Raw genomic sequence first — 57,671 nt, 5'->3', positions numbered from 1 at the left:
TCTTGTATCTGCCTGTTTTTTATTGTCTGTATAATCTTTCATCTGCTTTTCAAATGAATTGGAATCCAGATCTGCCAGCAGAAGAGTTCTCTCTGCCACATAAGCCTGATGGAGATCACGGTCTGCCTCCAGCAAAAAGACAACCCCTTTAAAATCACGGCTGAAAACATTTTCAAGTTTATCCTCAATACTTCTTGCACTTGTCAGGGCTAAAATTCCCATAAAAATAAGAAGAACAATGTTTACGCCCAAAACCAAAACAAATTTTGCCCTGATTCGTATGTCTTTCAGCATGATTTTCCCCGTATTAAACATTTATCCTGATTCAAAAAAACAAATTTTAGAAACATTATTCTGAATAACCTGCACGCAGAGAGTAATCTGACCGCAATTCCAAACATTCTTATAAGTAGTATCATTAAATAACAATTAATGACAAACTTTTTTCCAAAGACAGGCTAGAATTTGAATTTAAACTGTTTAATCAACATCTTATAAAGACTGTTGAAAAAGACTTCGAAACAAAAAGCCACTGGTACAGCAGTAAAAAGGCTTTGCCTCTTAAAAGCAAAGCCTTAAATAACAATAGGTTAAACATTTAAAAAAATGTCATGACAGCCGCATTGTAAAAGATGCCCAGATACAGTTCGTCTGGTTATAAAATCTGCTAAAATAAACTTTATAATACGATTAATTCTTCCGCAGAAAAATCATCCGGCCCGGCAGAACTCTGTTAACACATCTGAGGCACTGGAAATTTCTGTAAATTGAAATTTAAAATCACTGATTGCAAGACAAACAGGATTCATACCGGGGGCTGATTTTACAGCTACAGCTTTTGGATGAAAGCAGACTTCCAATGGACTAAGCTGAACTTCAGCTTCTGAGGATTCAATCTGCTGGGGATAAAATTCAAAATTAAGCTTCCTGTCAGATATAGCTTTTATGCCGCACAAAGAGGTTCTCACCATACCAACCTTACCATCCTCGGAAAAGCTTAAAGCCCCTGAACTGCATCCTGATACGCCTGACTTACCGTCAAAAACAGGAATAGTTCCAACCGGGGTATCAACATTCAAAGGACTTGCCGGAGTCACAAATTCAAGTTCTCCATCCGGCCAGAAACCTATCTCTCCCTTAATTGATATCTTTCCAACTGGTGTTGATATTTTAACAGTTTCACCAGGGCACAAGCAAACTCTGCGTAAAGTCCCTTCTTTATAAAAAACAAGCCCCGCAATTCTGGCTTCGATTATCCCTGCCGGAGTGGCTACGCATACAGGTTCCACATCCTTACCCATACTGTAGGCCTCACTGAAATCCTTCACCGGAAAAATTCTTTCAGGACTTCCATTCCTGTAGAATGTAACCTTCTCCGCATTAAATTCTCCTACAGGAGTTTCCAAGGGCATTATACTTTCCAGAAAAACAGAATGCAGCTCCCCTCCGGCATAGAAATGCACAGCTATATAGGAGCTGTCCGGATACCCGGAAGTTGAATATCTTGGAATAAGCTTTCCGACTGATGTCTTTAAAAGGCACATCCCTGATGGAATGCAGGAAATCAAACGTCCATTATTGTATAATTCAACCTGATCATTAACCGGAATCGAGCCGTATGGCGTTTTTACTATTCTCATAACACTCCTCCATAATCGGGTTTATATTAAGTATAACACACATTGTTGTTCTGGTCTTATTATTTTTTAACTTTTTCTGCCTAAGCAGGACCATGGGTATTCTTCCCGAAGAACAGGTTACATTGAACAATCAAAACGGTTTCAATAACTCTTGTTTTTAATATATATTTACAGCGCGGTTACACCGCAGGACACCGGACTTTACAGCGGTGTTTTAAGATGTAAGTCTTAAGAAATGCAGCCTCAGGCAAACCTCATTACCTGCTATAGGACTCCGTTTTAAAATCTGTAAATTAATTAAATATAAGAATGGCTGAAGACTCACTAAACCTTACGCACTTAAGCGAACCGACAGATATTGTTCAGGCATGGCAGGACGTGGTTCTGTACACTGACGCTTCAGGTATCATCAAAAAGAACAACAATACCGGTATTGATTATCTCCCGGAAGCAATGACAGTTGAAATCCCCTTCTGGCAGGCATTGCAGCTTGGTTCCCAATCACTCAAGGCGACTCTAAAAAAATATCCTGAACATACTATAAATGAAGTCAGCGGTCCTGAGGGGAGAAGCTTTTTAGTAAGGATTATTCCTCTGGTAGCTGAGATATCGTCCGAGCACGGGTATATAGTTATTGCTACGGACAACAGGTCTATGGAAGAGCTTTTTGAATATTACAAAGAACGTCTTTATGACAATATCACCGCATGGTCAGATTCATTAACACTCTTTAATTCAGTATTTGACACGGTAAAGGATGCTACTCTGCTTGTTGATGAATCCGGTACTGTAGTTGCGGCAAATCCTGCGGCTGTTAAACAGCATTCAAAAGATTCCTTGATCGGGACAGATTTCGAAGAACTCTTCAACCGAAGATTCAGAAAGGACCTGCGGCAGGCTGTTAAACAATTATCACCCGGAAAAATCTGGACAAAAAATATTGTTGCCTACGACAGTGAAGGTGAAACTTTTCCCTGTGAAGCGACTCTGCGCAAAATAAAGTTTACCGGTTACACTCTCTTTCAATTGATTTTACATGATTTATCCGACCATATTGAGCTTAAGGAAAACCTTAAGGATAAAAAAGAAGAAGTCGAACGGATGAATATTGCTCTGAGGCAGGTAATAAAAACAGTTGAAGAAGACCGTCAGGAGTTCCGGGAGAATCTGACAAATCAGGTAAAGAAGCAGATGCTTCCGGCCATCAATAACATTGCAAAAGCTGATGAAGCTGAAGTCCGTGAAGGTTATAAAAGCGTCATCGAAGAACACCTTGCAGAGCTGGCAGGAGAAAACAGCTTTGAATCAGATGCCGGTCTATTGCGCCTTTCAGCAAGAGAAATAGAAGTTTGCAGACTTATACAGCTTGGCAAGGGCGGCAAAGAGGTCGCCGCGAGCCTCAATCTATCCTTTGAAACAGTGCAGACACATAGAAAAAATATCCGTAAAAAACTTGGCCTGCGCGGCAAAAAAATGTCCCTTTACTCCTATCTCCGCCGAAAACCTCTTTTAAGCTGACATTCGGGTATACCCGAATACCCGAACCATCCCCCTTATCCCCCCTTGCGAAGTAACAGATATATTGTTTTCATATCGATGCATCGAAAATGGTTATATTTTAAACCATAGACACATAGCTGTAACAAAAATTTATTTATTAACTTGATTATATATTTAAATTAAGTTGCACAACCATCTCTATATTCATTTTATGAATATTTTTATCTCCTAAAATACATAATTATTTTTGCAAAATATGTTATATTTTGTGTTTATATCAATACCATTTCACTTAACTGGAGACGATATGAAAAGTGTTATTCGTTCTATTTTTCTAATTGCTGTAGTGATTTCCATGATGATTGTTTCCGGATGTACGGACAAAAAAACAGATTCTCTTGAACGTGTCCGCAAGGCAGGAGAAATCAGTTTTGCAATGAGTGGAGGATATCCCCCGTTCAACTTTTACAACACCAAAAACCAGCTTGTAGGATTTGATGTTGATGTTGCCCGTGAAGTAGCCAAGCGGCTGGATCTGAAATTCAAACCGGTAACAACTGAATGGAGCGGCATAATTGAAGGTCTGCGCTCTGGAACTTATGACGCCATCCTCGGGAGTATGGCTGCTACCGCTGAACGTAAAAAGGTCGTGAACTTTTCAACTCCATACTACTATTCCGGAGCTCAGCTCATCGTAAGTTCCACCTCCGATTATACCAGCAATTCGGAGCTTGCCGGAAAAACTATCGGAGTTGTGACCGGGACAACATTTACCGAAGACGCCAAAAAGCTCGGCGCAGGCGATATCAAATTATATAAAGATGACACACAGACTCTTACAGAACTCGACAGCGGAGCAGTTGACGCAGTTATCACCGACAGAGTTGTCGGCGCAAACGCCATGAACTCGGGAAAATTTAAAATCAAACTTTTCGGTGCACCATTAAGAAGCGAAGACATCGCCGTGGCTTTCAAAAAAGGCGACGACACTCTGCTTGATGCAGTAAACAAAGTAATTACCGAGATGCATACTGACGGGACCCTTAGTAAAATCAGTATGAAATGGCTTAAGACAGATATCACCAAAAAATAATTTCACTGAAGAATCAACACAATCAGCTGAGTTTTTTATCCAACCAATTTAACAACAGGATAACCTGATGTATTTAGATCTGGCTGCGATTCCTAAGTATTTGCCATATTTCATCCCGGCAGCATGGATGACTCTTAAAGTCACAACTTTCGGGATACTTCTTGGAGTTATACTTGGACTGGGAACCGCATTTCTTAGAATCTCAGAGAAAAAAATATTTAATATACCGGCAAGAGCCTACATTTATATAATCAGGGGTACCCCTTTGCTCCTGCAACTTTTATTCATCTATTTCGGACTGAGAAGCGTAGCAGGACTAAGTGCGCTCAGTTCGGCGGTACTTGCACTGGGTATCCATAACGGAGCCTACATAGCGGAAATCTTCAGGGGAGCCATTGTCTCAATCTCTTCAGGACAGATGGAAGCGGCAAGAAGTCTGGGCATGCCCTACACAAGGGCCATGATCAGAGTAATTCTTCCGCAGGCCCTGAAGCGAGCCATCCCGGCACTCGGCAATCAGTTTATCATTGCCCTCAAAGACTCTTCGCTTGCCAGTACAATAACTATCAATGAACTGCTCTTAAAATCCCAGCAGCTGGCTTCATCCAATTTCATGATGATGGAAATGCTGTTGACAGCAGCTTTGTTCTACCTGTTTTACACTGCCCTTTTCAACTGGCTGTTCCATATTCTTGAAGCCAGACTTGATGTCAGCAGTGCATAGGAGAAAAAATATGCAGAATGCACCGGTTATAGAAATTTCGGGCCTCAACAAATGGTTCGGCGATCAGCATGTTTTAAAAGGAATTGATCTGAACGTGCTGCCCTCTGATGTTGTCGTCATCATCGGTTCAAGCGGATCAGGGAAAAGTACCCTGCTGCGCTGTGTCAACTATCTTGAAAGCTACGATGAGGGAGAAATAAATGTTTCAGGACAGACTGTCACCGGCGATGATAAATTCATAAATGCCCTCAGGACAAAAGTCGGCATGGTTTTTCAGCATTTCAACCTTTTTCCGCACATGTCCGTACTGGGTAATGTGATGGAAGGCCCGACTCAGGTCAGAAAAATGAAAAAAAAGAAAGCAGCCGATCTTGCTGAATACTACCTCGAAAAGGTCGGTATGGAAGAATTTCTGGATGCCTATCCGCAAAATCTTTCAGGTGGACAAAAGCAGAGGGTGGCTATTGCCAGATCTCTGGCAATGGAACCTGAAGTTATGCTTTTTGATGAACCGACTTCAGCACTGGACCCTGAACTTGTGGGTGAAGTGCTTGGCGTTATGCGCAAGCTTGCTGAAGACGGCATGACGATGATGGTTGTAACCCACGAAATGGGCTTTGCCCGTGAAGTGGCTGATTCCGTGGCCTTTATGGATGAGGGTGTCATTCTTGAACAAGGCACCCCCCAAAGAATTTTTGATGAGCCGCAAATGCCGCGCACTCAGGAATTTCTCGGCCAAATCTTATAACAGGGAGTAATTTTGAAAATATTCACAGAGCACCAGCAGGAAGTTGCAAATTCGCTTGACGAAACCAATGTGACCAGATCCGACTGGACGGACTGGAAATGGCACATTCGCAACTCAGTAAGGACAGTGGAAGATTTTGAGAGAGTTCTGGGAGTTGATTTTTCCGACACGGAAAGACGTATCTACAGAAGGACCCTCGACAAGTTCCCCATGTCGGTGACTCCGTATTATCTCTCGCTGATCGATACTGATGATTATAAAAATGATCCGGTTTTCCTGCAATCCTTCCCTTCAAAGGAAGAACTGAAAATCGGAAGATATGATATGACTGACCCTCTCCATGAGGATGAAGACAGCCCTGCTCCGGGAATAACCCACAGGTACCCCGACAGGGTGCTGCTTCAAATAAGTAATACCTGCTCCATGTACTGCCGACACTGCACCAGAAAACGCAAAGTCGGAGATGTTGATTCAATTCCTTCAAAATCAACAATTGAGGAAGGAATTGAATATATTAAAAACACCCCTCAAATCCGGGACGTGCTTCTGTCCGGCGGTGATCCATTGATGCTTTCTGACAGCAAGCTTGACTGGATTTTAAGCAGAATTGAAGAAATTGAGCATGTTGAAGTTGTCAGAATAGGAACCAGAATGCCTGTGGTGCTGCCATACCGTATCACCGACAGTCTGGTTGAAATGCTGAAAAAGCATCACCCGCTCTGGATAAACACCCACTTCAACCATCCCCGTGAAATTACCGAGTCATCCCGCAGAGCTCTGGCAAGGCTGGCTGACGCAGGAATTCCGCTCGGTAACCAGAGTGTGCTGCTTTCCGGTGTAAATGACTGCCAGAGACTTATCAAAACCCTTAACCATAAACTGGTAAAAAATCGTGTACGCCCGTATTATCTTTACCAGTGCGATATGTCTGAGGGGCTGACCCATTTCAGAACACCGATAGGAAAGGGTATTGAAATAATTGAAAGCCTGCGTGGTCATACCAGCGGATTCGCTGTTCCGACCTATGTTGTGGATGCTCCCGGCGGCGGAGGTAAAATTCCTGTAATGCCCAACTATATTGTCTCATGGGGTCCCAATAAAGTTATTTTGAGGAACTATGAAGGAGTCATCACAACTTACAACGAGCCGGACACTTACGAAGCAAACTATTGCGACCGCGAGTGCGCCAAGTGCAATCTGCAACTCAAGGAAGATGATGCCGAGGAAAAAGCTATAGGTATCGAAAAACTTCTTTCAGACTGGGATGACACAACCAGTCTTACCCCTGAAAATAATGAGCGTATGTGTCGCAGAGACGATGATGAGGACGAAGATGCCGCATGATAATATTATCAGAGTCGGTAATTCGGTTTTGCAGCACGGGACCGAAAATGACCGTGTCTATCTTATGAAACTGGATGAATCTGATATTCTGAAAGTTATCGAAGTAATCGACAATCTGGTAAACAGGAACGGATATTCCAAAATATTTGCAAAAATACCGGAAAAATCGTCAGAATTCTTCACCGGACGGGGCTTCAGCATTGAAGCCTCGGTTCCGATGATGGTAAATGGCGTATCATCCGGGTATTTTATGGGAAAATACTTTAATTCGACAAGAAAAACCGTAAGTAATCAAAAACTTCTTGACGAAGTTCTTAAGGTTGCTGAGACTAAAAGTGTTGAAGTCGGTATTCAACCGGATACATCTTCGGTGAAAAGGCTTGGGCCTGAACATTGTTCCAAGTTGGCAGAACTTTACGACAACGTATTTGAGTCCTACCCTTTTCCCATCACTAATCCGGAATTTATTCTAGAAGAAATGAATTCCGATGTGTATTTTTATGGAATTTTTGCAGGTAAAAAACTTGTTGCAGCTTCATCCGCTGAGATGGACAGTTCATGGAAATGCGTTGAAATGACCGACTTTGCAACCCTCCCCGAAGCAAGGGGAAATGGTGCTGCCGGCAACCTTCTGGCGCGTATGAATAAAGACATGTCCGACATGGGTATTCTTACAGCCTTCACAATTGCGAGAGCCGGCAGCTTTGGTATGAACGCCGTGTTCGCGAAAGACGGGTACAGTCTCGCAGGGACTTTACCCAACAATACGCAAATTGGAGGAAGATTGGAGAGTATGAATGTCTGGTATAAAGCAATTGCCTCAAGTTAGAAAATTCAACTTCAGAATTGATTGTACTTACTCGGTATGGTGGAACCTGCTGCTTATATCTGTGGGTTCTTTTCTGGTTGCAATTGGCTTTAAGAGCCTTTCTGTTCCATATCAATTCATTCCCGGAGGTATTTTCGGCTTATCGTCGCTGATTTATTATACCTTCGGAGGAATCGATCCGGGCTGGCTGTATATGCTTCTGAATATACCGCTTTTCATTATGGCCTGGGTAAAAGTAAGCAGAAGATTTTTCTACTACAGTGCTTTTGCGACTATAGCCACTACTGTCTTTTACGACATTTTCACGATACCCATGCCCATTACCAACCAGCTATATGCTGCTGTGGCCTGCGGTATACTTACCGGACTTGGAGCCGGTATCGTGCTGAGATCACTCGGATCAAACGGCGGACTTGATGTTCTGGCTGTTTACCTTTTCCAGAGGTACAATATCGGAATAGGTAAAATGTATCTGATATTCAATACTACATTGTTTATCCTGTCTGCATTCAGGCTTCCGCTTGATCTTATTATCGCATCCTTAATCCTTACTTTTATAAGCTCAGTTGTTGTCGACAACACCCTTTCTCTCTTCAACCAGAGAAAAGTTGTTTTCATTATTTCAGACAATGCTGACGCCATCTGCAAAGAAATCTTTGATTCTTTCAGACAAAGCGCAACCTTTCTCAAAGGTTTCGGTGCTTATAAACGGCAGGAAAAAAATGTACTTATGACAGTCATAAACAACGTACAGCTTAAAAAGCTTGAGGAAATAACATTTTCCTATGACCCGAACGCCCTTTTCATTGTTGAAAACACTTTTTCGGTGCTTGGTTCAAGCTTTTCAAAACGTAAAATATATTAAAAAAAGTGCCGCATGATTTCATGCGGCACTTAACATTAAATTCTTTATTTCTCCGGATCTCAGGAAATTCTACGCACAACTTTTTCCCATTTTATTGTATCCTCAAGTCCGTCTTCAAGGGATATTTCCGGTTTGAATCCTACAGCTTCCAATTTAGAAATATCTGCTATGGAATGTTTTATATCCCCGGCTCTTTCAGGTTTGAAGGTAATATCCTTATCACTGCCGGTCAGCTCAAGCACTCTTTCCGCGAGTTCCAGAACAGAAGTTCCCTTTCCTGTTCCAACATTATAGATACCTTTAAGTGGTCCCTTGCCGGAGGAATCAAGCCCGGCCGCTAGCAGATAAACCTTAACGGCATCTGAAACATGGATAAAATCACGGGACTGCAAACCATCGCCAAAGATGACCATAGACCGTTCACTAAGTCCGAAATCTATAAAGCGGGAAATAACTCCGCTGTAGGCACTGGAGGGATCCTGCCTTGGACCGAAGACATTGAAAAAACGCAGTGAACAGCCATAACCGGAATCTTCAAGATAAATAGAGGTGCGAAACTTTGCCAGACCGTAAGGACTCAGGTGGTCATCCACCTCACGCGCGTATTCTTCCCGGACCGGAAGTCTGACCTCAGCTCCGTATTCCGCAGCGGAACCAGCAAAAATAAACGATTCAACACCGTGACTGCGTGCTCCCTCTATCATCTTAACACTGCTGGCATAGTTGGTTTCCATTGTTGTTTCAGCATGCTTAAGGGAATAAGGAACACTAACGATAGCCGCCAGATGGAAAACCACGTCAACGGATGAAAACTTCTCAATAATTTCATCCCAGAATTCATCTTCGACTATCGACATATCCATGAAGTAAAAATCAGGATTATTTATAAATTTCTCCATGTTATGGGGATATCCGGAAAAGAAGTTATCTATTCCAATTACGGTATGTCCTTGATCTAGCAATGCTGCTGAAAGATGGCTGCCGATAAATCCCGCACAGCCTGTTACCAGACAATTTTTCCCGGATGACATATATTCCCCTCTGATTTTAAATCTTCATGCTAAAATTTTAATAAACAGTGTATTTCTAGGAGTAGCAATTCTTTTGTGGCCATAATACCAGAATTAAATCCAGATTAAATTATTTTAGTTTTTTCCATTCCGCATTCTTTTTAATCCGGAAAATGACATCCCGTAAGCCAAAAAGGTTGTAAACTTCTTTTCAAGGCTCCAATCCAGATAACAGCCTAAAGATTCAGGACTTTGATAAGCTTATCCATATCTATAGGTTTTGTGAGGCAGTCATTCATACCGGCACCGAGAAACTCTTCACGGTCTCCTGCCATCGCATAGGCTGTCAAAGCAATAATGGGAATTTCTTTATTAGTATCACCGGCTTTACCGGAACGAATTTTAAGGGTCGCTTTAATGCCATCCATTACAGGCATTTGAATATCCATAAGAACAACGTCAAAGCTGTCATTTTTCAATTGATCAAGAGCTTCAAGACCGTTGACCGCGCAACTGACATGCGTTCCATATTTTTCAAGCATCCTCTTCATAGCCAGTCGATTGATGGCTTCATCTTCAACCAGCAGAATTTTTGAAGGTCTACTTTTTTCTTCCAACAATTTTTCTGAATATTCCATATTCTGCAAAGAATTTTCACTTCCTGTTTTCAAAGGAACAGAAAAATAAATATCCGTACCTTTTCCTTTTACTGAATCTATACTCAGAGAGCCGTTCATCATCTCAACCAGCTTTTTCACAATGGAAAGTCCAAGCCCTGCGCCCTGAAACCTGCGGACATAGCTGTCTTCACCCTGCATAAAAATTTCAGAAATATTATCAAGTTCGTCATCAGCGATACCGATGCCACTATCCGAAACAATAAAAAGAATTGTAAGATCTGCTTCAGTCTGCCTGATTAAATGAACTTCAAAACGGATAAAACCTGAATCAGTAAACTTAATTGAATTTCCTAACAGATTGGTAATAACCTGCATTATCCTTATCTGATCACCGATTACAATTTCCGGGAGCCTTTCGTCAAAATAAAATGTCTGCTCCAAACCTTTCTGCAGACATGACGGAGTGAATAATTCTCCGGTATTACGCAGAAGTTCCCTTAAATTAAAAGGAGCTTCCACCAGAAAAGTTTTCCCTGCTTCTATTTTTGAAAGATCAAGGACATCGCCCAGCAGATCAGTCAACCTCCTTGCAGCGGTCACCGCGCCATTAATATAACGCTCCTGCTCGCCATCAAGACCGGTTGTCTGCAAAAGACCGTGCATACCGATAATTCCATTTAGAGGGGTCCTCAGCTCATGACTCATATTGGCAAGAAAAATTGATTTGGCCTGATTCGCTCTTTCAGCTTCCTCTTTGGCTTTCAAAAGAGCCAGATTGGCTTTTTTAATTTCGGTTAAATCCACGTTGATGCTGTATATCTCAACGTTACCGGATTTATTTAGTTGCATAACATGCGAAAAATAGACCGGAACCTGATTACCCTTTTTATCAACAAGAACCGATTCGCCGGGTTGCAAAGGACTACCCCCGTCAATCCATGCTTTAAGGCCTTTAACAAATCTCTGCCTGCTTTTCTCAGGAAGAACAAGTTCCTCTATAGGACGACCAAGAACTTCATCTGCACTGTATCCAAAAAGCCTTTCGCTTGTTTTATTCCAGAATATGATTTTACGGTCCGCATCATATCCCTGCACGGCAATCATCTCCAGACCTTCAAACAGACTCCTGAAGCGATGCTCGTTTTCCATCAGGCCGAGCATATTTTCCCTTTCACGGGTAATATCCCTGAAAACACAATGCGTCTGCTTAAAAGAACCGTCATCATTACGGTCGATTCTTCCTGAAAAAGATACCAGCAGATAGGTTCCGTCTTTACGCAGCAGCTTGAATTCCACTCCCAGGATTTCACCAATGCTTTTGAATTTTGGGAAATTCTGCTGAAAATTAATTCGCCACTCAGGATGGATAATTTCACTGAAATTGCGCCCTATTAAATCCTTTTTTTCATATCCGAGAATTTTACAGAACGTATTATTAACATCGACAAAAGTCCCATCAGCATCAAGAGACTGGTATGGAACAGGTGCTTCAAGATATAATTTTTTAAATTTTTCTTCGCTGTCAGCCAGTTTTTTCTGGGTAGTGACGTGCTCAGTAACATCGAAAATGCAGGAATAGATACATTCTCTTCCAAAAACAGGGGCTACCCCGCTATAAACTCTGACATTCCTTGTTCGGCCGTCAGCAAGTCTGTGCTCAAGCAGAAACTCATTCTGACTTCGTCTGACAGCCTTATCAATATTTTCATCTACCGTAGCACTGTCTACTGTATTCAAATCATAAACTTTAATTTTTTTTATTTCAGAAATGGAGTATCCGTAAAAGGAACATGCGGCATCATTCGCATCCAGAATTACACCGTTTTCAGGATCAAATATTATTGTAACAATGTGGTTTTTTCTAAAAAAAGAATCATAAAAATCTCTGCCCACAACTCCGTCTTTTTCCTGACAGCATTCTGCCGGTCTATGCTTTTCGGAGATGTCTTTTCTATCAAAAACCGGATATACTTTATTGCTATTCCCCATCAGAAAACTCCAGAAATGTCATTAATAAAGAAAATGACATAATTTTATACCAGAATACTTGCATAGCAGACTATATAACAAATTTTTGCAAAGAGAAGAAATATTTTTAAACATAAAACACATAAAAAAACCTCCGCATAAAAACGGAGGTTTTCGATATAATAATTAAGATTAAGAAACTGAATATCACAGCATGATATAATTCAATTAAGTATCAATACATTGCTCCGGGAAGATAAAGAATAAACTGCGGAAAAATTGAAAACAATATTATACCCACAAGAATTGCAAGTAAAAATGGCATTGTTCCTTTAAATATAGATTCCAATGTAATCGAAGGAGCAAATTTCTGGGCCATACCATAGACAACATAAACATTTATGCCTACTGGAGGCGTAATAACTCCGATCTGCGTAACCAGAACAATAATTACCCCGAACCATATCGGATCAAACCCCATTGCCGTGACCATCGGATAAAATACAGGAATGGTCAGCATAATAAGAGCCAGCGCATCCATAAAACAGCCACCGATAAAATAAATAAGCAGAATCATCGTCATGATTACAAGTGGTGGAAAATCAAGCGACGAAGTCCATGAAGCAACATTAAACGGTATTCTGGTCACAGCCAGAAACTTACCGAATACAACTGCTCCGGCCACCAGAAATAGAACCATGCATGAGGTACGCATAGTTTCATAAAGAGAATTACATAGATCTTTCCAGCTGAGCTGACGCTTAACAATCCCAAGTATAAGAACCCCGAGAACACCGATTGAGGCCGACTCGGTCGGGGTAAACCAACCTTTAAACATGCCGCCGATAACAAGCACAAAGATTATAAAAGTGTCAGCAAGCCCGGCAAGGGAGCGCATTTTTTCGGAAAATGAACACGGCACACCTTTAGGGCCAAGCTCAGGATTAATCCTGCACTGAATAGCTATGGCAATAATAAAAAGAACCGTAAGCACAACGGAAGGAATTATTCCCGCAACAAAAAGCGAGCCTATGGATTGCTCTGTAAGAACCCCGTAAACAATCAGGACAACACTGGGCGGCATAATCATGCCCAGTCCTCCACCTGACGCCACAGACCCGGCGGCGAGAGAATCGGCATAACCGTATCGCTTCATTTCCGGTATTCCGACTGTGGCCATAGTTGCGGCTGTTGCAGGAGATGAGCCGCAGACGGCTCCGAAAGCCGTGCAGGCAGAGACAGTGGCCATTGCCAACCCGCCCTGAATATTTCCGAGAAAATGATAAGCCGTGCGATAAAGCCTGCGACTGATCCCGGTATTAAAAGCCAGCTGCCCCATCAAAATAAATAAAGGAATGGTCGCAAGATCGTAGGAAGAAAAAGTTCCATAAAAACTGCGAGAGAGCAGTCCCAGCCCGCCCTTGAGAGAGATAAGCGTTGAAAAACCGCCGAATCCCACGATGGTCATGATATAAGCCACCGGCATTCCGGTCATGAACAATACCAGCATAACCACAACACCGATAAGACCGATAGTAGCCGGATCCATTATTCAACCTCCACAAAAAAGGAAAGAAAATCTTTGAACTGAACGAGAGTCAGGCAGCCGAATCCGGCAGCCAGTGAATAGATAATGAGTGGAGTCGGCAGTTCCAGAGTCATGGAAACATGCCCTACTTTTGCCATGCTCATTCCATAAAGAACAAGCCTCCAGGTAATGAGAGCAAAAAGGGCTACTCCGGCAAGATCAGTGAGACAACGGATTCTGGCTCTTGTTCTTTTTTTCAGACGGCTGATTAAAAATTCGACACCGATATTACTCCGCTGGGAATGAGTATAAGCGAGACCGAATCCAGTGGCTAGAACAGCCAGAACAGCAACAATCTCTTCAACACCGATAAGTGGAGAATTGAACACACCACGCATGACAACATCAGCCCCGGTAACAAGAGCCATGCCTATAAGAGCTGCGGCAGCTATTACTTTAAGCAGATTCTCCAGTCCGCGGATAAGATAAAACATCACCTGCCCCCGTTTTTACAGAATAAGCCGGGGCAACAACAAACCCCGGCTTATAACTTTCAGTCATTTATGAATTTATTTTTGTATAGAATTAAGCTCTGTTACGGTGAAATCTAAAACAGCCTTTCCATCTACGCCCTTGGCTGAAACATTTTTGATGTACTCATCCATCATAGGCATGGCTTTCTGCTTCCACCTGTTACCCTCAGCTTCATCCAGAGTTATGAATTTGCCACCCTTCTTTTCAAAGAACTCTTTACCAAGCTGGTCGCTATGGTCCCAGGCCTGACCGTGTTTCAAGGCCCATTCTTTGTTGATATCCGTAATTATTTTCTGGATATCTTCAGGCAGCTCTTCCCATTTTTCTTTATTCATTACGACAAAGAACGTTGTGGTATATGCAACAGGATAGTTTAAAGTACAGTAATCAACCACTTCAGCCATTTTCCAGCCTTTGTTGGTTTCAATAGGGTACATGCCCCCGTTCACAACACCTCTGCGTATGGCCTGATAGGAATCAGGCATGGACATGGCTACAGGAGCACCGCCAAGAGCTGAAACCAGCTTGGCCGAGTTGCCGGTTGCCCTGATTTTAAGGCCCTTCAAATCTTCAAGAGTTCTCACGGGTTTTTCAGCGGTATGCAGAAGTCCCGGACCGTGGGCATGGAAATACATGAGGTGAACATCATCAAGCTCTGCCGGTTTGAACTTCTCATAAACGGCATTGGCTACTTTTGTGGCGGCTACTCCGGATTTATATCCCAGCGGAAGATCAACAACCGCCATGACCGGGAACCGGCCCCGTGAATACGCCAGAGCGGAAAGTCCTATATCGGAAAGTCCCTGAACAACTCCATCATAACACTGGTTGGCTCTGGTAAGGGTTCCACCGGGAAAATATGAAATTGTAACTCTTCCGTCGGTGCGCTTTTCAACTTCCTGACACCACTCTTCAGCCAGCTTAGACTGCACATGGGTAGGAGGAAAAAAGTTTGAATATGTAAAATTATAAGTTTCAGCCTTTGCAAATGACGGCAGGACCGAAGTTAAAAGCAGAACAGACAGCAAAACCAAAAATTTACCCTTCATTATTCCTCCAAAAGGCAGCAATATGATTAATTTATTTTTTCAGGCCCTTGTCCAGAATCAGTGTCACAGCGGCATCTCTGACAGTTTGAAGATCCAGAACACCTGTCCCTAATGCGTTATGAACCATAAACCCCTCAAACATAACGGTATTCAAAGCGCCAAGCTTTTCAGCCGGAAAATCAGTCTCAAGATATTCACTTATCAATCCGGCAAAGATTTCATCGGAAAGACGGTATTGACTCAGCCCTAGATCACCACGGATTTCCGGGGTTCTCGCGGCATGGATTGTAAATTCCAGAAATACTTTCGCCCAGTTGCAGTCTCTCACAATATCTTCCAGAAAATCCCAGATGATATTTATGACCTCTTCAAGAGAGCCTGCCGTGCTGAGCTTTTTATCTCTGGCTTCACGGTAGTCGCGCATTTTACTTTCAAGAATATCAAGGAAAAGGCGATCCTTGCTTGCCCAGTATCTATAGAAATTACCTTTTGAGTATCCGGCGTTATCAGTTATTTCAGCAACCGAAGTAGCCACATAACCTTTGCGGACAAACAATTTCTGGGCAGAATCCATAAGATCGTTCATGGTCTGCTTTGATTTTTCTTTTTGTTTCCGAGCCATAAATTTCACATCCGGCAAAACTTTTTTAAAACCTAAAATGACCTATGGTCATAAAATGACTGTCGGTCACTTTTATTTATGAACTCTCTTCATGTCAACATTTTTATCAGTAAAGCAGATAAAAAAATCACCTAATCGATAGAGGTTAGAGACGTGCTCTTACAACACATGCCAAGCCGTTATTTTTAAAATCTATCATGAAAACAATTTGATATTGCTATAACCGATTGGACGAACCTGAGTCTCTGTGATCAAGATAGCTTTCAAGCCTTTAATATCGGCATAACTCCTTCATATTCCCAATAAAGGTAACCATCATGGATCTTAAATTCTTCACCGACTTCTCTGAAAAAAGCATAGCGGAACTGGACGAGTGGCACGAACAGGGTAAAAAAATAGCTGGAATCTACTGTATTTATGCCCCGATAGAACTGATACGTGCGGCTGGGGTCGTGCCCATAAGTCTTTGTGGAAAAAAACAGACGCCCATAAAAGATGCTGAAAAAGATCTGCCTCCGGCTCTCTGTCCGCTTATAAAATCAAGCTATGGTTTTGCTGTTACTGAAAGCTGTCCTTTTTTCAGTTTTTCAGATTTCATAATTGCGGAAACAACATGTGACGGAAAAAAGAAAATGTATGAGCTGATGGAAAAGTTCAAACCGGTTCACCTCATGCACCTGCCACATACTCAAAACGGGACTCCGGCTCTTGAATACTGGAAAGCCTCATTAAAAAGTCTTGAAGAATTTCTCTATGAACAGTCCGGTATAAAAGTATCGGCAACAGAACTCCTTGACCGCATTAAAGAGCAAAACCAGATTAGAAAGGAACTCTGGGAAATTGCTGTTCTTGCTGCGAATGAAAGATCTCCTCTGACTGCCAGTGAAATGCTCTCTGTTCAGGAAAGCTCCAGTTTCAGCGTCTACCCGCAAAAACACATTGAGGCACTGAAAAAACTTCATACAGAGCTGGAAGAATTTATAAACTCACAGAGCGCTGTAGAAAATAAGGGATTACGGATTCTGCTTACCGGATGCCCGGTAGGAAAAGGATCAGACAAAGTTATCAGAATTACAGATGATCTTGGCGGACGCATAGTCTGTATGGAGAACTGTTCCGGCCTTAAAGGAATGACCATGCAGGTAAAAGAGGATGGTGATCCTTTTGAAGCTCTGGCTGAACGCTATCTCCAGATTCCATGTTCCTGCATGACTCCCAATGAGAACCGCTTCTCTTCCATCAAAGAAATGGTTGAAACATTCAGAGTTGAGGCCGTGATTGACCTCACCTGGACGGGCTGCCACACCTATAACGCAGAATCGACTCTTATCGGAAGGTTTGTGGAACAGGAACTGAATCTGCCATTCCTGCATATAGAAACAGATTATTCCGAATCAGATATTGAGCAGCTCAGGACTCGTATTGAAGCATTTTTAGAGCTGGCCTCCTAAAGATAAACCGGGAGAGGCCTTCCATCTCCCGGTACGCTTTATATATTTACAAAAATTTTGATTCAATTTTCATTCTATATTCAATAACTAACCATATATTCTAAAAAAAACAGTAAATTGGTCTAATTGCCTCAGTCACGCTCCTCTGCTATCTTGCACGCCCTTTAACGGAGGTTTCCAAGGTGTTAGAACTGGCAACACAGGCTGTAAATTTTATATACTCATTCGTCTCAGCAATGGGAACCGGTGAACAGATTTCCATTGTTACCGGCATAATTTATATTTTCTTAAGCGTACGGGAAAATCCTTTATGCTGGCCCTTCGGCATTGTCAGCGTCGGGATATGGATGGTTATTGTTTTTACAGGAAAGCTATATGCTGATGCTTTTTTACAGGCTGTCTATGTAGTCCTTGGTTTTTACGGCTGGTATCAATGGCTCCGGGGAGGAAAAAACAGTTCACCACTCCCCGTAAGACGAATACCTTTCAAACTGGCAGCCGGACTTGCGGCAGGGGGAACCGTAGCAACTGTTTTGTGCGGGTATGTTTCCACCAAATATCTGCACGCCGCATATCCGTGGTGGGATTCAATTACAACGGTAATGAGTCTGATCGCCCAATACCTTCTCGCTAAAAAATACCTTTCAAACTGGATTCTGTGGATTATCGCAGACACCATCTATGTCTTTATATATTATCTCAAAGGCTGGTCAGGATACAGCCTGCTTATGGTTGTTTATACCCTGATGGCTGCGGCAGGTTATCTGCAATGGCGTAAATCAATGCTCAACAGGGAAAACAATGTCTAGCATACGCATCGTCATAACCGGATCGGAATGTACCGGAAAATCAACTCTGACTCGAAAGCTCGGTGAACATTATCAAGTTGAGACCGTTCCTGAATATCTCCGCAATTACTTTGAGATGAAGCATGGCAGACTGAGCATTGATGATGCGGTCCCCATTGCCAGAGGACAATTGGAAGCAGAACAAAAAATTATAGAAAAGGGTTGTAATCCGGTTATCTGCGATACAGATACACTCTCTTCACTAATATATTCAAATCATTATTTTGGCTCCTGCCCGGAACAGATTGAGACCATTTTTAACAACCTCAAAACTGATCTATACCTTTTATGCTGCACCGATATACCGTGGCAGGCAGATGGACAGAGAGACCGTCCCGAAGGCAGACAATACATGCAGGACCTTTTTAAAAATGAACTGGAAAAAAGAGAACTTCCATATATTGAACTATCCGGTTCTGTTGAAGAAAGAGCGCGAAAGGCAGTTGAGCAGATAGACCTTCTGCTACTTGAGTCCTGACATATCCTCAGGATAAAAAACTAAAAAAAAGAACTCCACTGCCCGAAAATTTTTTAAGCAGCGGAGTTCTTCTAAAATCTACGCAGTTTATGCTTTGCTACTCACCCGCAAATTCAAGCGGCATAAGCAGGCTCTTAGTATCACTTACCGGTAAGTTTTGCCCAGTCTGCATTAAAAGCAGCAAGTCCCTTGTCTGTCAGGGGATGCTTAACAAGCGAGCTTATAACTTTATACGGGATTGTAGCTACATCTGCCCCTTCAAGAGCACTGTCCAGAACATGCAGAGGACTTCTGATGCTGGCCACAATAATTTTTGTTTCATAGCCGTAGTTGTCAAAAATAGTGCGAATCTGTGAAACAAGTTCCATTCCTTCCACAACAATATCATCCAGCCTGCCGACAAACGGGCTGACATAAGTCGCCCCGGCTTTTGCAGCCAGCAAGGCCTGCAAGGGCGAAAAAATAAGGGTTACGTTTGTTTTTATACCTTTCTGTGAAAGAATCTTTGTAGCTATAAGTCCTTCCGAAGTCATAGGTATTTTTATAACCACATGCTGACCGAACTTCATCAGATCTTCTGCTTCCGCAACCATTTCCGCAGCAGTCTCCCCTACAACTTCAAGGCTTACAGGGCCTTTGACTTCTGTGCAGATTGCTTTGGCCTGTTCCCGCCAATCTCCGCCTTCGCGTGAAAGCAGTGTAGGATTTGTTGTCACTCCATCAAGCAGTCCCTGTTTATTAGCGGATCTGATTTCATCAATGTTAGCTGTATCAAGAAAAAATTCCATTAAGTTATACTCCTGAATATTTTTAACCGCATTCACGTGGTCTAAACAGACCAGAATTCTATAAGATCGAGCACTCCAAATTTATTAAACTCAAAATAGCCATACAATATTGTCACGGCAAGATGCAAAGCAAAATTAATACAATTCGTTGAATGAAAACCGGGGGCTCTCCCGAGTCTGTGAAAAATGAAATCAGATTCTTGACAATATATTTTGCTCTATGTATTTCTCAAATCGTTATGACAAACAACTCCACAATTTCTTCTTTCGGCTTCATGAGCTGGTGGTGGCGCTTCTAAAGCGCCGTGGTTTGTTTCGTCCATAAGACAGCATAAAAAATTATAAATAACCGCGGCAGTGTAAACTGACCGCGTTTTTTTTATGCGGGGCACTGCCGTAAAATTCTTCAAGGAGATAAAAATGAGCAATACCCCGCTTACCGCTGACGGATTTTTTGGTAACTTCGGTGGACAATATGTACCGGAGCTGCTCCTTCCTATCCTCAAAGAACTCGCCGACACTTTTGAAAAGTATAGAAATGACCCAGAGTTTCTAAAAGATTTCGAATATTACCTCACTAAATATTCTGGCAGAAAAACGCCTCTTTACCTTTGCAGCAATCTCACTGAAAAGCTCGGCGGAGCAAAAATTTATTTGAAACGTGAAGACCTGAACCATCTTGGCGCACACAAAGTAAACAACACCATAGGCCAGATTCTGCTTGCCAAACGCATGGGCAAAAAGAAGATAATCGCTGAAACCGGAGCCGGTCAGCACGGTGTTGCCACAGCAGCCACAGCAGCTCTGATGGGTATGGAATGTACCGTATACATGGGCGCGGTTGACGTTGAAAGACAGAAACTGAATGTTTTCAGAATGCAGATGATGGGAGCAAAAGTAGTTGCAGCTCAATCAGGCCAGAGAACCCTGAAAGAAGCGGTCGACGAAGCATTAAACGCCTGGATAGAAGACCCGGAAAACAGCTTTTATCTTCTTGGTTCAGCCGTTGGACCGCATCCCTACCCGATCATGGTCCGTGAATTTCAGTCTGTTATCGGCAGGGAAGCCAGAGAACAGTGTTTAGAAACCGAAGGCCGTCTCCCGGACTACTGCATTGCCTGTGTAGGCGGCGGCTCAAATGCCATAGGCCTTTTCTCTGATTTCGTTAAAGATGAATCAGTCAGGCTGGTAGGTGTTGAACCTTCGGGAAGAGGGCTTGAGCCGGGACAGCATGCGGCAAGCCTGTGTCTTGGTGAGCCGGGAATTATGCACGGATTCAACTCATATATGCTTAAAGACGAGAATGGAGACCCGGCACCGGTATACTCAATTTCAGCAGGACTTGACTACCCCAGTGTCGGCCCAGAACATTCCTATCTCAAAGATATAGGAAGAGCTGAATATGTTTATGCCTCGGACAGAGAAGCAGTGGATGCTTTTTTCACTCTCTCCCAGACAGAGGGCATTATCCCGGCACTTGAATCTTCACATGCTCTTGCACACGCAATAAAAATTGCCCCTGAGCTCTCAAAAGAAACAATAATTATTGTCAACCTTTCCGGTCGTGGTGATAAGGATGTTGCCGAAATAGAACGCCTTGTGGAAGCTGGAGAGTTTGAACTCCCGAGAATGAACGGATGATTAATAGCCGATTACCGACATCGGACAATTGATACAACAGAACCGGAATCAGTTTTAGCTGATTCCGGTTTTGTTACAAATCTTCCATTTGTCCGTACATTTTTTCGCCATTAAGCCAGTTGATATAGCATCCGGTGTAATCTTCCAGAACTGCGGACAGTGTGGGCAGCAGGCTGCACAGATTTCCATTTATCCCCTTTGCTGACAGAGCGGCATTATGCCCGGCAAAGAGAACATCCTTCTGGTGCATTAAAACGGCATTCTGAGGAACAGGAATTTTATTGCGTGATTTAAAGCTGGCTTTGCATGCTGAAAGATCATGTGAAATCCAATTTCTACAAGTCAAAGGGCGCACTTCGTATATTACGCATGTATTGTCACGTAAAAACGGACACGGCCTGAAATATTCCAGAGCAAACTTTTTAAACCCTTTTTCTTCATATTCTTCCGCTCCGCTCTTTATCTCCACCAGCAGAGCCTCTAATTCACTTTCATCAAGAATTTTAATCAGCATTTCAGCTATAAGAAAAATTTCATGCGGTAGTGCCGTGATATGTGAATGACAACACATATCACACCCCTTTCCACAGGCTATTTCGTAATTTTCATCAAGCTTTTTAATCTGTGACTCTACCGCTGCAAAATTATCGTCAAAACATCTGCCTGCTTTACCGGCGTACACGCCGGCAAATTCAGCATGAGAAGGCGCAAGCCCGGATAAATCACGATAAACAGCAAAAGCCATGTCTCTGATCCATTTATGTATTTCCGGGTGTTCTTTCAAATCCTTGAAAGCAGGGGCAAGCCATTTTTCTATTACACTGTTTGTATCTTCCATATATTTTCCTGATTCAAATTATGCTCCGGCAATGCGGATTTTTAACAATGGGGATAATTTTCTACTCAGTTAATGCATCCTGCTTGCGCCTGTCAAAATTCAGAGCTGCTGAAACCATAAGGATGCAATGACATAACTATAAAATGCAGTTCATATAATTACCATATAAAATGCCAACTGAGTTAAAAATTATTTTACAAACAGTTTCAGCGATCCATTATCCATACATCTATAGGCAGAGATTGATATTTTATTGTTGCCTTGAGCCTTTTCAAAAATCTCAGTTCTTTTTTCCCGTCTAATATAAGCACAATTCCGGCCCGTTTGCCTGTCCGCAAACTGTAATACAATGATTGTCCGATGGCTTCAGCCCATTTTCTGCCAAAATCCATCTCAACCGCATGAGTTGATGTCAGGCAATCAACCCTTGTTGAATCGGGAAGACGATATTCCATAACGCCGGAATGCTCGTAACACCATAATTTCTGGTAATCGTGTTCACTGGCATGCGCCGATAATGGAAAAAGTATAAAAATTAACATCACCATATTAAATCGCATAAACTATATATAATTAGTCTTCACTATATAAATCAATATATAATTTACACCTAAAAAAAACGACAAATATTAACTAATCTGCCACTTGAACATATTCATGGTGAAGTCTAAACTATGCCTCAGAATCAAAATTCTAAAAATACAGGAGAAAATTAGCATGGCTGCAAAGAAGATTTTAATGCTGGTCGGCGATTTTGTAGAAGATTATGAAGTTATGGTCCCGTTCCAGATGCTTGTTATGGTCGGCCACGAAGTACATGCCGTATGCCCCGACAAGAAATCAGGAGATACGGTTGCAACCGCTATCCATGATTTTGAAGGGCACCAGACATACTCTGAAAAACCCGGTCACAACTTTGTGCTGAACTATGATTTTGATAAAGTTGACCCTGCTGATTATGACGCTCTGGTCATCCCCGGCGGCAGAGCTCCTGAATATCTCCGTCTTGATGAGCGTGTCATAAAAATAGTTAAAGATATCAATAGCGCAGGCAAACCCATCGCAGCTATCTGCCACGGCCCGCAGCTGCTTATTGCCGCTGACGTGCTAAAGGGCAAGGAAAGCATGTCTTATCCTTCAGTTAAGCCGGAAATTGAAGCTGTCGGCGGCTGCTTTATCGGCGCCAACGAAACTTTTACCAGTGCTCATGTTAATTCCAACATTATTTCAGCCGCAGCATGGCCGGCACATCCGCAGTGGATTGCGGCTTTCCTCAAAGAACTCGGAACTGAAATTAAACTTTAAGATTTAATTAAGCCCTATAAACTAAAAAACCGCTGTTACGACTGACAAGCCGTAACAGCGGTTTTCATTTAACGTCTGACTAAACTTGAAGGGAATCTAAAGTCTTGCCAGCCCCTGCTTTAAATCCATGATCAGATCATCAGCATCTTCAAGGCCGATATAGACCCTGAATATAGTCCTGCCATTGTATCTAAATGAATTACTGCGATTGAAGCGACCGCCGGTAATAAGACTTTTAAAGCCTCCCCAGCTGTAGCCCAATCCGAAAAGTTCAAGATTATCCATAAACTTTGAATGATCGCGATCTTCAAGGTCACGGTTTAAAACAAAAGCAAAAAGTCCGCTGGAACCTTTAAAATCACGCTTCCATAGTTCATGTTCAGGATGAGACTCAAGAGCAGGATGGAGAACTTCAGCCACACAATCAAGTTCTTCCAAAGCCTGTGCTACCCGCAAAGCCGAGCGTTCGTGCTGTTTCAGCCGGACAGGCAAAGTTCTGAGACCTCTCAAAGCCTGATAGCAGTCTTCTGCTGGAGCAAACAGTTCCAGAGTTTCGCAAAAATTTCTAATAGTTTTCCAACTTTTTTTATTTGCTGAAACCGTTCCCAGCAAAATATCGGAATGCCCTGAAATATACTTGCTGGCTGAGTGGATTGAAACATCAACACCATTATCAAGAGCCTTGAAAAACAATGGTGTAGCCCATGTATTGTCCATAATCAGTGTTATTTCATAATCAGCGCAGACACTGGCAATGGCCGGAATATCCTGAATTTCGAAGGTATTTGAGCCGGGTGACTCCACAAACACAACCCGGGTATTATCCTTAATCCAGTTTTTTATTTCAGAACCGGTACTTGAAGGAAAATAATCAGTTTCAACTCCGAACCTGGAGAGCACGGTATTGCAGAAATTTCTGGTCGGTCCGTAAACATTGTCACATACAAGGATGTGATCCCCGGATTTCAAAAAAGCCAGAAGAGCCATATCAATGGCATTGATGCCGGACTGAAAAGCAATACATCCCTCAGCCCCTTCAAGAACACGCATAGATTCTTCAAAAGCCTTTTGAGCTGCCAGCCCCTCTGTGCCATAGGCAACTTTATCAAGCTCACCCTTATTGGCTTTCAGCATGTCGGAATAAGAATCAAAAAGGACAGTTGAAGCCCTATGAACAGGAGGATTTATTGTTTCTGTTGCCAGCAAGGCTTCCTTGCGGCCGGAATTGATCAGTGTTGTGGCTATATCATAATTCATTTTGCTCTCCATTCAATTTAACAGCTCAATCTTTAAAAATTTCCAATAAAAACAATTAGCATCAACCAAATTATATATACAGCGGGAAACCCAGCCTAAAATTACAATCCCTTTAAAAATTGCTAAAAAAGTCTGCTACTTGTATCTTCAACGCTAATCACATATACTACTCAATTAATTCAAAATGCAAAAGAACGACAGGTCAACATTATATGTCCACTTTCGGAAAAGCTGTTTCAATTTTAAACTATCTATCGCAAAACCATGAACCCTGCGGGGTTATGCAGATTTCACGCGCCCTTGGAATGCCAAAAGCTTCGGCTTCACGCCTTTTAAGCACGCTTGCTGAATATAATCTGGTGATAAAAGGTATGACAGGTCTCTACCAGATCGGTCCCGGAGCAGTGCTCTGGGCAACGGCATACAGATCACAGAAAGGGTTAAGCGAGTTCTGCCTGCCTTATCTTCACGAAATTGAGCAGAAAAGCGGTGAATCGGTCAATCTTTTTGCGCACGAAGACAAAAAATTATATTATCTTGAACGAATTCAATCACACAGACCTGTAGCAACACAATTTCAGCTGGGACAACAGCCACTTTTCCACTGCACCGGTGGGGGAAAAGCTGTGCTTATGTCTCTGCCGGAAGATGAACTGGAAGAACATCTTTCACATCCGCTTGAGCGCAAAACCCCCAGAAGCATAATCGACCCAGAAGAGCTGAGAACGCAGCTGGAAAAGTTCCGCAGGCAGGGTTACAGCGAAGAAGACGGGGAACACGAGGAAGGAATCCACTGTGTAGGAGTTCCGCTTCTGGACAGCACGGGCTATCCTGTCGGGGCTATCAGCATTGTTGCCGCAAGCTACAGGTTTGATGATAAAAAAGCTCTGGAATCCGGCAAACTGCTGGTTGCTGTAGGGCAGGAAATTTCTAAAAAATTATCCGGCTTGATCAGATAAAAATAAAAGCCCGCCATCAAAAATGACGGGCTGAATTAAATATCAGCTAATATTGCAGAACAGCTTTGCGCTAAAATTTATCAAGCTCTGCAGCTATCAGTTCCAGCGGAAAGTCAGCCATAATTTCAACCTCGCCTATTTTGCGGGGCACGATCATTACAATCTTTCCATCTTTAACTTTCTTATCCCGCTTCATCATCGCCATCACGGCATCAGTATCCACAGTAATACTGCCGACAGCAAGTCCGAGCCGGTCCATTACCCTGTTCTGAATTTCCAGATCATCATTAGAAAAGAGCCCTGCCGCGTTGGCAGCTGCACCAATGATTCTCATCCCCCAGGCCACACATTCTCCATGTGTCAGGCTGTATCCGGAGTTGGTTTCAATAGCGTGACCGACAGTATGGCCATAATTTAATATACGCCTTACCCCGCCTTCCTTTTCATCGCGGCGGACAACATCGGCTTTAATCTCGCAACAGCGGGAAACAATATGCTTCATGACCTCAGACTCAAGCTCATGCACCGCTTCAGCATTATCATCGAGATATAATGTAAATTCCCTGTCAGCAATAATACCGTGCTTGACGACTTCACCAAGACCGCTGGCGACCTCTTTTTTCTCAAGAGAATTCAAGGCTTCAATTCCGGCAAAAACAGCTTTGGGCTGATAAAACATTCCACAATAATTTTTACCGCCCGGAATGTTTACCGCGACTTTTCCGCCAACCGAGGAATCCACCTGAGAAAGCAGTGTTGTAGGCACCTGTACAAAATTAAGACCACGCATATAACTTCCGGCTACATAACCGGAGAGATCGCCTACAACGCCCCCGCCCAAAGCAACAACCACATCCTGACGGGTTATACCTGCTTCAAGCATTCCCTCAAGCAATGAAGAAAACATATTCAGGGATTTACTTTCTTCCCCGGCAGGAACAGTAAGCAGGAGCGGATCAAGTTGTTTCCCGGCCAGAATTTCAACCAGCTTTATACCGAAAAGTTCTGAAGTATTTTCATCACAGATAACTACAGGACGTTTACCGTACCGATGCTCGCAAAGATCGTTGACGAGCCTGTCCGAAACAGACTCGTCAACAGTAATATCATAGGAATTATCAAAGGAACCTTTCAGTTCCACTGAAACAGTTTTCATTATTCTTCACCAGCGATTATATCTTCCTGCTGACGCAGTGATTCTTCGTGGATGTACTGGAAAACACGCAGCATAAAATGAGCATCCATGCCACGCTTTTCAGCTTCCTCAACTCTTCTCTCTGCGGTCTTCTTCCACTGCGCAGGCTGAAGAAGAGCAAGACCGCGGCTTCTTTTAAGCTCACCGATATGCCGTGAGAGCTGCATTCTTTCATCAAGAAGATCAACAATCTGATCATCTATTTCGCCGAGTCTGATACGTTCCTTTTCAATGGAAAGGATAAAGTTTTCATCAGTTGCAGCAGGGTTGCGCGGTTTAAGATCAGCAATAACTTTTGCAAGATCATCAGGAGTGAACTGCTGTTTGCTGTCACTTAAAGCAACGTCAGGATTGATATGGGATTCAATCATCAGACCGTCAAAAAGCAGATCTAGAGCTTTCTGGGCCACAGCGGGGATAAGAGCACGCTTTCCGCACAAATGGCTGGGGTCACAGATTATAGGCATTCCTTCACAACGGCGGCGCAGCTCAATAAAAATTCTCCAGTTGGGAGCGTTGCGATATTCTGTTGCTCTGGCGGAAGAAAAACCGCGGTGAATAGCACCGAGTTTGGTTACTCCGGCTTTGTTCAAGCGTTCAAGAGCACCTATCCATAATTCAACATCGGGGTTGATAGGATTTTTTACCAGAACAGGAATATCAGAACCTTCAAGCGAATCTGCCAGAGCCTGCACAGCAAACGGGTTTACAGTAGTACGTGCGCCAACCCAGATAAGGTCGACATTATATTTAAGGCATAATTCCACATGCTCAGGATTTGCAGTTTCAACGGAAATAGGCATTCCGGTTACTTCACGGGCCTCAACAAGCCATTTAAGACCTTCTTCTCCCATACCTTCAAAGCAATTCGGGCGGGTACGGGGTTTCCAGATTCCGGCACGCAGCATATGTGCGCCGCTTTTTGCCACGCCTTTAGCTGTTTCCAAAACCTGTTCACGGCTCTCGGCACTGCATGGTCCGGCAATAATCAGCGGTCCGTCAAATTCAAATCCCCAGTCTTTAATTGGTGTTATATCGAGATCTACACTCATCGGTCCTCCCGGTATTTTAGTCATGATTAATTAAGTTCTCCAGACAAATAAAAGATTAACAGAATACATAAAAAACAGAAATGATCTCCCGGGAAATAACCAGAAGAAAATTAATATAAAGGTGAAGCCAGCATAACAGCTGTATGAGATGTGAGACAGGGGGGAAGATGAAGAAAAATAATATAGAGACAGAAAGAGGCGGTTAAGGACTGTTTTTTCTTAAACCGAATACTCAGTAGCAATAAACAGGTCTCAAAGCAAATGACAATTTAGCCAACAAGCCATAAAAAAGCGTAAGCACTTGTTATGGTATCCATTTAATCTTGAACACTGTCATTTTGTCCATAATTGACTTCTTAAAATGTGACATATCAGTTTCAATAAAATCATTTAGCCGCTTCAAGAGCTTTTTTGGCAGCAACCTTAAGCATCATTACATGCAGGCGGATACCTTTTTCATTGCTTTCAAGCAGATCGTCATTAAGATCTCTCAATTTATCAACAGCTTCAAGGCATGCGGTGATGACGACCTCGATAGGTTCTATCTCGTTCGTACGAACCATCTCAAGAACATTTTCAAGCTGATGGGCCAGCTCTTCAATTTTGCTTAATTTCAAAAGATTAGACCCGGCCTTTATAGAATGAGCGTCCCTGAATATGGAATTTATTATTCCAGAATCATACTCATCATCACTGTTTTCAAGCGAAATAAGGCCGGATTCAAGGCTGTCCAGCCTGTCTCCTGTCTCTTCCTGAAATATATCCAGCATTCTATCGCCGGTTGACATCCAGCACCACCCTCTTCTTGCTTCAAACTTTTAACAATCGAAATATCGTAAACTGATATATATTTAACCTTAAAGAAAATAATCTTCAATACGGGCTCAACCACTGCCCTATAACAAACAATACGTCAATGATACAATTAGAACCATTTTTCAGACAGTCAAAGGTTCTTCCCTTTTGTCCGTCAAAAATCTACACTGCGCCCCTCGCGGGATTTACAAGATTTTAACACCTGCGCCACGGAGAATACAATGGCTTTGATGAGTATAAATAATGTCAGCATGACTTTCGGCGGACCGTTACTTTTAGATAACGTATCATTCCAGATTGAAGAAGGACAGCGAATCTGCATTGTCGGGCGTAACGGAGAGGGTAAATCCACTCTGCTCAGGCTGTTAAGTGGAGATTTAACCCCTGACAGCGGAACAATTTCCACAGCAAGGGGCATCACTGTAGCCAGACTCTCTCAGAAGGTACCGGAAAAACTTGAAGGAACTATCTTTGAAGTTGTTGCCGGAGGACTCGGATCGCTGGGAGAAACAATCGCCGCCTACCACAGAACCAGCTTGGAAATGACCGATGATAAAAATCTCAGTAAGCTTGCCGAGATAGAAGAAGAATTACAAAATCAGGGCGGCTGGGAAGCTTTACGGCTGGTGGAAACCATAATTTCCAAGCTGAGCCTTACAACTACACCAAGATTTGAAACCCTTTCCGGCGGTTTGAAAAGACGCACGCTTCTGGCCCGCGCTCTGGCCGGAAACCCGGATGTCCTGCTGCTTGATGAACCGACCAACCATCTTGATATAGATTCAATTTCATGGCTTGAAGAATTTATTCTGCGTCATGTAAAAACGCTTGTATTCATAACCCATGACCGTATGTTTCTGCGGAAAGTGGCCACCAGAATAATTGAACTCGACCGTGGCAACCTTGCCGACTGGACCTGTGACTATGACACCTTCCTGAAGCATAAAGAAGAATTGCTTGCAGCAGAAGAAAAAACAAATTCTGAATTTGATAAAAAACTGGCCCGTGAGGAAGTCTGGATCAGACAGGGGATTAAAGCCCGCAGGACCAGAAACGAAGGCCGGGTCCGGGCATTGAAAAAAATGCGTGATGAACGCATGGCCCGCAGAGAAAAAACCGGAAAAGCAAAAATTGCAATTCAGGAAGCTCAAAAGTCAGGAAAGGTTGTGGCTGAGGCCATTGATATTTCTTTCGGATGGGATGGCAAAACCATATTCAAAGATTTCAGCACCCTCATTGTCCGCGGTGACAGAGTTGGAATCATCGGACCCAACGGAGCCGGAAAAACAACTCTTATTCAGGCTCTTCTTGGGGAAATTAAACCGCACAGCGGACAGATAAAACTTGGTACCAAGCTGGAAATTTCTTACTTTGACCAGCACCGTGAACAGCTTGATCCTGACAGTACTGTGCGTGACTGCATTGCAGACGGCAACGATACCGTAACCATAAACGGTGTTACCAAGCATGTTATAGGATACCTGAAAGATTTTCTGTTTTCAGCAGACAGGGCCAACAGCCCGGTCAGAGTACTTTCAGGTGGAGAAAGAAACCGTCTACTTCTTGCAAGGCTGTTTACAAGACCTTCAAACCTGCTGGTAATGGACGAACCCACAAACGATCTTGATGCAGAAACTCTGGAGCTGCTTGAAGACCGTATTATGGAGTATCCGGGAACAGTCATAATCGTCAGCCATGACAGAGCCTTTCTAAACAATGTGGTTTCAAGCACCATAGCCTTTGAAGGCAACGCAGTGGTCAACGAATATGTTGGCGGCTATGATGACTGGCTTAGACAAAGACCGGAGCCTGAGCAGGAAAAGAAAGATAAAACTCCTAAACCAAAGCCGACCAAAAAAGAAAAACGCCCTGAAAAGCTGAGCTACAAAGAGCAGCGTGAAAAAGAAGCCCTTTCAGAAGAAATTCATGAGCTTCCAATCAAAATTGAAAAACTTGAAAGCGGCATAGAAGAAATACACAATAATATGTCTCAGCCTGAGTTTTATAAGCAGGAAGCAGCTGAAATGGCCGACATCCAGAACCGACTCGAAGAAATGGAAAAAGAGCTGGAACAAGTTTACGAACGCTGGGAATATGTAGAAGCAAAACTGGAAGAATACGCCGCAAGGGAAAAATAAACTGAATAAAATCAGCTCAAAGATAGTCATGATCCGGAAGGTTTAACTTTTGAGAGTTATCCTTCCGGATTTTTTATATTCTTCAACTTATCTCAGCAGCAAGCTAGAATTCATTACTAATGATTTTTAGCGGAAATCCGCTCATGCAGCCTTCTTGCCTGAAGACAGAATGATTCCAGACGGGCTTCAATCAGTTGCGGGAAAGGATTCGCATCCGTCTCAATGGCAAGAAAAGGAAGCGGCATATCCTTTTCTAAAATATCCCCTGCTTTACCTTCCACGGCAGCAGTATTAATTTTTTCACTTAAAACAGCTTCAGCCACTCTTGAAGGCATGCAGCCGAAAGGACCGATAGCAATAACACCACATGCAGGTGATAAAATTTCGTGCAGAGCCGCACCTACAGTGAGCACAGCTTCACCAGTCAGGTATCTGGAAACATATTTTTCGCCAAGCCCGACAACTTTATTCACGTCCGGTGCGGGGTATTTTACAAGCCCACTCCTGGCAAGAATGGTTCGTACTTTCCTTTCAAAATATCCTTTAATACCCTGACGAATCATGGTCCCGAGACCGGCCCGTCCTTCAATTCCTTTACGGTTAAGCCAGTCTGTGTATTTCATCCATTCAAGAACAGGGGCAACGTGAACAATAAAACCCTGCCCGGAAAGCCTTTCCAGAAGTCCGTGGCGGGCCAGAGGATCGTGTCTTACATAAATCTCTCCTACGAGAGAAATAACCGGATACTCCTCAATGGGATGTTCCAGCTTCACCTTTTTAAATTGGGTGGCCGCAGATTCAAGCCGCTTTGAAAGCTCTCTCCAGCCATGCGGCACAGCTTCAAGCAAATCTGCCTTAATTTTTTCAAAAAGTTTCAGATCACCTTCCCTGTTGCCAGATGCGGTCATAATAACTGCGTGGATATCTTCCAGCACTGAACCTATAACAATTCCCTGCCACATACCCAGCATGACAGCAGAACTCAGTCCTCCATAACCATTAGTAGAGCTTGGAGAAAAAACCGCCAGATCAGCTATTTTTTTACGGATGATAAGATCATTCATAAAAACCGAATACTGCCCGAACCGGCACGGCCCCTTGGCACTGGGCATGAGAAACATTGAAATTTCACCTTCAGGCCGCTTTTCAAGGTATTTCAGCAAGGCCCCGGCCGTGAGCTGTAGAGGCATACATTCCTTGCAACTGGAATTGTTGCGTCCAAGCCTGAGCACACCTGCATCAGCATGCGGGAGAACTTTAAAACGGATATTATCCCTTGCCATGGATGCCGCAAGAAAATCCGTGCTGATTTCACCAAGGCTTGGAATCAGCATAGTCACTTTTTCATCGTTGACCGATCGCCACTTACCGCTGGAATCAACCATTCCCATTACAGAAACGGATTTTCCATTTAAAGAGACTGTTTCGCTCCTGCAATATGCAGCCTTAAAAACTTCAACTCCTCCGGGTGAATCGCTACGGTCCCCGGAATAGGCTGCTGCGATATCCAGAAAAGCTTCAATTCTGGTTTCAAGACCCGCATCCGCGACATGACTGTCCAGTTCAAGGGTAAGTGAAGGCTTGCGCCCCATAATATCCCTGAAATAACCGAGCAGAAAAGAATCAGGACCGCATGAAAAATTGGTAATGTAAGTTCCGAAAAGATTATCATTTTCTGAGCAGTATTTTGCAGCGTTCATAATAATTTCGCCCATTGCCCAGTACATATTGCGGCTATCAGGACATCCGCCTGATCCCGGAATCATATCACATGGAATTACATCTATGCCTCTGGTGGAAAATTTTGCAGGGATGGCCTTGTTGGCCCATGAAGAAAAAGCATTGTACGGTCTGCCGAAAAGGATAATTCCATTCCTTTCAGGATCACTTTCAATATCCAGCAGTACCCGGCGACCTTCAGCTTCTATATCTTTAAAAAATTCCTCCTGCACTTTAAGTGCTCCATCAAAAGCTGCTGCGGCAGCAGATTTGGAGAACACCATTTTCCGGGCAGTTTCAAGCATAGCCTTGCGAATATTCTCAATACCATCCTGCATATTAAGCACCGGGCTGAAAACTTTTTGTTTTTCAAGCTCCGGAAAAGCAGTCCGCAGATAATATGGCTCACCCTGCACCAGCACGCACGCACAGGAGCGGTCACCACTTTTAAGAGGGAGATGCCTGAAATGAGGAAGAAAAAAATAATCAGGATCAAGTTTGAGCAACGCCCCCATACCGCCGTGAGCAAGCTCGACAGGATGGCAGAAAGGAGCACCCTTTCTTTCCATACCTTCAGCATCGGGTGTTTCAGGAAGTATAACCCCGAGGCCGAGATTTCTGAAAAAGGCATTGAAAAGCGGAAACCATGAATTCATAAGAAGCGACCGATTCATGCCGACAACCCCGCTTCCCTGTTCTGCAGGATTATAATCCCGAAAAACCCTTTTTTCCCGCCATGTGACCAGATCAATACCTAATTTTTTTTGTTCTCCCGCAGCAATATTGTCATAACGGTTGCAAATGCCGCCGAAGGGCAGAACCCGGCCCTCAACCTTTATGCGGGAAATACGACATCTGCGGTCGCAGTTCATTCCACCGCCTTTGCAGATAAAAGGCTCCTTGTATTCAACATTGCGGACCGAGAGTTCATTCAGATCAAAACTTCCGCCGGGAATAAGACCAGCCCTGATTCTTTTTGAAGCTTCAAGGGCGACACCGAAAGCCCCCATAAGTCCGGGGTCCGGTGGCACAACAATTTTTCTGCCTGTCAAAGCAGCCATAGCTACAGGCACAGCCCTGTTATAGCAGACACCGCCCTGCATAAATATTTTACGTCCCAGCGGGCGGTTCCCCTTTACTCTGGCCGAATAATTCATGCAGATGGAATAGACCAGTCCGGCAACAATATCTGCTGCTGGCAATCCATCCTGACCTGCCAATTTTATATCAGAACCGATAAAAGCTGCACATTGGTCACTGAAATTGGGAGGGTTCTGACCTTTGAAAGCGGTATCAGCAATATCTTCAACATTAATGCCTAGAGTTTCGCGCGCGCTTTCTTCAAGAAAAGAGCCTGTTCCGGCACTGCATGCTTCATTCATGGCATAGTCGCAGGGAACAGAATTTTTAAGCCATGTATACTTGGCATCCTGACCGCCTATTTCAAAAATTGTATCCACTTCAGGATCAAAATAGACAGCCGCAGTAGCGTGGGCGATAATCTCATTTATTATTGCCGGGGTTCCGGCATGCAGTCCGGCAATAGCTCTGCCAGAGCCGGTAACTCCAAGAGCTGTGGCTTTAATACCACCTGGCAGCTGCTCAGCCAGATCTTTGTATACTTTACGGGCAGCTCCTACAGGATCACCATTGGTCCGCAGATAGCTGGAAGCCAGAATTTCATCGTCAGCTGATCTGACAACTACCCCTTTGGTAGTTGTTGAGCCGACATCAAGCCCGATAATTATTTCATCAGCAGCACGGTACTGACCACGAAGACCTTCATGAAATTCAACATACTGCAAATAATTTTCAAGCGATGAGTGGGAAGTAAAAGCTGAAGCTCCTTTCCTGATTAAACCAGCTACACCTGTAAATTCAACGGTTTCATGTTCGTGAGCCCACAAAGATGCTCCGAGAGCCTCCATCAGAGCGGCATTCTCAGGTATTACGATATTCGGTATTTTTCTCTCAAGTTCACGAACCATGAAAATATTTGCACTGCATCCTCCGATCAAAGCAACATTTTCACGCGGGAGTCTGGAAATTATCTCAAGGCATTTACCGGCCATCATCGTGGCAAGACCGGAAACTACAGCTTCAACCGGGACGCCCTTATTGAGGGCATGGGTACAGTCACTTTTGCAGAACACCGAGCAGCGACCGGAAACAGGGTAAGCCTCACAATCCATGTCCATGGAGGACATATCAGAAACTTCAAGCCCCATTCGGCCAAGCTGCTGCAAAAGGAACTCTCCGGTACCGGAAGCACATTTATTCCCGGTATGCACAGAAACGATACTTCCTTCTGAGTCTATCTGATAAGCCATGAAAGTTTCGCCGCCGGCACTGATAACTGTGCGGCAGCCGGACTGGGGAATTCCGCTGAAAACAAGGGCCGGTTCAAGGGCTTCAGGTTCTGAAATAGTAGAAATATTAAGCAGATGCCGAAACTTGCGGCCAGTTGCAGCGACTTTAAGCCCACTTAAATCCCCAAGATCAAGCAGCATTTCTTCCAGAGTGCCGCCCGGATCACCATCATGGGAACGCGACCTGCTAAACACAACCTCAATCTCACCGGAAATGTCTTTGGTGGTCATAATAAGGCCGATAGAAGACGCTCCGGCACAAATACCCAGAGTTTTTGATATACTGTTATTCAATTTTGTCCTTCAGACTCAATAGGCCACTTTATTTCAAAAATGCGATTCCATAATTTACCGGTAACATACAACTTTTTGTTTTCAGAATCCCAGGCAATACCATTTGCAACTTCAGCAGATTCTCCTGCAGCAGGTCGTAATGCGGATATATCAATCCAGAACTGTACCCGCCCTGACTCAGGGCTGATCGCGGCAATAAGATCTTTGCGCCAGATATTGGCAAGGATTAAACCATCCACATATTCAAGCTCATTCAACTCTTTGACAGCAGAACTTCCATCACGAACAGCAATTGTGTGAAGCTTAGCAAAAGATTCAGGATCACGAACAGTAAGGATATCCGAACCATTGCTCTGAATAAGATTTTTTCCGTCCCTGGTTAGCCCCCAGCCCTGCCCGGTATACTTTATCTTACGCAGCAGCTTGAAATCAAAAGAGGAAAAAATAAGACACGTTTTCTGAGTCCAGGTAAGCACAAAAATTTTATTGCCATATATACATGAGCCTTCACCAAAATATTTTTTTTCTATTTTACGGCTACGAATAGTTTTCCCGGTTTTAAGGCTGCTGCTCCTCAGTGAGGAGCTTCCATGCCTTCCGGTTGTTTCGTACAGCAATCCGTCATAAATAAACAAACCTTCGGTAAAAGCCCGGCTGTCATGCTTTATTTGTGACAATACCCGGCATTTATAACACGGAGCTGATAAAGTTTTCTCCGCTCCCTCCGAATCACTATTTACGGCATGGCTTTTTACCGCAAAAATGTGCATTATGGAGATTGTTAAAAAAATAGAAAAAAAAGCTTTGGTCAGTGATAGTTTCATCGTGGTTGGAATTTAGCCGATTTCTATCCGAAGTTCCAGAACTGATAAGCACCAATAAATACTGGTATAAAATGGGTCGGGGATAAGCAGGGGAATAAGGATGTCACAAGAATCCACCTATTTTACATACCAGCCTTCCACCCAAAAAAAGGCAGACGATAAGCTTCTTATAAAATCGGTTTTTTCAACCGAGGATTCAAGAGGCAGGAAAAGATATTTCCTCATTACCGAGCTTGGAAGCAACCGTTTTGAGATTCAGGAGATCAACAGAAAAAATCTCCCCGCCGGTCAACGTCAAATGATAGACCGCAGATCACTCACGGCAAATTACACCCTTGAAATGGATTTCTGGGAAAAAAAAGTCCGGCCGGCCATGAAGAAACTCAACTCATCACTGAGACGCGGTGAAGCTCACCGTTCCCACGGAGAACTTTACAGTGCTGAAATGGAATATCAGGATGCACTGAAACTTGATGAAGAGAACGTACGTGCGACCTTCGGGCTGGGGCAGATATATCTTGACCAGAATAATTCTGAAAAGGCCCGTGATGTTTTCAAAAAAATTCTGAATCTTGATTCTGCCTATTCAGTCGAGCACAAGCACATGTTCAATGATTTCGGAATTGCCATGCGCAAAAACGGCCTCTACCCCGAGGCACTTGAATATTATAACCGCGCAGTTGAACTGGATAGCGAGGATGAAAATCTTTATTTCAATATGGCCAGAACCTATTTCGAATCAGGTGACTGGGAAAACTGTATTAAATATCTCACCACATGTCTTAAGAAAAACAAAGGCGTTGAAGAGGCAAAAAAGTTCTGCCGCTTTATAATGGAAAAAAGCGAGACCGACGAAGAAATGCTCGAAGAATTCGGTTCAACCGAATTGGGAGCAAAATTGAGAAGCGATATTCTGTCCCTGTACAGGGATATGCAGCTTGCCGCCGGCATGGAGATTGGCGAAGCCATAGAAAGAACCCAGAAAATCCGTGACAGGCTTATGGATATTGAAGAACGGAAAAGAAAAGAAAAACAAATCAGCGAGAATCTATACAAGCTTGATAGTCATAAATAAAAACCAGCCGGAGTATAAACTGACGGCTGGTTTTTATTACTTGAAATTTTATTTAATATTTCAGTCAGACGCATCTGGAAGGCGCATTACGCTTTCCCGGCTGCCCATTATAACCAGCACGTCATCTTCTTCCAGCAGTTCAGAGGCATTAGGAACAAAACTGAATTTTTCTTCCCCGGCTTTGCGAATTGCGATGACCTGCACCTGATAATTATTAGTGAGGTTTAATTCTGCAAGGTTTTTGCCTTTCCATTCTCCAACCCTGCGCTCCCGGATTATTACATCGTCTCCCATGGAAAGATATTCAAGCATTCCCGGCATTGCCAGACGATGGGCCAGCTGTTTTGCTACAAACTGTTCAGGGAAAACAACAAAATCAACTCCCAGACGTTTAAGAACTTTCTGGTGCTGTTCACTTATGGCCTTGACCCATATTTTATCAACGCCCATCTCCTGCAGATTCAAAACAACAAGAATACTTGCATCCATTGAATCACCGGTTGAAACAACAACGTAATTCAAATCCTGAAAACTAAGCTGTTCAAGAGCCTTTGAATCCGTGCCATCAGCCTGATAAACCTGAGAAATGTAAGGTTTTGCCGCCTTAACGCGCATTTCACTGTTATCAACACCAACAACAGAAATTCCAAGCTCGCCCAGAGTTATGGCAAGAGATAAACCGAATTTACCAAGACCTATAATACCGACTTCAACTTTCTTACTCATAATAAATCCTTAAAAGGCCGTACTGAAAAAATCAACCAAGAGGAAGATCATCCTGAGGCAGACGGAAACGAGGTTCACTCTGCCAGCTGTTTATAGCACTCAACAACCAGACTGGACCAAGCCGGCCGACAAACATCAGTAGAATAATTATTATTTTACCTGCTCCGCTCAATGTCGGAGTTACCCCGGTTGAAAGCCCCACGGTGGCAAATGCCGAGACAGTCTCGAACAAAAGCTCTATAAAATGGCCTCTGGCCTGAGGGTGAGGTAGTCCATGACCTTCAGTAATACTGAGCAGTATAACCGAGCCGCCCATGATGAGGACGCCGAACACCAGAAGAGTCAAGGCCTTGTTTATGCTGTCTTCAGTCATGGCATACCAGCCGACTCTGGTCTGTGATCTGCCGCGCAGACGGGCGACAATAAAGCCTATCCAGACTCTGAGAGTTGTAGTTTTCAAACCACCGGCACAAGACCCCGGAGAGCCTCCGATAACCATGAGAGAAATCATAAAGATAAGCGAGACATTGGTCATTGAAGAAATATCAACTGTATTGAATCCGGCTGTTCTGCAGGTTACAGACTGAAAAAATGAAGATAGTCCCATTTGTAAAAAGTCGTTCCAGTTTTCATCACCGACTTTCTCAGCAAACAGCAGAACCAATGTCCCAAAAAAGATAAGATAAAATGTGGTTTCAAGAACAATTTTAGTATGCCATGTAAAAAAATGGGCCTGCACAGGGCGTTTCTTTTTCAGAACCAGCATACGAATCTTTCTTGCACATTCAGCAAGAACATAAAATCCAAGTCCGCCCATAATTATCAGCACAGCAAAAACTATATTGACCCCAAGATTTCCCTGCCATCTTGTAAGGCTGTCAGGATATAGGGAAAAGCCGGCATTACAGAATGCGGAAACAGAATGGAAAAATGCGGAATAAAAGTTGAACCCCACAGGATCAAGACTGTTGAGCAGCACAGCCCCGACAATTTCAATAGAAAAAACCGCTATAATAACCCCGACAATAAAATTGGCCAGATTAAAAGAGGGATCATGCAGCAGGGTCTGGCTGACTGAAAGCCTGTCGGAAGCCGAAACCTTATGACGCAAAAGGTACATTACCAGCGAGGCATAAGTCATTATGCCAAGCCCGCCGAGCTGAATAAGGGCGAGAATGACATCCTGCCCTGCCCGGCTGTAAAAACTGCCTGTATCAACCACAGCCAGCCCGGTGACACAGACGGCTGAGGTAGCGGTAAACAATGCATTGATAAATGAAAGATCCTTTCCGGGATGGCAGACATCAAGCATTAAAGCTGAAGACCCTGCCAGTATTGTGAGCCCGAAAGCATAAACCGGCAGCCAGAAAGGTGAAGAAAACTTTTTTTGCATATCGCTTAATACTCCCGCGCTTCGTGCTTTGCAAGAAGGCCTTGTGTACCCTGAAATAACAGCATTTTTTACGCCACTACGGTACCTTCACGCGAAACCGGACAACAACAGCGTCAGGTCGGGAGGCTTTTTGCCTCATTATCTGCCAATTTGCAAGGCTTATAACAAGGCTTAAATCCGCATGTTTTTTCCGTAATTTTATACACTAAAAAATAGGTTATTCATTTTTTTCAGTATATTTAATCTTGTGTTAAGAAAATTCTTAATCTTTTAATGTTGAACACAGTCAATCTTGATGATAGGAGCTTTTGCACCAGTTCAATCTCCTAAAAAAGGATTTAATAATATGAGTGAAACAACTAAAAGATCTACCGGGCAGCATCAGGTGAAGAGAGATTCTTTTACCTCCAGTCTGGGTATGATGGCAGCTACACTGGGTTCGGCAGTCGGGCTTGGAAACATCTGGAAATTCCCGTCCATGACCGGAACCAACGGTGGAGCTACTTTTCTTTTTGTATATCTGGCCTGCACTATAGTCGTCGGACTTCCGGTTATGATCTCGGAGATCATGCTGGGCCGCACAGTAAAGGCCAATGCAATAACAACCTTCAACAAACTCTCTCCCAAAAAGCAGCCGTGGGGGCTTGTGGGAGTAGCCGGAGTAGTAGCGGCGTTCCTCATACTGTGTTTCTATACGGAAGTAGCAGGATGGGTCTTTGCCTACATATTTAAAGGAATTTCAGGCAGTATCCTCACAACCGATCCTAAAGTCGCATCGGATATGTTTGGCCAGCTGATATCAAATCCGCTCATGTCGCTGGTATGGCAGTGGATAGTTCTCGTCCTGATCAGCTTTATTGTAACTTTCGGAGTTTCAAAAGGTATTGAAAAAGTTACCACCAAACTTATGCCGATACTCTTCTGTCTGCTCGTAATAGTCGGAATACGCAGCATGACACTTCCCGGTGCTTCGGAAGGATTGAAATTTCTTTTCGCACCTGATTTTTCCAAAATATCAGGAACCGTTATCCTCATGGCTATGGGGCTGGCTTTCTTCAAACTTTCCATAGGCATGGGAACAATGATGACCTACGGTTCATACTGCCGTGATGATCAGAATGTGCCTATGACAGCAACAAAGGTTATGCTCGCAGACCTGATGGTTTCACTTCTTGCAGGTATTGCGATCTTCCCGGCTGTCTTTGCCTACGGTTTTGATGTAACTGCCGGACCTTCCCTTTTATTCGTAACGATTCCGGCAGTATTCGCATCCATGCCTTTCGGATACCTCTTTGCCATAATATTCTTTGTGCTTGCAGCAATTGCTTCAACCGGAGCGATGCTTTCACTTTTTGAAGTTCCGGTAGCCTACCTTTCGGAAACAAAACAAATGTCCAGAAAAGGTGCGGTAATAACCACAGCACTTGGAATTGTAATTCTCGGAGCACCTGCCGCTCTTTCACACAGCCTTACTGCAGATGTTACCATCTTCGGTAAAACTTTCTTTGATCTTTTCGATTTCCTCTCATCCAACATATTCATGCCCGCAGGAGGACTTTGTATATGTATCTTTACAGGATGGGTATTCGGAAAAGACAGAATCAGAGAACAGCTCAGCAACATTGGCAAACTCAATAACGGTGGCATAATCAGCCTGTTCACAGTGCTGGTTAAATATGTCAGCCCTATTCTGGTTGCCCTTGTTCTGCTTAATATGCTTAATGTCTTTTAAGACCTCATCAAAATGATCCATATAAAAAGACCCTGCTTTTATGAAGCAGGGTCTTTTTTATATAAAATCAATCATTTTCCTTAAAATCTTCACGGACCTTGTTTAAGCCATCTTTATAACTTTCAGCATCACCGTATTCAAAAAACTTCCTGTAACGGCTGTGAACTGACTTTACCGGGCGGGCATGCCGTATAGGACACCAATACTGTTCTGTGCGCCCGGCAACCTCACGCACGAACGCTATGAGTCCGTTAAAATAACCGCAATAACAACAGTTTAATTTTTCTATCAAATTCAAATATTTTAAAGAATGCCGATCAAGAACCACATAATCACTGCGTTTGACTTTAGGAATACCATAAACCGGAAAGCAGACTGCCTGATAGATGCAGACGCCCAGATCAAGTATAAATGCCGGAATGAGAGGCAGCCAGATGAATGGAATTGTGAGGATAACCCATACACCGGAATCATAAACATACTCTGACCATTTAGCGGCCAGTTCACGGTGCTGAGCTTTTATTTCCTTACTGAACCTGACTTTCTTTTTATTAACCGTGTACCGAAAGCGATCTTGAATAATCAGTAATTCTGACCTCAACTCTGATTCAAGATCTTCAATCTTTTCAAGAAGCTCGTCAATTCTGTTCATGTCTCTCCTTAGGGTGAATTTAGTATTACAGGACGCATTATCTAATATTATTCTGTCATCCTACTCAAGCATAAACACAGTACTCAGACGATTTTACAAATATTCTGTAAAAATGCCCCTCGGACTGCTCGCATTTTTCCGCTTCAATTAATTTGTATGTTGAACTTTATTACTCATTAAAAACAAAAAACCGGAACCACTTTAACAGTGATTCCGGTCAGATTGTGTTCTGATTATGCTTTCAATCTTCGGCCCCAGAGAAACAGAGCCAGACCGATGAGTATCATTGGCAGACACAGCAACTGCCCCATAGTCAGCCAGCCGAAAGCGATAAAACCGAGCTGGGGGTCCGGCTGCCGGAAAAATTCAACGAAAGCCCTGAAACAACCATAGCCGATCAGGAAAAGACCGGTGGTTGTTCCTCTTGCGCGCGGTTTGGACGACCAGACCCACAAAATAATAAAAAGGAGGAGTCCTTCAAGCGCACCTTCATATAATTGTGAAGGATGGCGGGGGATCATTCCGGCACGGACACTGGGAAAGACCATTCCCCACGGCATATCAGTCGGTCTGCCCCAAAGCTCGCCGTTGATGAAATTACCTATTCTTCCGCATAGAAGACCCAGAGGAGCCAGCGGAGTAAGAAAATCACCTACATCAAGAGTTGTTCTGCCTGTGGATTTTGCAAATCTCCAGGCCACAATAGCCACACCGACAGCTCCGCCATGAAAGGACATCCCACCTTTCCATATGGCAACAATATCAAGTGGATGCGCCATAAAATACCATGGTTCATAAACCACCACATATCCTATTCTGGCTCCCAGAACCAATCCGACCACAAGCCATGTGATAAGATCGTCGACCTGACGCAGAGTCCAGCTGTTGGTTGGTTTTGCAGCTCTATATCTTCCAAGAAGCCATGCAATGGTAAAACCGACCATATACATCAGACCATACCAGTTGGCCTTGAGAGGTCCTATTTGAAAAGCTATGGGATCAAATCTGGGCAGTACTATCATTTTTAATTCTCCGGCTGCACACAGCTCAAAGATTCAAGTTTACTACGGTACACTTTGTTTCCGGCATTTTTTAAGTTATAGTGCCTAAAAATAAAGGAACAGTTCACAAATGAGCACACCGCAGGAAGAGCAGAAAGATTTCGACATATTGGAGATGCCCGCAGAGGGACTCGCCGCATACTGGCTTTCAATCAAAAAACTGATTGATGTCAAGCGCAGTAAGAAAATACTGGAAGAAGAAATCCGCTATACCCGCGAACCGTTTATCAAACACATGCTGGAGACAGCTTTTTCCGGACTTGATGAAGAATCCGTAAGACGCCTTGCACTTGCGAAGGAGCAAACTATCACAATTGATTATGAACGCAAACTGGCAGCTATGAGCATAGCTGTGTTAGCTGTTTCATCAAAAGAAAACCCCCGTGTTTCATTTGTGCGCATGGCATCACATTTTCCCTTTTCGCCGATAACGGAAAAAAAGGCTTTCAGTCTGGCTCACGGCATTTCTGACGGCCTGAAAAGCCAAGACTCCAATCAGGAAGTCCTGCTGGAGATTGATCATAAACTTCAAAATGACCGGCTTCTTGTCAAATTACTTTTTCATGTCATTACAGCGCGCAGAGAAGGCAAACAGACTCTTGAAAAATTTCTGCCATATATAAAGACACCTTACTATCTGAATGGATTGACACAAGCCATTGATGGCTTTGAGCATAGGGTCTTAAAATTGAATATGGCGGCTCAGACAAAAGAGATTCTGCTTGAGACGAAGAGGAAAATGGAGATGGCTGCTGAAATGTGTATAGGTATAAGAAACAAACTCAGCTACGAAGATATTTTTAAGATAGCAAAAGCCTACATGCCTTAGGAACGGTTTTTAAACTTTTCAGCAGCAGTTACGAAATTTTCTGCCCATTGCGGGTTACCAAGTGCATGGATATGGTTATATCCGGCGTAGACATTGTCTTTTACAATTCCATCTCTTCCTAAGAAAGTACCCTTACCCCGCTTAAGGGATAAAGCGTATGAAAAATCAGTTTCCTGCTCATTTACGCACAGCGAATAATGAAATTCATGTCCGCATATCTCCGTGCCGGTTTTGAAAAAAAGATTATCAGCCTCGACAACGCCACAGGTGTATCCAAGACCCTGCGGTTTGAGGCAGAGCTTTGTACTGATGGGCAGGACACCTGACATGGGGTAAGACTGCCCCTTATATTCCACACTTTCACCGAGATACATAAATCCGCCGCACTCAGCAAAAACAGGCAGTCCCGAATCGGCAAGAGACTTCACCCTTTTACGGGCTGCAACATTTGCTGAAAGCTTATCAGCCATTGTTTCTGGAAATCCACCACCAAGATACAGTCCGTGAAGTTCCGGCCAATCTTCATCACTCAGGAGTGAAAGTTCCCTGACCTCAGCTCCGGCATGTTCCAGAGCTTCCAGATTTTCATCATAGTAAAACCAGAAAGCCTCATCGCGAACCACACCTATGACCGGACGCTCATTCCCGCAAACACAATTCTCAGGCCAAAGTTGAAGTTCCGGGACCTCAAGACTGCCTGCCGAACCAGCTATTTCTGTAAGCCGGTCAAGATCAATACACTCTTCAGCCATCCTTCCAAGCGTTTCCAGCGAAGAATCCTGTCTGGCGTATTCAGTATTTGAGACAAGCCCCATGTGTCTTTCGGGAATAGGATTTTTCGAAAGCTTGGGCAGCATACCGAGCACAGGAACATCCGTATATTCTTCTATGCTCCGTCTTAAAATTGAGCGGTGCCTTTCTCCGGCAGTCCTGTTCAATATTACCCCGGCAAGATTGAAACCACTCTCAAAATTTCTGCAACCGGAAACAATCGCGGCTACGGTTCTGGTCATTTTAGTGCAGTCAATGGCAAGAATAACCGGTGCAGCGATAATGCGCGCAAGCTCGGCTGTGGAACAGGAACCTTCAACATCTTTGCCGTCAAAAAGGCCTCTGTTACCTTCTATAACTGAGATATCGAAATTTTTACCTTTTTCGTACATCAGCAGAGGCAGCTTTTCAGCGGGCATCAGGTGTGGATCAAGGTTGGAAGCAGATTCTCCGGCGGCAAGCCCAAGCCAGCGGGCATCAATATAGTCAGGTCCCTTTTTAAAGGGCTTAACAGCCAGACCTTTATTGCGCAAAGCCCTGCAGATACCGAGGGTGACAATTGTCTTACCGGTTCCGCCGCTCAATCCGGCAAGTACTATGCGGGGAAAATTCATATTCTGCCTGATTCTGATTTATTATACTGAAAGATGTAGACCATATACCGAGTTACCAGAGTTTTCATACCGATCCTAAAAATTTAATCTGATTCTGATAGAAAACAACTCTTAACCGAACCGCGTTAAGTAATTTTAGTCCCTGTAGAAAAACGAATGTCCAGCAAAGACTAACGCCGCCCCAGCAAGTGGGGAAACGTCAGACAATGCCGGACACAAAAATGCCCTGCCCTAATCAAAAGGGACAAGGCATTCAAGACGTGAGTCAAAAGACTATTCGCCTTCGGCTCCAGCCTGCTTACCAGCACCGGCAAGACCATACATAGTGGTACTTCCGCTTGACCAGTAAACAACTTTTTCTTCCTTAACCAGAGCGGTCAGGACTTTCTTGACTTCACGGCCTTTTGAATCCGGGAAAAGTTTGGTGAAGTCATTGAAATAGAATTTACTTTTGGAGCCAGATTTTGATTCCAAAAAGTCAATAATGGTTTTCTTTGCAGATTCCATTTCGATAGGCATATTTGTAACCCCTTTGCTTTAAAAACAGGGTGCGGCTTAATGCCGCACCCCATATAATTCTCAATTCTTAGAATTTGAACTGAGTTGACTGACGCCAAGTGTAGTAAGCGGGATCACGGAAATCGTCGATCAGGTGCTTAGTGAACTTGATGCCGGTCTTTTCAAAGAAGCGTTCCCAACCGATACGTTCAGCCCAGTCACCCAGACGTTCGTATTTGTTGGCTTCTTTGGAGTAAACATCCACAATAGTGCGGATAGTTTTAGTCAGTGTAGGCCAGCGAGGAGGTTCGTTGGGGATGTAGGCAACTACAACCTTGGAGAACTTAGGCTGGCTGATACGGTTGGATATTTTACCACCAACCATCAGAGCGATACCGTCACCTTCGCTGTCGGACAGGGGAAGTGAAGGACACATTGTGTAGCAGTTACCGCAGAACATGCAACGCTCTTCTTTAATTGCAACAGTCTTGTAAGTGGTTCCGTCAACTTCAACTTTAGAAGGACGTACAGCACCGGTAGGACAAGCAGCAACAGCAAGAGGAATCTCGCAGAGGTTGTCGAGGTGTTCGTGGTCGATAAGGGGTGGTTTACGGTGAATACCAACTACTGCGATATCGGAGCAGTGACATGCACCACACATGTTCAGGCAGCAAGCAACAGCGATGCGTACGGGAGCAGGCATGTTGTGGCCGGTGAACTCGTCGAACAGTTCGTCCATGATAACCTTAACGGTACCGGAAGCATCTGTTGCGGGAGTGTGGCAGTGAACCCAACCCTGAGTGTGAACAATGTTGGAAACACCGGCACCAGTTCCGCCGATGGGGAACTTGTAGCTGCCGCCGTTGAACTTGCGGGAAAGAAGATCAGCTTTAAGAGCGTCAACTTTATCCTTGGAGTCAACCATGAACTCAACGTTGTTACGAGTGGTGAAGCGGAGGTATCCATCGCAATGTTTATCAGCGATGTCACACATTTCCTTGATATGAACAACACTCATGAGACGAGCGGTACCACAACGAACGGAGTAAACTTCGTCGCCGGATTCAGCTACGTGTACAAGGATGCCGGGTTCAAGGATTTCGTGGTATTTCCACGCACCAAAGTTTTTCTTAATAACCGGAGGAAGGAACTCGTCAAATTTACGAGGTCCAATGTCCGAATTCCGGTTTTCCATCGGTTTATCTGGATTGTAGCCAGAAGAAACGAACGCCATGTCTTTCCTCCCGTGTTATCTCTGGTGTCTTTTTCTGTATTCGTTAATGTCACGATCCCAGGAGCCTTCAACCTCATCTGCTTTCCAGAAGATGTAGGGGTTGTGTCTTGGTTCCTGAACGTGTCTTGCATCAGCTTCGATTCCGGTGACTTCGAGAAGTTTCTGGAAGCCCATGCGACGCATGGTTTCACCCAGACGCTCACGGTTCTTACCTTCTTCCATCCACCAATCCCAGATATTCTCAATGAGTTCCTTAAGTTCATCAAAAGGTTCTTCAACTTTGATGAAAGGAACGAGAAGGGAGCTGAGCTGAGGACCATCAAGGATAGGAGCCTTAGCACCGCAGAGGATGGATGCACCACGATCGTTACCGATCATCAGTGCGCGAGGCATTGTGTTGATGCAGTGCATGCAATGCATACATTCTTTGTCATTGATTGAGAGCTTGCCGTCTTCGTACTTGATGCACTTGCCGGGGCAGAGATCAACAACTTCTTTCTGGATATCAAACTTACCCCAGTCACGACCGGAGTGAGCGCCGGCGTTAGGAGCAAATTCACCGCCGACGTAAGCTGCAACAGCTTCCTGGTCGATGCGGATTTCGTCACGCCAGATACCTACAACAGAGAAGTCTGAACGTGCCATAGCAGCAACACAGCCGTTAGGACAACCATCAAACTTGAATTTGAATTTGTAGGGGAAAGCGGGACGGTGAAGTTCATCCTGATATTCCATTGTCAGGTCGTAACAAGCGGCCTGAGTGTCGTAACAAGCATATTCACAACGTGATTTACCAAGGCAGCTGGCAGGTGTACGCAGGTTGGAACCTGAACCACCGAGGTCAACTTCAACATCGTGAGTCAGTTCGTAGAAAATTTCTTCGAGCTGCGGTGTTGTGGTACCAAGGAAAACGATGTCACCGGTTGAACCATGCATGTTGGTCAGACCGGAACCACGCATTTCCCAGATTTTCATGATGTTGCGCAGAAATTCTGTTGTGTAGTATTTACCGTTAGGCTGAGCAACACGCACGGTGTGGAAATGAGCAACACCGGGGAACTGTTCAGGCTGGTCGCAATAACGACCGATAACACCACCACCATAACCGAAAACACCAACGATTCCGCCGTGCTTCCAGTGAGTTTCACCATCGGAATAGGACAACTCGAGAACACCAAGAAGGTCGTCGCAGACTTCCTCGGGGATCTGAAGTTCAATGCCTTCCTCGTTTTTGGCTCTAACTTCAGCTTGCTGTTTGATATCAGCTACAAAGCTCGGCCAGGGGCCGCTTTCAAGCTGGTCCAACAAGGGAGTTTCATGTTTCGCCATTCCCTTAAACCTCCATAAAGTTTAATTGATATACCTACCAATACAAAAGGGCATCCGGTCTATGAGTCACAATTTAGACTCAGCCCGGCTGCTTTCCTCTCTTGGGTTGAGAAGCCCTTGTTAAGCTGACAAGGGAGTGCAAGATAACCATAAGTGAAAAAGAACTCAACCTATCAGGTGAAATAGTGAACTTATAAGCTCTTTGTCAACACGTTATAATTTATATAGCATGCTGATATAATCCGCACTTGCCAAGCATGGCTTTCTCAGAGTATCTACACCTCCCTGCGCTAGATGCGCGAGTGGTAGCTACTACCTACAAAATATTTTTATATCCATCAACCTAAACTTGAAAAACCAATGCGATCATTATGAAAAAATGTAGACAATGCGGAACATGCTGCCGCAAAGGCGGACCGGCTCTTCATGTTCAGGACCTTGAACTGCTGAAAAACAAGGACGGAATTGACCTGACTGATCTTGTGACCCTCAGAAAAGGAGAAATGGTTTATGATCAGCCTGTTGGCGCGGTTATACCACTTGAGCAGGAAATCATAAAGATCAAGGGAACCGATGGAGAATGGATATGTTCTTTTTTCACTCCGGAAGGTAACACCTGCGGCATTTACAACAAAAGACCTCTGGAATGCCAGCTCCTGTTCTGCGAGGACCCCGAGCCTCTGCTTGAAGTCTACAGTGTTGACAGGCTGACAAGGACGGATATTCTCCCTCAGGGACATCCGCTCGTGGAACTGATTGCCGAGCACGACAAGAAATGTCCTATGGACAGGGTTGCTGAAATATGTTCGGAAATTGTCAATGCTGAAGGCGAAGAGCAGAAAAATCAGAAAAATCTGCACCATGAACTTCTTGAAATGGTAAGCTATGATCTGAGCATACGTGATCTTGTTGTTGAAAAAGCCGGCATTCCCAAAAACTCGCTGGACTTTTTCTTCGGCAGATCGCTGCTGAGAATCATTCCGTCATTCGGCATATCCGCAATTCCTACGGTAAAAGGATATACACTCAGAGTTAATAAAAGGAGCTGATTCCTATGAAAGATGAACTGGGACTCTACTACTACCCATCCTTACAGACTAGAGATACCCGCATGTATGTGCGTGAAAACAACGGAGTTATTGAATTCAGACTCTGGAGCCGTGAAAATCCTGCAATCTGGAAAGGCCACGAATGGCTTCCTTATGATGTGGTTGAAAAGGCCTCAGAAATGTACAAAGAAAAAGGTTCTGACAGAAATCCGCTGGCTCTTTACGACCTTAATGTGGCTAAACAGCTTTTGAAGGAAGACAGAACTTTTCACTAATCAAAAAATAGTCGAAAAATCCTGGAATCCTTATACAGCAATGCCCGGCATGAGATCATGCCGGGCATTGCTGTATAAATTTATAATCGGATATAAAATATTTTATACAGATTTGACCTTTATACCGTGCGCTTTCAAGGTCGCGGCAAAAATACCTTCGCCCGGAATTTTCTTTCCGCTGAATGTGCCGTCATAAATCTGTTCACATCCGCATGAAGGTGATCCACCTTTAAGCAACGCCTCATCTGCTCCGCACATCTCAGCTATCTTCAGAGCTTCTTCAGCCCCGCGAATGAAATTTTCCGTAACATCAATCCCGTTTGCGGTGATGACTCTTCCATCCTTCAGCTCACAGCATGGGCGAGGTGTGGGCAACCCGCCAAGCTGCTCAGGGCAGACCGGCACAGCATTTCCTGATTTTACAAGTTCCACTACTTTTTCATCAACAGCCCCGCGGGCATCATACCGGCAGCTTATTCCAGCAAGACAGGCACTTACAACTTTCACGACGACTCTCCTTCCGAACTGTTACTATGCAAAATATTCAAAAAAATATTCAGCGCAATATTCTCATCCGGAACTATTAATTTAGTAACGGATAGCTTTGCAATCAGTATTTAAAATCCATTACAGAACATTTTAAATAATTGCCGGGAGCCTAATCAGCAGTTTTTTCAGCTTCAACAACTCTACGGAAACGGTTAGCCAGACATACTCCTGAAATATTATGCCACAGGCTGAACACGGCCCCGGGCAGAGCACTGGCAGCAGTAAAATATTTACTTGCCAGCGCAACTCCTAAACCGGAGTTCTGCATCCCCACTTCAATAGCCAGAGTAATGCTGTCCTTGTGGGAAAGGCGGGCAAGCCTTGCAGCTCCATACCCCAGAGCCAGACCACCAAGGTTGTGGAGAGCCACGGCTATAAACACAAGAACCGGGAAAGTTGAAAGCATATCATGGTTAAGTCCCATGATGCAGGCGATGAGCATTGAAATTACAATTATCGAAATAGATGGAAAGACATAAACAACGGAATCAATATGTCTGCGCAGAATCCTGCGGATAACCAGTCCGTCAACCAGCGGAAAAACGACTATCCAGAAAACAGATTCAACCATGGGCAGAAAAGCAATTTCAACACGCTGATTCAGCACCAGATAGATAACCGCCGGGGTAAGAATCGGGGCCAGACATGTTGAAACGAGAGTTATGGTAACTGACAGGGCGACATTAGCTTTTGCAATATGGGAGATAACATTGGAAGCAGTTCCGCCCGGACATGATCCCACAACCACCATACCTATCACAGCATCAGGAGGAAGGGACAGCAATGACGATAATCCCACAGCAAGCAGCGGCATTATTGTATATTGCAGCAAAACTCCAAGCCCGACAGTCCGCCAGCTTTTAAAAGCAGCCAGAAAGTCCCCCACTTCAAGGGTCAGGCCCATACCGAACATGATAATACCGAGGCATAATGCAATGTGAGGTTTGATCCAGATAAAAAGCGGCGGATGGATGTACGCTGCAACACTTAAAACTATTGCTATGAGAAGAAAATGTTTTTCAATTTTACTGCATATCAGGCCGGTCATTCTCGGCCTCCTTTTTCTTGATTTTATACAACGCCGAAGCGGTTGAAGGCTGTCCCCTATTGTATTTTTACGAAGCGGGCAAGTTTCAGATTTGAGCCACGATTTATATTCGTAACATTATCTTTTATAAAATCAGCTAAATATAATGACTGGAGATAAAAAATGGACGGCACCAATATTTTATATACCCTAGGAAACAATAAAAAACTCTGAATTATCTGCTTCCGGTATAAAAAAATTATGGAGATAACTGCTTGCAGCAGGAGCAGCCTAAGGTCTCGGATTTTTTGGAAACTATATCAGGGGAGGTTAAGCGGGAGGGATATATAAAAAATACTTCCTTTATCAATTTGACTCTCAAACCATATTTTGCCGTCCATCAGATTTACCAGCCCGGCAGCAATGGCCAGCCCCAGCCCTGTTCCGCCGAACTCTCTTGAAGTGGAGTTATCAGCCTGAGTAAAACTGTCAAAGATAAGCCCGCGTTTGTCTTCAGGGATTCCAATTCCAGTGTCTTTGACTATAAACAGCAGCCGGATCCAACGCTTATATATATTTTCGACTTCAAGGCGGACACAGACTTCCCCGCGCGAAGTAAATTTGACCGCATTGCTGATAACATTTTCCAGAATTTTTCCAACCCGCTCTTTGTCTCCCAATACACTGCGGGGGGTATCAGCCGAAAAACTGAAATCTAGTTCTATTTCCTTGGAATTTGCAGGTGGTTCTATTTTTTTACAAATATTTCCTGCAAGTTTTACAGGATCAAATTCTCTTGAAGCAAGCTCAACCTGAGAAGTTTCCAGACTTACCATTCCAAGAATATCATCAATTATTTTAAGGAGATTTTCACTGGATGCAACGATATTACCCACAAAATATTTCTGATCAAAATTCAGATCACTTTCCCGCAGCAGTTCTGTCATTCCCATAATGGAATTCATGGGAGTCCGTACTTCATGGCTCATCATAGCCATAAAGCGGCTTTTAAACCTGCTTGCCTGCTCCGCTGAATCTCTGGCCTTGAGTAGCTGCCTGTTAACTCCGGAAAGTTCTTCCAATGTTGCTTTCAGATGAGCCTGAACCCTGGAACGTTCAACAATTTCATCGCGCAGTTGAATATTTGAAAGCTCAAGATCCCTTGTTCTTTCTTCAACCTTGTCTTCAAGTTCATTATAAAATTTTCTCATTCTCCGGCTTGCAAAGCCGACAGCTCTTTGCAGATCACCGATTTCATCATGTCTTTTTGAATCGGGAATCTCGGTAAATTTTTTTCTCCCTATATCTGCGGCGATACGGGCAAGATCAACGACCGGGGAAACAAAAAATCTATCCAGAAAAAATCTTATAATTATTCCCACAACGACCAGAACAAATAAAATCAGAATACAGACTTCATAGAATGCAACCCTTGTTCTGGCAAAGACCCCCTCCATTTTGACGCCAAGCAGAACTGTTCCGAGGATATATCCATCCCTGATAATCTTTTTTTCAAATTTTTTAACAGGGTCTCCGCCTAAAAGATATTCAGACCCGAATTCGGCAATAGGGTATCCTGTCGGACCATAAACTTTGCAATAAGCAATGTCAGGGTCTTCACAGACATCTTTGATAAACTTCTTTATCCTTACAGTATTCTCACCCGGAAACTCTTTTATAACGTCAGCAACATGGGAAATAGTCCATGCCGCCTTATCTTCGATACGCCTAAGGCATACATTGCGGGCATCATTTATTATAAAAAAAGCAACCGGTGCCAGAGTAACAAGAAGTATAAGAATAACCCCAAGCGTTATTCTTGCTCGCGCACCATTCACTTTGAGCATCAGCTAAGACCCAACAGTCAAAGACTGTATTGTTTTGTACCCCTGTGTGATGGTCCTTAAAAGTATCGGAAGACCCCTATTCCACCGAAACTCTGTCCGTTGACGCCTATTCCTACTCTTCGACAACTTCTCCTTCTTCAGGAAGATCAAAAAACTGACCAAGGTCAGCACCGAGAACACGACCGGGCCATTTATAAAAGCAAAATCCGTTTTCTTTAACGCATTTTTTAATTTTCTGCTGTCCACCTCTGGCAAAAGGCAGAGAACTGAACCCTATTTTATCTTTAGTAAGCTCTACATCACCGAAAAGATACATCATATTAAAAGGAACAATCTTTTCAGGATAAGCTTCTGAAGGGACAACAAGATAAAGAGCCTGCGAATTACTGCCTCTATATACATTCACCATTCCTGTCGGTCTTGTATTTATTTCCGGTACGTCCTTCATAAACGGTTGTAGAAGTCTTTTCAAGACTCCATCAACCTTTGCTACTGCAAGACCGTAGTTTGTTATGGGAACATTCTGTCTTTCACAATCTCTGATACGTCTAAGCATGTCCGCACGTTCCGTCATACATGCTCCGCAATGAACAACAAGACTGTAACTATTTAAATCAAGAGGCAATCCGCATCCTGTTTTAGATTCAAAAATAATTTTTTTACCTGTGCGGCTTATAATCCTGTCAGGAATCATTTCCTTGCTAAGATCTTCCGCTGCGGGATGATGCGGGCAGGCTTCGACAATAAGAACCTTGTCACCATCTTTAAGGTCATCAATGGCATTTGCGCCCCGAACCAGTTGTTCAAGATTACCTTTATGTCTGGCAAACAAAATATGGAAAGTTGTCACGGGAACTTCATCAGGAACAAGCCCGAAAACTTTATTTACTGACTGAGAGTCTGAAATTACCAGAGCCGGGCGTCTTTTCTGCCCCGCAATAGTCTGATAAAGTTCACTTTCTTTGACTATAACTGCTATTCCGCCAACATCAAGAATCTCACGCAGAACCTGAGATTTAGGTAAACCGAGGCGCCCTTTAGGCGAAACGGGATCCTCCGAGACAACGCAGACAACAAAATCGCCCTTGCCCATAAGGTCCCTTGCAAGAACCGGATCAAGCATATTTTCTTCCGGTGCAAGGGCAAGTACAGCTTTTCTGAGACGGTCAATGCCTCTTCCGTCAACGGTGGATGTGGCCACAAACCTAATTCCGCGTGAACCGCAGAATTCCATATCAGCAAGGCTCGGGCGTCTGATATCTGCCTTGTTAAAGGCCATAACACAAGGCACACCACGCTCTGTAAGCAGAGAAATTATATCCCGCTCTTCGGGAGTAATACCCTGTTCATCAGTAACAATTACGGCAACATCAACCCCGTAAAGAGCATTTCTGACAGCCTTGGATTCATCGCTGTCAGGTGCGTGAGCATCCGTATCATAAACAGTAACCGGACCTAATGACCCAAGTTCCATTCTGGTCAACGGATACATATCATTTTTTTCGTTTTCACGCTCAAGAGGTAATTCTTTTATTCCTGAAAGAGACCTTATCAATGATGATTTACCGACATTACCACGGCCGGCAATAGCTATAGCCAGTCTCTCACCTTCTGAGGATTCACTCATATTTCTAACTCCTGCCTGAAAGCTGATTAGTCAGCTGTGAGCATAAAAAACTTTTAATTCGTGTTATTCAATAGCATTTTTTTTAATAATACACACCAAACAAGACAAGCATTTATTAAAAATATAAAACGCCAATATAACCCGTGTCATAATGGAAAAACCGGCTCCACTATAAATGAAGCCGGTTTACAACATACAAAATCAGACATCTTATACAGGTCAGAATGCCTCACGGATGCTGACAATATCTCTCAGCACACTTAGCAAACGCACTGCCAGACAGATTCATCCGTTTTAATCCCACATGGTGTCAGATTGCAGCATCATGCCGTTTTTTAATAATATTGTGTTGTTACTTCTGCTTCTTTTCTATTTTTTTCCAGGTATCACGCAGTGTGGCCGTGCGATTGAATACAGGTTTTTCCTTAGTATAATCATAGTCAGCACAAAAATAACCAACGCGTTCAAACTGGCACTTGAATCCCGGTTCAACATCGCCCAGAGCAGGCTCAACATAGCATTCATTAAGCACTTTCAGTGAGTCAGGATTGATGTGATCCTTAAAGTCGGAACCATCACTGGTATCCATAGGATTTTCTTTTGTAAAAAGGTGGTCATAAAGTCTGACTTCTGTTTTTACGGCATGGGCTACAGAAACCCAGTGCAGGGTTCCCTTAACTTTTCTTCCGTCATCAGACCAGCCACCCTTTGTTTTGGGATCATAAGTACAGCGCAGTTCAACTACTTCGCCGTTTTCATCTTTTACAACATCAGTGCATGTCACATAGTAGGCGTAGCGCAGACGGACTTCGCGGCCCGGAGCCAGCCTGAAGAATTTTTTAGGGGCATCCTCTCTGAAATCTTCACGCTCGATATAAAGCTCCCGCGAAAACGGAACCATGCGCGAACCGGCTTCAGGATCTTCCGGATTGTTCTGAAACACAAATTCTTCAACCTGATCCTCGGGGTAATTTTCAATAACGACCTTGAGAGAATTCACAACCCCCATATATCTGGGAGAGGTAGAGTTCAGAGCTTCACGAACGGAGAACTCCAGCAAGGCGAAATCAACCATATTGTTTGCTTTGGCTACACCGATTCTTTCGCAGAAATTTCTAATTGCCTCAGCAGGATATCCACGGCGTCTCATACCGGAAATAGTTGACATTCTAGGATCATCCCAACCACTTACATGCCCTTCCTGAACAAGCTGAATAAGACGGCGCTTACTCATTACGGTATAGGTCAGATTAAGACGGGCGAACTCTATCTGCTGCGGGCGGTATACTTCAAGATTTTCAAGCACCCAGTCATAGAGGGGACGGTTGTTTTCAAATTCCAGAGTGCAGATTGAATGGGTTATCCCTTCAATTGAATCGGATATGCAGTGGGCATAATCGTACATGGGATAAATACACCATTTATCCCCGGTTCTGTGGTGGTGGGCCTTACGGATTCTATAAAGAGTGGGATCACGCATAACTATGTTAGGAGAAGCCATGTCGATTTTAGCTCTCAAAACATGTTCGCCTTCTTCATAGCGTCCAGCTTTCATCCCTTCAAAAAGTTCAAGATTTTCTTCAACGCTGCGCTCGCGGTAAGGACTGTTTTTACCGGGTTCTTTGAGTGTGCCGCGATATTCCCTGATCTGCTCGGCAGTCAGGCTATCCACATACGCTTTACCGCTTTTAATAAGCTGCACGGCATATTCATACATTTTATCGAAATAATCTGATGTATAATGAAGACGGTCGTCCCAGTCGAAACCAAGCCAGTGGACATCTTCCTTGATGGAATCCACATATTCAACATCTTCTTTAACTGGATTTGTATCATCAAAGCGCATGTTGCATGTTCCATCATAATCAAGAGCTAGTCCGAAATTGAGACAGATGGATTTTGCATGTCCTATATGAAGATAGCCGTTCGGCTCCGGAGGAAAACGTGTAGCAACCCGGCCGTCATATCTGCCGGATTCATTGTGTTCATCAATTATGTTGGTAATAAAATTTTTTCCTACAACAGAGTCGTTGTTGATATCAGACATTATCCAGTTCCCTTTTAAGTATGAAATAGTTGCTTTAACGATTATTCCGTTAAATTTCCGCGTCCGGAAAAGGCACGAAGAATTGCAGTGTTCCCTGATTGTTTTTAATTACGAAAAATAGGACTTCCGGTCAAACACAAGACAGTAAAACAGTCAACATTTAAAGTTAAAAGCCGGGTAAACGCGACAGAATTTTCATGGAACTACAACCTAAAAAATTTGTTTTAATTAAAAATTCCTGATATATCTCCACGTCAGAGTTACTGTTAACACACACAACTCTTTTGACATTTCAAAGTCAAAATCCTCACACAGTTATTAAACGCGCCGTATTACGTTGAGTTTTTTACGAATATGATGCATTGATATTAGTAATACCTCTTCGGTTTTTCAGTGCGGAAATTGACCGAAACAGTAGCACCGAAAAAGAAATATCCAAGGAGAAAGATAATGAATGTGGAACTGGCTAAACCTTTTATAAAAGCCACTACAGATATTTTATCCATGATGGCCATGATAACACCTACAGCTGGTAAGCCTTTCGTCAAAAAATCAAATGTAGCAACAGGCGATGTTACAGGTGTTGTCGGTTTTACGGGTGATATGAGCGGAAGTGTGTCCATCTCTTTCGATAAGGCCTGCGCCATACATGTGGTCAAAAACATGCTCGGAGATGATATTCAGGACCTTCTTCAGGATGTAAAAGACGCTGTGGGAGAAATCACCAACATGGTTTCAGGACAGGCAAGAGCAGGTCTTAATGAAATGGGCCACAAGCTTTCCGGCTCAACTCCGACAGTCATAATGGGAGACAACCACACCATTTCCCATGTCACTTCCGGTCCGGTAATGGCTATCCCCTTTAAAACCGATCACGGAGCTTTTACCATTGAATTTGCCTTAGAATAATTTTTTTTGCAGAACTTCAGGATATTTCAGGACCGCTCAGTATTGCGGTCCTTTTTTTGTATGTAGAAAACCCCCCGCTATGCGGGGGGTTCCGTAAAGCTTACAGCTATGAATAAATCAGCAAAACTCCTTTTGATTTGTTAAATGAGTTCCGCGGTCTAGCAGCTGCGGTAGTAACAAATCAAAAGGAGGTCCCTTTGCGAGACACTGAAAGTTTAGCCCATACAAAATGGAACTGTAAATATCATATAGTCTTTGCTCCAAAATATCGTCGCCAAGTTTTCTACTATGAAACTAAAAGAGCAATAGGTGAAATTTTACGAAAGCTCTGTGAGTGGAAAGGCGTTGAGATAGTTGAGGCAGAATGTTGCCCTGATCATA

The 57,671-nt window shown here is 43.6% G+C and carries 51 protein-coding genes (1 of these 51 running past the window's edge); 21 read left to right on the top strand and 30 right to left on the bottom strand.

Annotated features, from left to right (window positions below; translation table 11 throughout):
* On the bottom strand, positions 1 to 294 hold the 5' end (the start) of the coding sequence (locus G496_RS18340; protein ID WP_051294724.1) for a methyl-accepting chemotaxis protein. 1,473 nt of this gene lie to the left of the window's left edge; the window shows 294 of its 1,767 coding nt (coding positions 1-294); its start codon is at positions 292 to 294; its stop codon lies beyond the left edge, outside the window.
* Positions 295 to 710: 416 nt separating this feature from the next.
* A complete protein-coding gene (locus tag G496_RS0100250) occupies positions 711 to 1,640 on the bottom strand; it encodes a hypothetical protein (RefSeq protein ID WP_027177504.1) in 930 nt (309 codons plus the stop codon).
* Between the two features lie 309 nt (positions 1,641 to 1,949).
* Between G496_RS0100250 and G496_RS0100245 the strand changes: the two genes are divergently transcribed.
* The 7 genes from G496_RS0100245 (at position 1,950) to G496_RS0100215 (ending at position 8,743) form a co-directional block, all read left to right on the top strand.
* Positions 1,950 to 3,158 carry a PAS domain-containing protein gene (locus tag G496_RS0100245; protein ID WP_027177503.1) on the top strand — a complete coding sequence of 403 codons (1,209 nt, stop codon included), beginning with the start codon at positions 1,950 to 1,952 and terminating at the stop codon, positions 3,156 to 3,158.
* 289 nt (positions 3,159 to 3,447) lie between these two features.
* A complete protein-coding gene (locus G496_RS0100240) occupies positions 3,448 to 4,233 on the top strand; it encodes an ABC transporter substrate-binding protein (protein ID WP_027177502.1) in 786 nt (261 codons plus the stop codon).
* Between the two features lie 67 nt (positions 4,234 to 4,300).
* Positions 4,301 to 4,957 (top strand): amino acid ABC transporter permease, encoded by a 657-nt coding sequence (locus G496_RS0100235; RefSeq protein WP_027177501.1) that lies wholly within the window; start codon positions 4,301 to 4,303, stop codon positions 4,955 to 4,957.
* Between the two features lie 10 nt (positions 4,958 to 4,967).
* Complete coding sequence (locus G496_RS0100230; protein WP_027177500.1) at positions 4,968 to 5,705, top strand: amino acid ABC transporter ATP-binding protein; 738 nt, start codon at positions 4,968 to 4,970, stop codon at positions 5,703 to 5,705.
* Positions 5,706 to 5,717: 12 nt separating this feature from the next.
* Entirely contained in the window at positions 5,718 to 7,049 is a 1,332-nt protein-coding gene (gene kamA / locus G496_RS0100225; RefSeq protein ID WP_027177499.1) for a lysine 2,3-aminomutase, read from the top strand.
* On the top strand, positions 7,039 to 7,878 hold the full coding sequence (gene ablB, locus G496_RS0100220; protein ID WP_027177498.1) for a putative beta-lysine N-acetyltransferase: 840 nt from the start codon (positions 7,039 to 7,041) through the stop codon (positions 7,876 to 7,878). The genes kamA and ablB overlap by 11 nt, the downstream gene beginning before the upstream one ends.
* On the top strand, positions 7,847 to 8,743 hold the full coding sequence (locus tag G496_RS0100215) for a YitT family protein (RefSeq protein WP_051294723.1): 897 nt from the start codon (positions 7,847 to 7,849) through the stop codon (positions 8,741 to 8,743). The genes ablB and G496_RS0100215 overlap by 32 nt, the downstream gene beginning before the upstream one ends.
* A gap of 59 nt (positions 8,744 to 8,802) precedes the next feature.
* Here G496_RS0100215 and G496_RS0100210 read toward each other — a convergent pair whose 3' ends face one another.
* The 6 genes from G496_RS0100210 to G496_RS0100185 form a co-directional block, all read right to left on the bottom strand.
* A complete protein-coding gene (locus tag G496_RS0100210; protein ID WP_034631861.1) occupies positions 8,803 to 9,774 on the bottom strand; it encodes an NAD-dependent epimerase/dehydratase family protein in 972 nt (323 codons plus the stop codon).
* Between the two features lie 215 nt (positions 9,775 to 9,989).
* Positions 9,990 to 12,362 (bottom strand): PAS domain-containing hybrid sensor histidine kinase/response regulator, encoded by a 2,373-nt coding sequence (locus tag G496_RS18335; RefSeq protein WP_051294722.1) that lies wholly within the window; start codon positions 12,360 to 12,362, stop codon positions 9,990 to 9,992.
* A 214-nt stretch (positions 12,363 to 12,576) separates the two neighbouring features.
* Positions 12,577 to 13,890, bottom strand: coding sequence for a TRAP transporter large permease (locus G496_RS0100200; RefSeq protein ID WP_027177495.1), 1,314 nt, complete (start codon positions 13,888 to 13,890; stop codon positions 12,577 to 12,579).
* Positions 13,890 to 14,363: a TRAP transporter small permease gene (locus G496_RS0100195; RefSeq protein WP_027177494.1), complete on the bottom strand. Its 474-nt coding sequence runs from the start codon at positions 14,361 to 14,363 to the stop codon at positions 13,890 to 13,892. Before G496_RS0100195 ends, G496_RS0100200 begins: the two co-directional genes overlap by 1 nt.
* 75 nt (positions 14,364 to 14,438) lie before the next feature.
* On the bottom strand, positions 14,439 to 15,452 hold the full coding sequence (locus G496_RS0100190) for a TRAP transporter substrate-binding protein (protein WP_034631858.1): 1,014 nt from the start codon (positions 15,450 to 15,452) through the stop codon (positions 14,439 to 14,441).
* 31 nt (positions 15,453 to 15,483) lie between these two features.
* Positions 15,484 to 16,074: a TetR/AcrR family transcriptional regulator gene (locus G496_RS0100185; RefSeq protein ID WP_027177492.1), complete on the bottom strand. Its 591-nt coding sequence runs from the start codon at positions 16,072 to 16,074 to the stop codon at positions 15,484 to 15,486.
* A 317-nt stretch (positions 16,075 to 16,391) separates the two neighbouring features.
* On the opposite strand from G496_RS0100185, the gene G496_RS0100180 reads away from it, so the two are divergent.
* From G496_RS0100180 to G496_RS0100170, 3 genes are all read left to right on the top strand, one after another.
* Positions 16,392 to 17,525 (top strand): double-cubane-cluster-containing anaerobic reductase, encoded by a 1,134-nt coding sequence (locus G496_RS0100180; protein ID WP_034631855.1) that lies wholly within the window; start codon positions 16,392 to 16,394, stop codon positions 17,523 to 17,525.
* Between the two features lie 182 nt (positions 17,526 to 17,707).
* The gene (gene pnuC / locus G496_RS0100175; protein ID WP_027177490.1) at positions 17,708 to 18,334 is read left to right on the top strand and encodes a nicotinamide riboside transporter PnuC; all 627 of its coding nucleotides are present in this window, start codon (positions 17,708 to 17,710) and stop codon (positions 18,332 to 18,334) included.
* Positions 18,327 to 18,851 carry an AAA family ATPase gene (locus G496_RS0100170; RefSeq protein WP_027177489.1) on the top strand — a complete coding sequence of 175 codons (525 nt, stop codon included), beginning with the start codon at positions 18,327 to 18,329 and terminating at the stop codon, positions 18,849 to 18,851. Before pnuC ends, G496_RS0100170 begins: the two co-directional genes overlap by 8 nt.
* Positions 18,852 to 18,991: 140 nt before the next feature.
* Here G496_RS0100170 and fsa read toward each other — a convergent pair whose 3' ends face one another.
* Positions 18,992 to 19,639 carry a fructose-6-phosphate aldolase gene (gene fsa, locus G496_RS0100165; RefSeq protein ID WP_027177488.1) on the bottom strand — a complete coding sequence of 216 codons (648 nt, stop codon included), beginning with the start codon at positions 19,637 to 19,639 and terminating at the stop codon, positions 18,992 to 18,994.
* A gap of 420 nt (positions 19,640 to 20,059) precedes the next feature.
* On the opposite strand from fsa, the gene trpB reads away from it, so the two are divergent.
* The gene (gene trpB / locus G496_RS0100160) at positions 20,060 to 21,280 is read left to right on the top strand and encodes a tryptophan synthase subunit beta (RefSeq protein WP_027177487.1); all 1,221 of its coding nucleotides are present in this window, start codon (positions 20,060 to 20,062) and stop codon (positions 21,278 to 21,280) included.
* A gap of 73 nt (positions 21,281 to 21,353) precedes the next feature.
* Here trpB and G496_RS0100155 read toward each other — a convergent pair whose 3' ends face one another.
* Positions 21,354 to 22,118, bottom strand: a complete 765-nt coding sequence (locus G496_RS0100155; protein WP_027177486.1) for a YkgJ family cysteine cluster protein — start codon at positions 22,116 to 22,118, stop codon at positions 21,354 to 21,356.
* A gap of 206 nt (positions 22,119 to 22,324) precedes the next feature.
* The gene (locus tag G496_RS0100150) at positions 22,325 to 22,666 is read right to left on the bottom strand and encodes a hypothetical protein (RefSeq protein ID WP_027177485.1); all 342 of its coding nucleotides are present in this window, start codon (positions 22,664 to 22,666) and stop codon (positions 22,325 to 22,327) included.
* A gap of 169 nt (positions 22,667 to 22,835) precedes the next feature.
* On the opposite strand from G496_RS0100150, the gene G496_RS0100145 reads away from it, so the two are divergent.
* Positions 22,836 to 23,423, top strand: a complete 588-nt coding sequence (locus G496_RS0100145) for a DJ-1/PfpI family protein (RefSeq protein WP_027177484.1) — start codon at positions 22,836 to 22,838, stop codon at positions 23,421 to 23,423.
* Between the two features lie 96 nt (positions 23,424 to 23,519).
* On the opposite strand, the gene metC is transcribed toward G496_RS0100145, so the two are convergent.
* Entirely contained in the window at positions 23,520 to 24,680 is a 1,161-nt protein-coding gene (metC, locus tag G496_RS0100140) for a cystathionine beta-lyase (protein ID WP_156900559.1), read from the bottom strand.
* A 212-nt stretch (positions 24,681 to 24,892) separates the two neighbouring features.
* On the opposite strand from metC, the gene G496_RS0100135 reads away from it, so the two are divergent.
* Positions 24,893 to 25,639 (top strand): IclR family transcriptional regulator, encoded by a 747-nt coding sequence (locus G496_RS0100135; RefSeq protein ID WP_027177482.1) that lies wholly within the window; start codon positions 24,893 to 24,895, stop codon positions 25,637 to 25,639.
* Between the two features lie 70 nt (positions 25,640 to 25,709).
* Here the strand turns inward: G496_RS0100135 and aroB are convergent, their stop codons facing one another.
* The 3 genes from aroB to G496_RS0100120 all read right to left on the bottom strand — a co-directional run bounded on the left by aroB (position 25,710) and on the right by G496_RS0100120 (position 28,674).
* A complete protein-coding gene (gene aroB, locus G496_RS0100130; RefSeq protein WP_027177481.1) occupies positions 25,710 to 26,795 on the bottom strand; it encodes a 3-dehydroquinate synthase in 1,086 nt (361 codons plus the stop codon).
* Complete coding sequence (locus G496_RS0100125; RefSeq protein WP_027177480.1) at positions 26,795 to 27,886, bottom strand: bifunctional 3-deoxy-7-phosphoheptulonate synthase/chorismate mutase type II; 1,092 nt, start codon at positions 27,884 to 27,886, stop codon at positions 26,795 to 26,797. The genes aroB and G496_RS0100125 overlap by 1 nt, the downstream gene beginning before the upstream one ends.
* Positions 27,887 to 28,272: 386 nt before the next feature.
* Positions 28,273 to 28,674: an Hpt domain-containing protein gene (locus G496_RS0100120; protein WP_027177479.1), complete on the bottom strand. Its 402-nt coding sequence runs from the start codon at positions 28,672 to 28,674 to the stop codon at positions 28,273 to 28,275.
* Positions 28,675 to 28,932: 258 nt separating this feature from the next.
* On the opposite strand from G496_RS0100120, the gene G496_RS0100115 reads away from it, so the two are divergent.
* Entirely contained in the window at positions 28,933 to 30,840 is a 1,908-nt protein-coding gene (locus G496_RS0100115) for an ATP-binding cassette domain-containing protein (RefSeq protein ID WP_425411655.1), read from the top strand.
* A 116-nt stretch (positions 30,841 to 30,956) separates the two neighbouring features.
* On the opposite strand, the gene G496_RS0100110 is transcribed toward G496_RS0100115, so the two are convergent.
* The gene (locus G496_RS0100110) at positions 30,957 to 35,222 is read right to left on the bottom strand and encodes an acyl-CoA dehydratase activase (protein WP_245577832.1); all 4,266 of its coding nucleotides are present in this window, start codon (positions 35,220 to 35,222) and stop codon (positions 30,957 to 30,959) included.
* The gene (locus tag G496_RS0100105) at positions 35,219 to 35,992 is read right to left on the bottom strand and encodes a glutaminyl-peptide cyclotransferase (RefSeq protein WP_281171240.1); all 774 of its coding nucleotides are present in this window, start codon (positions 35,990 to 35,992) and stop codon (positions 35,219 to 35,221) included. The genes G496_RS0100110 and G496_RS0100105 overlap by 4 nt, the downstream gene beginning before the upstream one ends.
* A 154-nt stretch (positions 35,993 to 36,146) precedes the next feature.
* Here G496_RS0100105 and G496_RS0100100 point away from each other — a divergent pair, with 154 nt between their 5' ends.
* Positions 36,147 to 37,121, top strand: coding sequence for a tetratricopeptide repeat protein (locus G496_RS0100100; RefSeq protein ID WP_027177475.1), 975 nt, complete (start codon positions 36,147 to 36,149; stop codon positions 37,119 to 37,121).
* Positions 37,122 to 37,181: 60 nt separating this feature from the next.
* Here the strand turns inward: G496_RS0100100 and G496_RS0100095 are convergent, their stop codons facing one another.
* Together G496_RS0100095 and G496_RS0100090 are read right to left on the bottom strand one after the other, a co-directional pair.
* The gene (locus G496_RS0100095; protein ID WP_027177474.1) at positions 37,182 to 37,847 is read right to left on the bottom strand and encodes a potassium channel family protein; all 666 of its coding nucleotides are present in this window, start codon (positions 37,845 to 37,847) and stop codon (positions 37,182 to 37,184) included.
* A 31-nt stretch (positions 37,848 to 37,878) separates the two neighbouring features.
* Positions 37,879 to 39,240 carry a TrkH family potassium uptake protein gene (locus G496_RS0100090; protein ID WP_027177473.1) on the bottom strand — a complete coding sequence of 454 codons (1,362 nt, stop codon included), beginning with the start codon at positions 39,238 to 39,240 and terminating at the stop codon, positions 37,879 to 37,881.
* A gap of 346 nt (positions 39,241 to 39,586) precedes the next feature.
* On the opposite strand from G496_RS0100090, the gene G496_RS0100085 reads away from it, so the two are divergent.
* Complete coding sequence (locus G496_RS0100085; RefSeq protein WP_027177472.1) at positions 39,587 to 40,972, top strand: sodium-dependent transporter; 1,386 nt, start codon at positions 39,587 to 39,589, stop codon at positions 40,970 to 40,972.
* A 67-nt stretch (positions 40,973 to 41,039) separates the two neighbouring features.
* On the opposite strand, the gene G496_RS0100080 is transcribed toward G496_RS0100085, so the two are convergent.
* Both G496_RS0100080 and lgt read right to left on the bottom strand, forming a co-directional pair.
* Positions 41,040 to 41,624, bottom strand: coding sequence for a hypothetical protein (locus G496_RS0100080; RefSeq protein ID WP_027177471.1), 585 nt, complete (start codon positions 41,622 to 41,624; stop codon positions 41,040 to 41,042).
* Between the two features lie 233 nt (positions 41,625 to 41,857).
* Entirely contained in the window at positions 41,858 to 42,646 is a 789-nt protein-coding gene (gene lgt, locus G496_RS0100075; protein ID WP_027177470.1) for a prolipoprotein diacylglyceryl transferase, read from the bottom strand.
* Positions 42,647 to 42,755: 109 nt separating this feature from the next.
* Between lgt and G496_RS0100070 the strand changes: the two genes are divergently transcribed.
* Positions 42,756 to 43,514 (top strand): MotA/TolQ/ExbB proton channel family protein, encoded by a 759-nt coding sequence (locus tag G496_RS0100070; RefSeq protein WP_027177469.1) that lies wholly within the window; start codon positions 42,756 to 42,758, stop codon positions 43,512 to 43,514.
* Here G496_RS0100070 and G496_RS0100065 read toward each other — a convergent pair.
* The 4 genes from G496_RS0100065 to dsrA all read right to left on the bottom strand — a co-directional run bounded on the left by G496_RS0100065 (position 43,511) and on the right by dsrA (position 47,960).
* Positions 43,511 to 44,899, bottom strand: a complete 1,389-nt coding sequence (locus tag G496_RS0100065) for a cobyrinic acid a,c-diamide synthase CobB (protein ID WP_051294719.1) — start codon at positions 44,897 to 44,899, stop codon at positions 43,511 to 43,513. The genes G496_RS0100070 and G496_RS0100065 overlap by 4 nt on opposite strands.
* Positions 44,900 to 45,172: 273 nt before the next feature.
* Positions 45,173 to 45,406 (bottom strand): dissimilatory sulfite reductase D family protein, encoded by a 234-nt coding sequence (locus tag G496_RS0100060; RefSeq protein WP_156900565.1) that lies wholly within the window; start codon positions 45,404 to 45,406, stop codon positions 45,173 to 45,175.
* Positions 45,407 to 45,485: 79 nt separating this feature from the next.
* Positions 45,486 to 46,631 carry a dissimilatory-type sulfite reductase subunit beta gene (gene dsrB / locus G496_RS0100055; RefSeq protein ID WP_027177466.1) on the bottom strand — a complete coding sequence of 382 codons (1,146 nt, stop codon included), beginning with the start codon at positions 46,629 to 46,631 and terminating at the stop codon, positions 45,486 to 45,488.
* 15 nt (positions 46,632 to 46,646) lie between these two features.
* Positions 46,647 to 47,960, bottom strand: coding sequence for a dissimilatory-type sulfite reductase subunit alpha (gene dsrA / locus G496_RS0100050; protein WP_027177465.1), 1,314 nt, complete (start codon positions 47,958 to 47,960; stop codon positions 46,647 to 46,649).
* A 371-nt stretch (positions 47,961 to 48,331) separates the two neighbouring features.
* Between dsrA and G496_RS0100045 the strand changes: the two genes are divergently transcribed.
* Both G496_RS0100045 and G496_RS0100040 read left to right on the top strand, forming a co-directional pair.
* On the top strand, positions 48,332 to 49,009 hold the full coding sequence (locus G496_RS0100045) for a YkgJ family cysteine cluster protein (RefSeq protein WP_027177464.1): 678 nt from the start codon (positions 48,332 to 48,334) through the stop codon (positions 49,007 to 49,009).
* 5 nt (positions 49,010 to 49,014) lie between these two features.
* On the top strand, positions 49,015 to 49,284 hold the full coding sequence (locus tag G496_RS0100040) for a hypothetical protein (RefSeq protein WP_027177463.1): 270 nt from the start codon (positions 49,015 to 49,017) through the stop codon (positions 49,282 to 49,284).
* A 102-nt stretch (positions 49,285 to 49,386) separates the two neighbouring features.
* On the opposite strand, the gene G496_RS0100035 is transcribed toward G496_RS0100040, so the two are convergent.
* The 5 genes from G496_RS0100035 to G496_RS0100015 form a co-directional block, all read right to left on the bottom strand.
* Complete coding sequence (locus G496_RS0100035; protein ID WP_027177462.1) at positions 49,387 to 49,791, bottom strand: 2-thiouracil desulfurase family protein; 405 nt, start codon at positions 49,789 to 49,791, stop codon at positions 49,387 to 49,389.
* A gap of 151 nt (positions 49,792 to 49,942) precedes the next feature.
* Entirely contained in the window at positions 49,943 to 50,881 is a 939-nt protein-coding gene (locus G496_RS0100030; RefSeq protein ID WP_027177461.1) for a bile acid:sodium symporter family protein, read from the bottom strand.
* Positions 50,882 to 51,180: 299 nt separating this feature from the next.
* A complete protein-coding gene (locus G496_RS18330; RefSeq protein ID WP_051294718.1) occupies positions 51,181 to 52,707 on the bottom strand; it encodes an ATP-binding protein in 1,527 nt (508 codons plus the stop codon).
* A 112-nt stretch (positions 52,708 to 52,819) separates the two neighbouring features.
* Positions 52,820 to 54,334 (bottom strand): [FeFe] hydrogenase H-cluster maturation GTPase HydF, encoded by a 1,515-nt coding sequence (hydF, locus tag G496_RS18325; protein ID WP_034631850.1) that lies wholly within the window; start codon positions 54,332 to 54,334, stop codon positions 52,820 to 52,822.
* A 352-nt stretch (positions 54,335 to 54,686) separates the two neighbouring features.
* Positions 54,687 to 56,381, bottom strand: coding sequence for a glutamine--tRNA ligase/YqeY domain fusion protein (locus G496_RS0100015; protein ID WP_027177460.1), 1,695 nt, complete (start codon positions 56,379 to 56,381; stop codon positions 54,687 to 54,689).
* Positions 56,382 to 56,831: 450 nt separating this feature from the next.
* Between G496_RS0100015 and G496_RS0100010 the strand changes: the two genes are divergently transcribed.
* Complete coding sequence (locus G496_RS0100010) at positions 56,832 to 57,290, top strand: chemotaxis protein CheX (protein WP_027177459.1); 459 nt, start codon at positions 56,832 to 56,834, stop codon at positions 57,288 to 57,290.
* A gap of 197 nt (positions 57,291 to 57,487) precedes the next feature.
* Positions 57,488 to 57,671 (top strand): IS200/IS605 family transposase (gene tnpA / locus G496_RS0100005; RefSeq protein WP_027177458.1); only part of this gene is annotated, 184 nt, incomplete at its 3' end.

It is taken from the genome of Maridesulfovibrio bastinii DSM 16055, assembly GCF_000429985.1.
GTDB classification, from domain to species: Bacteria; Desulfobacterota; Desulfovibrionia; order Desulfovibrionales; family Desulfovibrionaceae; genus Maridesulfovibrio; species Maridesulfovibrio bastinii.
The sequence above is the reverse complement of the archived record's forward strand: the minus strand, read 5'-3'. Positions and strand labels throughout refer to the sequence as shown.

Coding starts and splice junctions, on each gene's coding strand:
- G496_RS0100125 (WP_027177480.1), bottom strand. CDS start 27,886: ATGAGTGTAGATCTCGATATAACACCAATTAAAGACTGGGGATTTGAA.
- G496_RS0100120 (WP_027177479.1), bottom strand. CDS start 28,674: ATGTCAACCGGCGATAGAATGCTGGATATATTTCAGGAAGAGACAGGA.
- dsrB (WP_027177466.1), bottom strand. CDS start 46,631: ATGGCGTTCGTTTCTTCTGGCTACAATCCAGATAAACCGATGGAAAAC.
- G496_RS0100030 (WP_027177461.1), bottom strand. CDS start 50,881: ATGACCGGCCTGATATGCAGTAAAATTGAAAAACATTTTCTTCTCATA.
- G496_RS0100240 (WP_027177502.1), top strand. CDS start 3,448: ATGAAAAGTGTTATTCGTTCTATTTTTCTAATTGCTGTAGTGATTTCC.
- G496_RS0100070 (WP_027177469.1), top strand. CDS start 42,756: ATGAGCACACCGCAGGAAGAGCAGAAAGATTTCGACATATTGGAGATG.
- G496_RS0100145 (WP_027177484.1), top strand. CDS start 22,836: ATGGCTGCAAAGAAGATTTTAATGCTGGTCGGCGATTTTGTAGAAGAT.
- G496_RS0100090 (WP_027177473.1), bottom strand. CDS start 39,240: ATGCAAAAAAAGTTTTCTTCACCTTTCTGGCTGCCGGTTTATGCTTTC.
- G496_RS18330 (WP_051294718.1), bottom strand. CDS start 52,707: ATGCTCAAAGTGAATGGTGCGCGAGCAAGAATAACGCTTGGGGTTATT.
- G496_RS0100185 (WP_027177492.1), bottom strand. CDS start 16,074: ATGGCTCGGAAACAAAAAGAAAAATCAAAGCAGACCATGAACGATCTT.
- G496_RS0100180 (WP_034631855.1), top strand. CDS start 16,392: ATGGATCTTAAATTCTTCACCGACTTCTCTGAAAAAAGCATAGCGGAA.
- trpB (WP_027177487.1), top strand. CDS start 20,060: ATGAGCAATACCCCGCTTACCGCTGACGGATTTTTTGGTAACTTCGGT.
- dsrA (WP_027177465.1), bottom strand. CDS start 47,960: ATGGCGAAACATGAAACTCCCTTGTTGGACCAGCTTGAAAGCGGCCCC.
- G496_RS0100085 (WP_027177472.1), top strand. CDS start 39,587: ATGAGTGAAACAACTAAAAGATCTACCGGGCAGCATCAGGTGAAGAGA.
- G496_RS0100170 (WP_027177489.1), top strand. CDS start 18,327: ATGTCTAGCATACGCATCGTCATAACCGGATCGGAATGTACCGGAAAA.
- G496_RS0100080 (WP_027177471.1), bottom strand. CDS start 41,624: ATGAACAGAATTGACGAGCTTCTTGAAAAGATTGAAGATCTTGAATCA.
- G496_RS0100250 (WP_027177504.1), bottom strand. CDS start 1,640: ATGAGAATAGTAAAAACGCCATACGGCTCGATTCCGGTTAATGATCAG.
- G496_RS0100215 (WP_051294723.1), top strand. CDS start 7,847: ATGTCTGGTATAAAGCAATTGCCTCAAGTTAGAAAATTCAACTTCAGA.
- G496_RS0100210 (WP_034631861.1), bottom strand. CDS start 9,774: ATGTCATCCGGGAAAAATTGTCTGGTAACAGGCTGTGCGGGATTTATC.
- G496_RS0100095 (WP_027177474.1), bottom strand. CDS start 37,847: ATGAGTAAGAAAGTTGAAGTCGGTATTATAGGTCTTGGTAAATTCGGT.
- G496_RS0100065 (WP_051294719.1), bottom strand. CDS start 44,899: ATGAATTTTCCCCGCATAGTACTTGCCGGATTGAGCGGCGGAACCGGT.
- G496_RS0100200 (WP_027177495.1), bottom strand. CDS start 13,890: ATGGATCCGGCTACTATCGGTCTTATCGGTGTTGTGGTTATGCTGGTA.
- G496_RS0100105 (WP_281171240.1), bottom strand. CDS start 35,992: ATGCACATTTTTGCGGTAAAAAGCCATGCCGTAAATAGTGATTCGGAG.
- G496_RS0100045 (WP_027177464.1), top strand. CDS start 48,332: ATGAAAAAATGTAGACAATGCGGAACATGCTGCCGCAAAGGCGGACCG.
- G496_RS0100010 (WP_027177459.1), top strand. CDS start 56,832: ATGAATGTGGAACTGGCTAAACCTTTTATAAAAGCCACTACAGATATT.
- G496_RS0100155 (WP_027177486.1), bottom strand. CDS start 22,118: ATGGAAGATACAAACAGTGTAATAGAAAAATGGCTTGCCCCTGCTTTC.
- G496_RS0100060 (WP_156900565.1), bottom strand. CDS start 45,406: ATGGAATCTGCAAAGAAAACCATTATTGACTTTTTGGAATCAAAATCT.
- G496_RS0100245 (WP_027177503.1), top strand. CDS start 1,950: ATGGCTGAAGACTCACTAAACCTTACGCACTTAAGCGAACCGACAGAT.
- G496_RS0100015 (WP_027177460.1), bottom strand. CDS start 56,381: ATGTCTGATATCAACAACGACTCTGTTGTAGGAAAAAATTTTATTACC.
- G496_RS0100115 (WP_425411655.1), top strand. CDS start 28,933: ATGAGTATAAATAATGTCAGCATGACTTTCGGCGGACCGTTACTTTTA.
- fsa (WP_027177488.1), bottom strand. CDS start 19,639: ATGGAATTTTTTCTTGATACAGCTAACATTGATGAAATCAGATCCGCT.
- metC (WP_156900559.1), bottom strand. CDS start 24,680: ATGAATTATGATATAGCCACAACACTGATCAATTCCGGCCGCAAGGAA.
- G496_RS0100195 (WP_027177494.1), bottom strand. CDS start 14,363: ATGTTTTATCTTATCCGCGGACTGGAGAATCTGCTTAAAGTAATAGCT.
- G496_RS0100230 (WP_027177500.1), top strand. CDS start 4,968: ATGCAGAATGCACCGGTTATAGAAATTTCGGGCCTCAACAAATGGTTC.
- G496_RS0100100 (WP_027177475.1), top strand. CDS start 36,147: ATGTCACAAGAATCCACCTATTTTACATACCAGCCTTCCACCCAAAAA.
- G496_RS0100135 (WP_027177482.1), top strand. CDS start 24,893: ATGTCCACTTTCGGAAAAGCTGTTTCAATTTTAAACTATCTATCGCAA.
- aroB (WP_027177481.1), bottom strand. CDS start 26,795: ATGAAAACTGTTTCAGTGGAACTGAAAGGTTCCTTTGATAATTCCTAT.
- hydF (WP_034631850.1), bottom strand. CDS start 54,334: ATGAGTGAATCCTCAGAAGGTGAGAGACTGGCTATAGCTATTGCCGGC.
- G496_RS18335 (WP_051294722.1), bottom strand. CDS start 12,362: ATGGGGAATAGCAATAAAGTATATCCGGTTTTTGATAGAAAAGACATC.
- G496_RS0100235 (WP_027177501.1), top strand. CDS start 4,301: ATGTATTTAGATCTGGCTGCGATTCCTAAGTATTTGCCATATTTCATC.
- ablB (WP_027177498.1), top strand. CDS start 7,039: ATGCCGCATGATAATATTATCAGAGTCGGTAATTCGGTTTTGCAGCAC.
- lgt (WP_027177470.1), bottom strand. CDS start 42,646: ATGATAGTACTGCCCAGATTTGATCCCATAGCTTTTCAAATAGGACCT.
- G496_RS0100190 (WP_034631858.1), bottom strand. CDS start 15,452: ATGAAGGGTAAATTTTTGGTTTTGCTGTCTGTTCTGCTTTTAACTTCG.
- G496_RS0100040 (WP_027177463.1), top strand. CDS start 49,015: ATGAAAGATGAACTGGGACTCTACTACTACCCATCCTTACAGACTAGA.
- G496_RS0100150 (WP_027177485.1), bottom strand. CDS start 22,666: ATGGTGATGTTAATTTTTATACTTTTTCCATTATCGGCGCATGCCAGT.